Source organism: Ensifer sp. ENS06 (assembly GCF_014852205.1).
GTDB lineage: Bacteria > Pseudomonadota > Alphaproteobacteria > Rhizobiales > Rhizobiaceae > Ensifer > Ensifer adhaerens.
In genome coordinates, this window is sequence record NZ_JACVBC010000010.1 from 115,343 (window position 1) to 173,013 (window position 57,671).

General features: G+C 62.1%; 49 protein-coding genes (2 of these 49 running past the window's edge). 38 read left to right on the forward strand and 11 right to left on the reverse strand.

Annotation, left to right across the window (positions count from 1 at the left end; translation table 11 throughout):
* The 9 genes from ehuA to doeB all read left to right on the forward strand — a co-directional run.
* A protein-coding gene (gene ehuA / locus IB279_RS27290) for an ectoine/hydroxyectoine ABC transporter ATP-binding protein EhuA (protein WP_034794806.1) crosses the window boundary here: on the forward strand, positions 1 to 538 show its 3' portion. 248 nt of this gene lie to the left of the window's left edge; the window shows 538 of its 786 coding nt (coding positions 249–786); its start codon lies beyond the left edge, outside the window; its stop codon occupies positions 536 to 538.
* A gap of 72 nt (positions 539 to 610) precedes the next feature.
* The gene (gene ehuB / locus IB279_RS27295; RefSeq protein ID WP_375154755.1) at positions 611 to 1,453 is read left to right on the forward strand and encodes an ectoine/hydroxyectoine ABC transporter substrate-binding protein EhuB; all 843 of its coding nucleotides are present in this window, start codon (positions 611 to 613) and stop codon (positions 1,451 to 1,453) included.
* A gap of 68 nt (positions 1,454 to 1,521) precedes the next feature.
* Complete coding sequence (ehuC, locus tag IB279_RS27300; RefSeq protein ID WP_192340040.1) at positions 1,522 to 2,181, forward strand: ectoine/hydroxyectoine ABC transporter permease subunit EhuC; 660 nt, start codon at positions 1,522 to 1,524, stop codon at positions 2,179 to 2,181.
* A 2-nt stretch (positions 2,182 to 2,183) separates the two neighbouring features.
* A complete protein-coding gene (gene ehuD, locus IB279_RS27305; RefSeq protein ID WP_034794801.1) occupies positions 2,184 to 2,846 on the forward strand; it encodes an ectoine/hydroxyectoine ABC transporter permease subunit EhuD in 663 nt (220 codons plus the stop codon).
* A complete protein-coding gene (gene eutA, locus IB279_RS27310) occupies positions 2,846 to 3,622 on the forward strand; it encodes an ectoine utilization protein EutA (protein WP_375292962.1) in 777 nt (258 codons plus the stop codon). Before ehuD ends, eutA begins: the two co-directional genes overlap by 1 nt.
* Positions 3,623 to 3,624: 2 nt before the next feature.
* Positions 3,625 to 4,626, forward strand: coding sequence for a hydroxyectoine utilization dehydratase EutB (gene eutB / locus IB279_RS27315; protein WP_090299810.1), 1,002 nt, complete (start codon positions 3,625 to 3,627; stop codon positions 4,624 to 4,626).
* The gene (eutC, locus tag IB279_RS27320; RefSeq protein ID WP_113186967.1) at positions 4,623 to 5,615 is read left to right on the forward strand and encodes an ectoine utilization protein EutC; all 993 of its coding nucleotides are present in this window, start codon (positions 4,623 to 4,625) and stop codon (positions 5,613 to 5,615) included. Before eutB ends, eutC begins: the two co-directional genes overlap by 4 nt.
* 34 nt (positions 5,616 to 5,649) lie before the next feature.
* A complete protein-coding gene (gene doeA / locus IB279_RS27325) occupies positions 5,650 to 6,831 on the forward strand; it encodes an ectoine hydrolase DoeA (RefSeq protein WP_113186966.1) in 1,182 nt (393 codons plus the stop codon).
* A gap of 3 nt (positions 6,832 to 6,834) precedes the next feature.
* On the forward strand, positions 6,835 to 7,845 hold the full coding sequence (doeB, locus tag IB279_RS27330) for a N(2)-acetyl-L-2,4-diaminobutanoate deacetylase DoeB (protein WP_192340042.1): 1,011 nt from the start codon (positions 6,835 to 6,837) through the stop codon (positions 7,843 to 7,845).
* Positions 7,846 to 7,937: 92 nt separating this feature from the next.
* Here the strand turns inward: doeB and IB279_RS38215 are convergent, their stop codons facing one another.
* The 3 genes from IB279_RS38215 to IB279_RS27340 form a co-directional block, all read right to left on the reverse strand.
* Positions 7,938 to 8,237, reverse strand: a complete 300-nt coding sequence (locus IB279_RS38215; protein WP_113186965.1) for a DUF6894 family protein — start codon at positions 8,235 to 8,237, stop codon at positions 7,938 to 7,940.
* Between the two features lie 251 nt (positions 8,238 to 8,488).
* On the reverse strand, positions 8,489 to 9,553 hold the full coding sequence (locus tag IB279_RS27335) for a LacI family DNA-binding transcriptional regulator (RefSeq protein ID WP_192340044.1): 1,065 nt from the start codon (positions 9,551 to 9,553) through the stop codon (positions 8,489 to 8,491).
* A 68-nt stretch (positions 9,554 to 9,621) separates the two neighbouring features.
* Positions 9,622 to 10,812, reverse strand: a complete 1,191-nt coding sequence (locus IB279_RS27340) for a glycoside hydrolase family 88 protein (RefSeq protein WP_060643679.1) — start codon at positions 10,810 to 10,812, stop codon at positions 9,622 to 9,624.
* Between the two features lie 143 nt (positions 10,813 to 10,955).
* Between IB279_RS27340 and IB279_RS27345 the strand changes: the two genes are divergently transcribed.
* The 7 genes from IB279_RS27345 to kduD all read left to right on the forward strand — a co-directional run bounded on the left by IB279_RS27345 (position 10,956) and on the right by kduD (position 18,789).
* Positions 10,956 to 11,882 carry a carbohydrate ABC transporter permease gene (locus tag IB279_RS27345; protein WP_034794779.1) on the forward strand — a complete coding sequence of 309 codons (927 nt, stop codon included), beginning with the start codon at positions 10,956 to 10,958 and terminating at the stop codon, positions 11,880 to 11,882.
* A complete protein-coding gene (locus IB279_RS27350) occupies positions 11,875 to 12,768 on the forward strand; it encodes a carbohydrate ABC transporter permease (RefSeq protein WP_034794776.1) in 894 nt (297 codons plus the stop codon). The genes IB279_RS27345 and IB279_RS27350 overlap by 8 nt, the downstream gene beginning before the upstream one ends.
* A 34-nt stretch (positions 12,769 to 12,802) precedes the next feature.
* Positions 12,803 to 13,885: an ABC transporter ATP-binding protein gene (locus IB279_RS27355; RefSeq protein WP_034794772.1), complete on the forward strand. Its 1,083-nt coding sequence runs from the start codon at positions 12,803 to 12,805 to the stop codon at positions 13,883 to 13,885.
* Between the two features lie 44 nt (positions 13,886 to 13,929).
* The gene (locus tag IB279_RS27360; protein WP_162765853.1) at positions 13,930 to 15,213 is read left to right on the forward strand and encodes an ABC transporter substrate-binding protein; all 1,284 of its coding nucleotides are present in this window, start codon (positions 13,930 to 13,932) and stop codon (positions 15,211 to 15,213) included.
* 84 nt (positions 15,214 to 15,297) lie between these two features.
* Positions 15,298 to 17,154: a DUF2264 domain-containing protein gene (locus tag IB279_RS27365; RefSeq protein ID WP_375292963.1), complete on the forward strand. Its 1,857-nt coding sequence runs from the start codon at positions 15,298 to 15,300 to the stop codon at positions 17,152 to 17,154.
* A 37-nt stretch (positions 17,155 to 17,191) separates the two neighbouring features.
* On the forward strand, positions 17,192 to 18,028 hold the full coding sequence (gene kduI, locus IB279_RS27370; RefSeq protein WP_192340048.1) for a 5-dehydro-4-deoxy-D-glucuronate isomerase: 837 nt from the start codon (positions 17,192 to 17,194) through the stop codon (positions 18,026 to 18,028).
* The gene (gene kduD, locus IB279_RS27375; protein ID WP_034794766.1) at positions 18,025 to 18,789 is read left to right on the forward strand and encodes a 2-dehydro-3-deoxy-D-gluconate 5-dehydrogenase KduD; all 765 of its coding nucleotides are present in this window, start codon (positions 18,025 to 18,027) and stop codon (positions 18,787 to 18,789) included. Before kduI ends, kduD begins: the two co-directional genes overlap by 4 nt.
* A gap of 27 nt (positions 18,790 to 18,816) precedes the next feature.
* Here the strand turns inward: kduD and IB279_RS27380 are convergent, their stop codons facing one another.
* Complete coding sequence (locus IB279_RS27380) at positions 18,817 to 19,692, reverse strand: LysR substrate-binding domain-containing protein (protein WP_034794762.1); 876 nt, start codon at positions 19,690 to 19,692, stop codon at positions 18,817 to 18,819.
* A 117-nt stretch (positions 19,693 to 19,809) separates the two neighbouring features.
* On the opposite strand from IB279_RS27380, the gene IB279_RS27385 reads away from it, so the two are divergent.
* From IB279_RS27385 to IB279_RS27415, 7 genes are all read left to right on the forward strand, one after another.
* Positions 19,810 to 21,462, forward strand: a complete 1,653-nt coding sequence (locus tag IB279_RS27385) for a Na/Pi cotransporter family protein (RefSeq protein WP_192340050.1) — start codon at positions 19,810 to 19,812, stop codon at positions 21,460 to 21,462.
* Between the two features lie 102 nt (positions 21,463 to 21,564).
* Positions 21,565 to 22,767, forward strand: a complete 1,203-nt coding sequence (locus tag IB279_RS27390; RefSeq protein ID WP_060516642.1) for a 2-aminoethylphosphonate--pyruvate transaminase — start codon at positions 21,565 to 21,567, stop codon at positions 22,765 to 22,767.
* A 15-nt stretch (positions 22,768 to 22,782) separates the two neighbouring features.
* Entirely contained in the window at positions 22,783 to 24,045 is a 1,263-nt protein-coding gene (phnA, locus tag IB279_RS27395; protein WP_034794753.1) for a phosphonoacetate hydrolase, read from the forward strand.
* 10 nt (positions 24,046 to 24,055) lie between these two features.
* Complete coding sequence (gene phnY, locus IB279_RS27400) at positions 24,056 to 25,510, forward strand: phosphonoacetaldehyde dehydrogenase (RefSeq protein WP_034794751.1); 1,455 nt, start codon at positions 24,056 to 24,058, stop codon at positions 25,508 to 25,510.
* Between the two features lie 362 nt (positions 25,511 to 25,872).
* A complete protein-coding gene (locus tag IB279_RS27405) occupies positions 25,873 to 26,895 on the forward strand; it encodes a putative 2-aminoethylphosphonate ABC transporter substrate-binding protein (RefSeq protein ID WP_034794747.1) in 1,023 nt (340 codons plus the stop codon).
* A gap of 86 nt (positions 26,896 to 26,981) precedes the next feature.
* A complete protein-coding gene (locus tag IB279_RS27410) occupies positions 26,982 to 28,163 on the forward strand; it encodes a putative 2-aminoethylphosphonate ABC transporter ATP-binding protein (RefSeq protein WP_113504540.1) in 1,182 nt (393 codons plus the stop codon).
* Between the two features lie 2 nt (positions 28,164 to 28,165).
* A complete protein-coding gene (locus tag IB279_RS27415; RefSeq protein WP_090299827.1) occupies positions 28,166 to 30,175 on the forward strand; it encodes a putative 2-aminoethylphosphonate ABC transporter permease subunit in 2,010 nt (669 codons plus the stop codon).
* 73 nt (positions 30,176 to 30,248) lie between these two features.
* Here IB279_RS27415 and IB279_RS27420 read toward each other — a convergent pair whose 3' ends face one another.
* A complete protein-coding gene (locus IB279_RS27420; RefSeq protein WP_034794738.1) occupies positions 30,249 to 31,286 on the reverse strand; it encodes a GlxA family transcriptional regulator in 1,038 nt (345 codons plus the stop codon).
* Positions 31,287 to 31,490: 204 nt separating this feature from the next.
* Here IB279_RS27420 and IB279_RS27425 point away from each other — a divergent pair, with 204 nt between their 5' ends.
* Entirely contained in the window at positions 31,491 to 32,282 is a 792-nt protein-coding gene (locus tag IB279_RS27425; RefSeq protein ID WP_090299829.1) for a DeoR/GlpR family DNA-binding transcription regulator, read from the forward strand.
* Between the two features lie 78 nt (positions 32,283 to 32,360).
* Positions 32,361 to 34,811, forward strand: a complete 2,451-nt coding sequence (locus IB279_RS27430; protein ID WP_034794731.1) for an FAD-dependent oxidoreductase — start codon at positions 32,361 to 32,363, stop codon at positions 34,809 to 34,811.
* 54 nt (positions 34,812 to 34,865) lie between these two features.
* Here the strand turns inward: IB279_RS27430 and IB279_RS27435 are convergent, their stop codons facing one another.
* Entirely contained in the window at positions 34,866 to 35,807 is a 942-nt protein-coding gene (locus IB279_RS27435; protein ID WP_034794728.1) for a LysR family transcriptional regulator, read from the reverse strand.
* A gap of 201 nt (positions 35,808 to 36,008) precedes the next feature.
* Between IB279_RS27435 and IB279_RS27440 the strand changes: the two genes are divergently transcribed.
* From IB279_RS27440 to IB279_RS27475, 8 genes are all read left to right on the forward strand, one after another.
* The gene (locus tag IB279_RS27440) at positions 36,009 to 37,634 is read left to right on the forward strand and encodes an amidohydrolase (protein WP_060530535.1); all 1,626 of its coding nucleotides are present in this window, start codon (positions 36,009 to 36,011) and stop codon (positions 37,632 to 37,634) included.
* Between the two features lie 55 nt (positions 37,635 to 37,689).
* Positions 37,690 to 39,282: an ABC transporter substrate-binding protein gene (locus IB279_RS27445; RefSeq protein ID WP_034794723.1), complete on the forward strand. Its 1,593-nt coding sequence runs from the start codon at positions 37,690 to 37,692 to the stop codon at positions 39,280 to 39,282.
* An 81-nt stretch (positions 39,283 to 39,363) separates the two neighbouring features.
* Positions 39,364 to 40,299 carry an ABC transporter permease gene (locus IB279_RS27450; protein ID WP_060517351.1) on the forward strand — a complete coding sequence of 312 codons (936 nt, stop codon included), beginning with the start codon at positions 39,364 to 39,366 and terminating at the stop codon, positions 40,297 to 40,299.
* A 5-nt stretch (positions 40,300 to 40,304) separates the two neighbouring features.
* Entirely contained in the window at positions 40,305 to 41,126 is an 822-nt protein-coding gene (locus tag IB279_RS27455; RefSeq protein WP_034794912.1) for an ABC transporter permease, read from the forward strand.
* On the forward strand, positions 41,123 to 42,034 hold the full coding sequence (locus IB279_RS27460; protein WP_060530533.1) for an ABC transporter ATP-binding protein: 912 nt from the start codon (positions 41,123 to 41,125) through the stop codon (positions 42,032 to 42,034). Before IB279_RS27455 ends, IB279_RS27460 begins: the two co-directional genes overlap by 4 nt.
* Positions 42,031 to 42,993 (forward strand): ABC transporter ATP-binding protein, encoded by a 963-nt coding sequence (locus IB279_RS27465; RefSeq protein WP_113189781.1) that lies wholly within the window; start codon positions 42,031 to 42,033, stop codon positions 42,991 to 42,993. Before IB279_RS27460 ends, IB279_RS27465 begins: the two co-directional genes overlap by 4 nt.
* A 103-nt stretch (positions 42,994 to 43,096) precedes the next feature.
* Complete coding sequence (locus tag IB279_RS27470; RefSeq protein WP_082566434.1) at positions 43,097 to 43,801, forward strand: gamma-glutamyl-gamma-aminobutyrate hydrolase family protein; 705 nt, start codon at positions 43,097 to 43,099, stop codon at positions 43,799 to 43,801.
* A gap of 130 nt (positions 43,802 to 43,931) precedes the next feature.
* The gene (locus tag IB279_RS27475; RefSeq protein ID WP_034794697.1) at positions 43,932 to 44,165 is read left to right on the forward strand and encodes a hypothetical protein; all 234 of its coding nucleotides are present in this window, start codon (positions 43,932 to 43,934) and stop codon (positions 44,163 to 44,165) included.
* A 227-nt stretch (positions 44,166 to 44,392) separates the two neighbouring features.
* Here the strand turns inward: IB279_RS27475 and IB279_RS27480 are convergent, their stop codons facing one another.
* From IB279_RS27480 to IB279_RS27500, 5 genes are all read right to left on the reverse strand, one after another.
* Complete coding sequence (locus tag IB279_RS27480; RefSeq protein WP_034794695.1) at positions 44,393 to 45,001, reverse strand: DsbA family protein; 609 nt, start codon at positions 44,999 to 45,001, stop codon at positions 44,393 to 44,395.
* A gap of 109 nt (positions 45,002 to 45,110) precedes the next feature.
* Positions 45,111 to 45,935, reverse strand: coding sequence for a TlpA disulfide reductase family protein (locus tag IB279_RS27485; protein WP_034794693.1), 825 nt, complete (start codon positions 45,933 to 45,935; stop codon positions 45,111 to 45,113).
* Entirely contained in the window at positions 45,932 to 47,740 is a 1,809-nt protein-coding gene (gene dsbD, locus IB279_RS27490) for a protein-disulfide reductase DsbD (RefSeq protein WP_090299842.1), read from the reverse strand. The genes IB279_RS27485 and dsbD overlap by 4 nt, the downstream gene beginning before the upstream one ends.
* Before the next feature lie 252 nt (positions 47,741 to 47,992).
* Entirely contained in the window at positions 47,993 to 49,225 is a 1,233-nt protein-coding gene (locus IB279_RS27495; RefSeq protein WP_034794689.1) for a metallochaperone AztD, read from the reverse strand.
* Between the two features lie 378 nt (positions 49,226 to 49,603).
* On the reverse strand, positions 49,604 to 50,836 hold the full coding sequence (locus IB279_RS27500) for a benzoate/H(+) symporter BenE family transporter (protein ID WP_090299844.1): 1,233 nt from the start codon (positions 50,834 to 50,836) through the stop codon (positions 49,604 to 49,606).
* 109 nt (positions 50,837 to 50,945) lie between these two features.
* On the opposite strand from IB279_RS27500, the gene IB279_RS27505 reads away from it, so the two are divergent.
* The 5 genes from IB279_RS27505 to IB279_RS27525 form a co-directional block, all read left to right on the forward strand.
* Positions 50,946 to 52,436 (forward strand): PLP-dependent aminotransferase family protein, encoded by a 1,491-nt coding sequence (locus tag IB279_RS27505; protein ID WP_034794685.1) that lies wholly within the window; start codon positions 50,946 to 50,948, stop codon positions 52,434 to 52,436.
* 281 nt (positions 52,437 to 52,717) lie between these two features.
* Positions 52,718 to 53,479: a GGDEF domain-containing protein gene (locus IB279_RS27510; protein WP_034794682.1), complete on the forward strand. Its 762-nt coding sequence runs from the start codon at positions 52,718 to 52,720 to the stop codon at positions 53,477 to 53,479.
* A gap of 448 nt (positions 53,480 to 53,927) precedes the next feature.
* The gene (locus tag IB279_RS27515; RefSeq protein WP_082566420.1) at positions 53,928 to 55,289 is read left to right on the forward strand and encodes a TolC family outer membrane protein; all 1,362 of its coding nucleotides are present in this window, start codon (positions 53,928 to 53,930) and stop codon (positions 55,287 to 55,289) included.
* A gap of 34 nt (positions 55,290 to 55,323) precedes the next feature.
* The gene (locus IB279_RS27520; RefSeq protein WP_051659312.1) at positions 55,324 to 57,501 is read left to right on the forward strand and encodes a type I secretion system permease/ATPase; all 2,178 of its coding nucleotides are present in this window, start codon (positions 55,324 to 55,326) and stop codon (positions 57,499 to 57,501) included.
* A gap of 61 nt (positions 57,502 to 57,562) precedes the next feature.
* Positions 57,563 to 57,671, forward strand: partial view of an HlyD family type I secretion periplasmic adaptor subunit gene (locus tag IB279_RS27525; protein ID WP_090299846.1) — the 5' portion only. It continues 1,172 nt past the right edge of the window; 109 of the gene's 1,281 nt are visible here — the first part of the coding sequence; the start codon lies at positions 57,563 to 57,565; its stop codon lies beyond the right edge, outside the window.

Here is a 57,671-nt window from a genome sequence, read left to right on the forward strand (position 1 = left end):
CCGCCATCTGCACAAGATGCGCGAGAAGATCGGCATGGTCTTCCAGCACTTCAATCTCTTCCCGCACAAATGCGTGCTCGACAATGTCACGCTCGCGCCGATGCTGACGAAAGGCATGGCGAAGGCCGCGGCGGAGAAGCGGGCGATGGAGCTTCTCGACATGGTGGGCATGGCCGACAAGGCAAAGAGCATGCCCGCGCAATTGTCCGGCGGACAGAAGCAGCGCGTTGCGATCGCCCGGGCGCTGGCTCTTTCGCCAAAGATCATGCTGTTTGACGAGGTGACCTCGGCACTCGACCCGGAACTGGTCGAAGAAGTGCTGAATGTCATGCGCAAGCTTGCGGTCGAAACAGACATGACCATGCTGCTCGTCACGCATGAGATGGGTTTCGCCCATGATTTTGCCGATCGCATTCTCTTTTTCGACCGCGGCAAGATCGTCGAGGAGGGCAAGCCGGACGAGATTTTCCGCACGCCCAAGCAGGAACGCACGCAGACCTTCCTGCGCAAGATCATCGCGGCAGGGCACCGCGTCTGAGCGGCTTTGCCGCCCGGAAACAAGGCTCCAAACAAAAACCCGGGACAGCCAGAGGAGTTCGCAACTATGAGCATGAGAACCTTTTTGACCATAACCGCCAGCGCGGGCGCCCTCACGGCAATGGTTGCCGCAGCGCCAGCCTGGGCCGACGGCAAGCTTGAGGAACTGAAGGAACAGGGTTTCGCCCGTGTCGCCATCGCCAACGAACCGCCCTTCACGGCAGTTGCCGCCGACGGCAAAGTTTCTGGTGCAGCTCCGGACGTCGCGCGTGAGGTCTTCAAGCGCCTCGGTGTCGAAGACATCGTCGCCTCGATCTCGGAATATGGCGCGATGATCCCGGGTCTTCAGGCCGGCCGTCATGATGTCATCACTGCCGGCCTCTTCATGAAGCCGGAACGTTGCAACGCGGTTGCCTATTCAGAACCGATCCTTTGTGACGCCGAAGCCTTCGCGCTGAAAAAGGGCAACCCGCTGAAGCTCAAGAGCTACAAGGATATCGCCGACAACCCGGACGCCAAGATCGGCGCGCCAGGTGGCGGTACGGAAGAAAAGCTCGCGCTCGAAGCCGGCGTCCCGCGCGATCGTGTCATTGTCGTTCCGGATGGCCAGAGCGGCCTGAAGATGCTGCAGGACGGCCGTATCGACGTCTATTCGCTGCCGGTGCTTTCCATCAACGCTCTTGTCGCCAAGGCGAACGACCCCAGTGTCGAAGTCGTGGCGCCGGTTGAAGGCGCGCCGGTCTATTGCGACGGCGCGGCCTTCAAGAAGGGCGAGGAAGCCTTGCGCGATGCCTTCGACGTGGAACTCGCAAAGCTCAAGCAGTCGGGCGAGTTTGCCAAGATCATCGAACCCTATGGCTTCTCTGCCGCGGCCGCGATGTCGACGACCCGCGAAAAGCTCTGCGCCGCAAAGTAAGGCCGCAGCAATCGGGCCTCTTCCCAAACCGGGGAGAGGCAGTCCGCTCCCTCGTATATGGAAGAACGATGACCGACTGGTCCGGCTACATAGGGCTGATCCTTGAAGGCGCGCTCGTGACGCTTGAGCTTACCGTGCTCGGCGCATTGCTCGCGCTCGTCATGGCATTCGTCGCGGGTCTTGGGCGCGTCAGCCGCATTTTCGTGGTTCGCGCGCTTGCCACCACCTATATCGAGTTTTTCCGCGGCACGTCGATCTTCGTCCAGCTGTTCTGGGTCTACTTCGTGCTGCCATTCGCCGGCGTCACCTTGTCGCCGCTTCAGGCCGGCGTACTGGCGCTGGGACTGAACGTGGGAGCTTATGGGGCGGAGGTCGTGCGCGGCGCGGTCAAAGCGATCGGCCGCGAGCAACGCGAGGCCTGCATAGCGCTCAATCTCTCGCGCTATCAGTCGATGCGTTACGTTGTCTTTCCGCAGGCCCTGCCGCTGATGCTTCCGACCTTCTGCAACAACGCGATCGAGCTCTTGAAGGGTACGGCCGTCGTGTCGCTGATCTCGCTCACCGACATGACCTTTCAGGCCCAGGTGGTCCGCGCCCAGACCGGCAGCACGCTCGTTCCTTTCGCAACGATTCTCGTGCTCTACTTCCTGATGGCACTCGCCATCTCCAACGGCATGCGCTGGCTGGAACGCCGGGTAACACGCGGCCTTGATGGCGTGAGGACCTGACGATGGAATGGGACTGGAATTTCGTTTGGGAAATCATGCCGACCCTGCTTGAGGGTCTGAAGATCACCATATTGGCAACCGTTTTCGGCGCGGCACTCGCTGCCATCATCGGCCTCGTCTTTGCCATCCTGCGCATGACCGCGCCTAAGCCGATTGCGAAGGTCACGGGCTTCATCGTGGAGTTCATTCGCGGCACGCCGCTCCTGGTCCAGCTCTACTTCATCTTCTTCGTGTTGCCGGATATTGGCGTTCGCCTGCCGGCAATGCTCGCCGGCATCATCGGCCTTGGGCTCCACTATGGCACCTATGCGGCGGAGGTCTACCGCGCCGGTATCGAGAACGTGCCGCGCGGCCAATGGGAGGCGGCCAAGGCGACGAACCTCACCGGCCGCCAGACCTGGGTCCACGTCATCCTGCCACAGGCGATCCCGCCGATGATCCCGGCGCTCGCCAACTATCTGATCGCCATGTTCAAGGAGACACCGCTCCTTTCCGCCATCACAGTGCTCGAACTGATGAACCAGGCGAAAAGCGTGGCCAACAGCAGCTATCGCTACATCGAGCCGATGACGCTGGTCGGGGTCTTCTTCCTGATCATGAGTCTGATCTCCGTCGTCTTCCTGCGCTGGCTGGAAGAACGATACGCCCAAGTGGAGGAGCGCTGATGCGAGCGGTCGATCTTACACTTTCCTCGCGCATGCCGAAGCTGGATGAGCGTCCGCTCGACAAGCGCATCGGCCTGATCATCCTTGCGACCGACCACACCACGGAAGTGGACTTCCATCGCATGGTGGCAAGCGAGCGGATTGGCGTCTACGCGACGCGCATTCCCTACGCGAACCCGGTGACGCCGGAGAACTTGCGCGCCATGCAGCCCTCGCTGACATCAGCGGCCGCACTGATCCTGCCGGACGAACCTCTAGACATCGTCATGTATTCCTGCACCTCCGCGTCCGTCGTCATCGGCGACGCGCAAGTCAAGGCGGCGGTCCATGCGGCCAAGCCAAGTGCTTCCGTCGTCACGCCGACTGCGGCGGCGGCCTCTGGCCTCAAGGCGTTCGGTGCCAAGCGGATTTCCGTACTGACGCCCTACACGATCGAGACCAGCGAGCCGATGGCTAACTATTTCGTGTCGCTCGGCTTCGACATCGCCCGTTTCACTTGCCTCGGTCTTGATGACGACCGGGAGATGGCGCGCATTTCTCCGGACGAAATCGTCGCCTTTGCGAAGCAAGCGACGGCGCCAGACAGCGACGCGCTTTTCGTATCGTGCACGGCGGTGCGGGCGGCAGGCGTCGCGGCCGAGATCGAGGCCGTCATCGGCAAGCCGGTCGTTACCAGCAATCTCGCCACCGCCTGGGCCTGCCTGCGCCTCTGCGGCAATGAGACGGCACGGCCGGATCTCGGGCAACTCATGACACTTGCCTATTTGGACCGGTAGCGATGTCGAACCTTCCCGTAACAGTGGCGGATATCGAACAGGCGGCGCGGCGCATAAAGGGCCGGGTCTTGAATACGCCATTCGTGCTTTCCGCTTCGCTTTGCGAACGCTTCGGTGTGCCCGTCGGCCTGAAGCTTGAGCACCACCAGGCGACAGGCAGCTTCAAGCTCCGCGGCGCCACGAATGCCGTGCTCTCGCTGACGTCGGAAGAGCGGGCGAGGGGTGTCGTCGCCGCCTCGACCGGCAATCACGGCCGGGCGCTCGCCCATGCCGCCAAGGCCGCAGGATCAGTCGCGACAATCTGCGTGTCCAAACTCGTGCCCAACAACAAGGTGTCGGACATCCGAAGGCTTGGGGCCAATGTCCTGATCGTCGGCAAATCGCAGGACGAAGCCCAGCTTGAGGTGGATCGGCTGGTGGCTGAAGAGGGTCTCGTCATGGTGCCACCCTTCGATAATCGAACGGTCGTTGCCGGGCAGGGCACGCTCGGTCTGGAGATCGTCGAGGCAATGCCGGATGTGGCGACGGTTTTTGTGCCGCTTTCCGGCGGTGGGCTTGCGGCCGGTGTCGCCGCGGCCGTGAAAGGGCGGTCACCGAAGACCCGCGTCATCGGCCTTACGATGGAACGTGGCGCGGCAATGAAGGCGAGCCTTAACGCAGGGCGGCCGGTGCAAGTCGAGGAGGTGGCAAGCCTTGCCGATTCCCTCGGTGGCGGCATCGGCCTTGATAACGCCGTGACCTTCGAAATGTGCCGCGCGCTGCTCGACGACGTGATCTTGCTGTCTGAAGCCGAGATCGCGGCCGGTATGCGGCATGCGTATTCCCAGGAGCGCGAGGTGATCGAGGGGGCAGGGGCCGTCGGCATCGCGGCCTTGCTTTCCCGCCGGTTTGGCCGGCTGGAGGGGCCGGTGGCGGTCATCCTCTCCGGCCGCAATGTCGACATGGACCTGCATCGACGGGTCATCAATGGCGGGGTCGATCCGCTAGCGGAGACCGCGGCATGACGGCGATGAGAATTCTTACCGAGGCGGAACTCAGGCGTATCGTTCCGCTCGATCTCGATGCCATTGCCTGCGTCGAAGGAGCGTTTCACGCGCTTGCCACCAAAGCGGTGGCGATGCCGCCGATCCTGAGGCTCGACATCCCTGAAGAGCGCGGTGAGGTCGATGTTAAGACGGCTTACGTGCCCGGTCTCGACGGTTTCGCCATCAAGATCAGCCCCGGCTTCTTCAATAATCCGAAGATCGGCCTGCAGAGCACCAACGGCCTGATGGTGCTGCTTTCGGCGAAGACCGGCCTGGTAGAGGCCGTCCTCCTCGACAACGGTTACCTGACGGATGTGCGCACAGCGGCGGCCGGCGCGGTCGCGGCTCGACAACTTTCGCGCCCGGATGCCGCGGTTGCCGCCATCTTCGGCGCCGGCATGCAGGCAAGGTTGCAGCTTGAGGCCTTAAGTCTGGTGCGGCCGATCCGCGAAGCGCGCATCTGGGCGAGAGATGCTGCTAAAGCCGAGGCCGTCGCTGCGGACTTGACGGTGAAGCTCGGCTTTCCGGTTCGGGCGGAGGCCGACGGCCGGGCGGCTGTCGATGGTGCGGAGATCATCGTCACCACCACGCCTTCCGAAACACCGGTGCTTCGGGCCGAATGGCTCCAGCCTGGCCAGCATGTCACGGCCATGGGGTCGGACGCCGAGCACAAAAACGAGATCGAACCCGCCATTGTCGCCACCGCCGGCCTCTATGTCGCCGATAGCCTGAAGCAGACGCGCAGGCTCGGCGAATTGCATCATGCCATCGAAGCGGGCCTCGTGACGGAGGATACGATCTTCCCCGAACTCGGCGAGATCGTCGCCGGGCGCAAACCGGGCCGCAGCGGCCCCGAGCAGATCACCGTGGCGGACCTTACCGGCACGGGCATTCAGGACACGGCCATAGCTACGCTTGCTGGCGCCCGCGCGGCAAAGGCGGGCGCCGGCACGATCTTCGAGAGTTGAGACCGGCTTTTCGCCGGGTATAGAGGAAAAACCGATGAAACAAGCGAACCTGAAGTTCTCACTTCCGGAGTATGAAACGCGTCTTCAAAAAACGCGAAAAGCGATGGAAGCCAAGGGCATCGACGTGCTGATCGTCAGCGATCCGTCGAACATGAACTGGCTGACCGGCTATGACGGCTGGTCTTTCTACGTGCACCAATGCGTCGTCGTGCCGCCGACGGGCGAGCCCATCTGGTACGGACGCGGCCAGGATGCCAACGGCGCCAAATTCACCGCCTACCTCAAACACGAGAACATTGTCGGCTATCCGGACCACTATGTGCAGTCCACCGAACGCCACCCGATGGATTACCTCTCGGCCAAGCTCGCCGAACGGGGCCTCGACAAGCTGACGATCGGCGTGGAGATGGACAATTACTGGTTCTCCGCCGCCGCCTTCGCTTCACTAGTGAAGCATCTGCCGAATGCGCGTTTCATCGATGCGACCGCACTCGTCAACTGGCAGCGCGCGGTCAAGAGCGAGGCCGAAATCCGCTACATGCGCAACGCCGCAAGGATCGTCGAAAAGATGCATGAACGCATCTTCGACAAGATCGCGGTCGGCATGCGCAAATGCGATCTGGTCGCGGAGATTTACGATGCCGGTACCCGAGGGGTCGATGGCATCGGCGGCGATTATCCAGCAATCGTGCCGCTGTTGCCTTCGGGCGTGGAGGCTTCCGCGCCGCACCTGACCTGGGACGACCGGCCGATGAAGAGAGGCGAAGGTACGTTCTTCGAGATTTCCGGCTGCTACCACCGTTATCACGTGCCGCTGTCGCGCACCGTCTTTCTCGGCAAGCCGACACAGGCGTTCCTCGATGCCGAGAAGGCGACGCTGGAAGGCATGGAGGCAGGCCTCGAAAAGGCACGGCCCGGCAATACCTGCGAGGATATCGCAAACGCTTTCTTCGCCGTGCTGAAGAAGTACGGCATCGTGAAGGACAATCGCACAGGCTACGGCATCGGCGTTTCCTATCCGCCGGACTGGGGCGAGCGCACGATGAGCCTGCGTCCAGGTGACCGCAGCGAACTCAAACCCGGCATGACTTTCCACTTCATGACGGGCCTCTGGCTCGAGGACATGGGTTTTGAGACCACGGAAAGCATCCTGATCACCGAGAGCGGTGTCGAGTGCCTCGCCAACGTGCCGCGCAAACTGCTCGTGAAGGATTGAGCCATGCGGGAAATCAACCTTCGTCCTTCGCCGATCAGTTCTACGGTCGATTTTTCGGCCGAGGGCGTTCAGCATGGTTTCCTGCGTCTGCCTCACAGCCGCGACGATTCCGCCTGGGGCTCGGTGATGATCCCGGTGACAGTCGTGAAGAACGGGGAGGGCCCGACGGCCCTTCTCACCGGCGGCAACCACGGCGATGAGTATGAGGGCCCGATTGCGCTCTTCGATCTCGCCCGCACGCTGAAGGCCGATGACGTCACGGGCCGCGTCATCATCGTGCCGGCGATGAACTATCCGGCCTTTTTGGCCGGCACCCGCACCTCGCCGATCGACAAGGGCAACATGAACCGAAGCTTTCCAGGCGCGCCGGACGGCACGGTCACCCAGAAGATCGCGGACTATTTCCAGCGCACGCTGTTACCGCTTGCCGAGATCGTGCTCGACTATCATTCAGGCGGAAAGACGCTCGACTTTCTGCCTTTCTGCGCCGCCCATGTGCTGCCAGACAAGGCACAGGAGGAAAAATCCTTCGAACTCGTCAGGGCCTTCGGCGCCCCATGGTCGATGAAGATGCTGGAGATCGATGCCGTCGGCATGTACGACACGGCGGCGGAGGAGATGGGCAAGGTCTTCATCACCACCGAGCTCGGCGGTGGCGGCACGGCGACGGCCAGGAGTGCGCGTATCGCCAAGGCGGGCGTTTCCAACGTGCTGAAGGCGGCAGGTATCTTGAAAGGGGCAGTCGAAAGCGGCGAAACCACGTGGCTCGACATGCCCGACGGCAACTGCTTTTGCTTTGCCGAGGACGGCGGACTTGTCGAACCGTTCGTCGATCTCGGCGACCAGGTGAGGAGCGGGGAAATCGTCGCCCGCATCTATCCGATCGGCCGTACAGGCGACGAACCGCTGAACATACGGGCAAAGATGGACGGCATCCTCGTCGCTCGCCATTTCCCCGGCCTCGTCAAATCCGGTGATTGCGTCAGCGTGCTCGCAACTATTGTCGCGGCATAGGGCTTAAGGACCACCGGCGACCGTCGCGTGCGAGCCATCCCCTAACCGAAAGGGGACGCCTCGCTGACGTCAATAAAACAAGGCCAGGATTTCTAACGCGCCTTGCGAAATTGGCTAACGTCAAGGTCGGACAGTTCTCTCCAAGCGTGTTCGAATTTCGAACTCGCAGATTGCCATGGTGGCATTGCCCTCCTGGCAGTCACGCGGGCCAGAACAACGCCGCCGGCTCGTTCGACAGTCACGATGACGCTACGGTGCCTGTCGTCTTCAGCGATCTTGTCGGCGATCGACCTGCCATTGGTCACCGCCTGACTGTCATTGGCGTGAAACGCTCCATGGTCATCGCGACTGATCCTGCCGGACAGGTGAATATGAAAGAGGTATCGGGGCATGTTGCCACTCGAGCAATGATAACTTTTCTACTTCTTAGCAGTCTCGTTGATCTATTGCGCGTGACAGTTGCGTGACATGGCTTGTGGGGCGTGACGCAGCCATCCATCGATGGCAGGTGAGGTGCGGCCACGCGTAAGAGTGGCCGTGTGGTTGACCTCATCATTTTACGGCTCCGCGCTCCCGACACACGGGTCTCGTCCGTCGAACGTGGTGCGCGCCAGGCAGAGGCGCTTTCGTATCCTGCTACCTCTTACGCTCTTTTCGCGTGAGGGCTGCTCCTTGGTACGGCGACTGTGGAGCGTTCAACCAAGCGGACGCCGAGATTGACCCGGCGCACATTGATTTCGGGGTCGTTGATCCGTTCCAGCAGGAGTTCGATGCCGGCACGGCCAAGCTCACCCCGGTCGATCCGCATCGTCGTCAGCGGCGGGCGGCTGTGCCGGGCGATCGCGATATCGTCGACCCCGATGATCGAGAAGTCTTCCGGAACCGAGTGACTACTCGCTTCGAGAGCTTGCATGACGTTGATCGCGATTAGATCGGTGCTGCAGAAGAACGCGGTTGTGTCGGTGAAACGCCCCTGCTTTATGGCCTGCCGTATCGCCGGCGTGGTGTCGGGCTCTTGCAGGCCCATGCGACCGAGATCAAAGATGTGTCTATTTTCGTCGAAGGCAATTCCGGCCTCCTCCAGCGCGATCCGGAAGCCTTCAAGGCGCCGGCGTAGCGACAGGCGGTGGGGAATTGTCACGTGCACGATCTCGCGGTGGCCGGCCGCAAGTAATCTTTGTGCAGCGAGCCAGCCGGCAGACCAGTTGTCGGGCAGCACGCATGAGAGCCGCATCGTCCGGTCCATGCCGTTGATGATGACGGCCGGGATGCCGCTATCGACGATCCTGTCGATCATGACGGGATGGTCCATGCCGAGCACGACAAGGGCGCCCGGGCGGATGTCGCGCAGAATGTCAGAGATTTCGCTGATCGCGATCTCCGCATCCAGCGAGACAAGCCTGACGTCGATCCTGAGCGAGCTTGTGCTGGCCTCTGCAAGCACGCCCTGGATCACGTCCTCGTAGAAAGCCGAACTGGCATAAAACTGTGCCGGCATCACCAGCACAGTGCTCTCGACGCCGGCGCGGATCAGCGAGCGGGCCGCCCGGACCTGGTAGCCCAGGCGCTCCGCATGATCGAGGATCTTGCGCCGGCTTTCGTCGCCGACGCCACCGCGATTGTTGAGCACCTTCGATACGGACGCGACCGAAACGCCCGCGGCGTCGGCGATGTCCTTGAGTGTCGGGGCGTTCGATTCGTCATCCATTTCGACGAAGGTTCCTATCTGGCCGGAGTGGGCGAGATTGATCGCGGCTGCATGGTCATGATCGTCCACTACCAGAAGAAGCGCGTGTGCCCAAGCGAACGCATCAGCGCCTCCATGAAATAATAGTCGCCGTAGGGCAGCATCGCATCGGAATAGCCGGCGCTGGCATGGGCTGCGCCATGGGCGAGCAGCCCTTCGGCCTTGGGATCGCCCGTCAGATCGCAAGTGTCGAGCAGGCCACCGATCAGGCGATCGCCGAATGCGTACCAGCGTTGTGCCTCCTCCGGTTCACAAAGCCCGGCGAGGATGAAGATGCCGGCCGCCATGATCGCGCCGGCGGAACTGTCGCGGGGCGCTGACTTGGCATCAGGAACCGAATAGTCCCAGACGGGGACGCCGTCGTCGCCCATCAGAGCTTCGGCCTTGGCAGCCAGACGTCTCGCGGCGTCGGCGAAGTGAGGGTTGCCGGTGGTTGCCGCGCACTGCGCATAGCCATGGATCAGCCAGGCCTGGCCGCGTGACCAGCAGGAATCATCCGCATAACCTTGATGGGTCTCCCCCCGCAAGGGCTTACCGCTTGAAGGGTCGAACAGGAACGTGTGGAAGCTTGTGTCGTCGGCGCGAACCAGGTGCTTCAGGGTTGTTTCGGCGTGGCCATCGGCGGCTTCGGCAAAATCGCCGCGGCCGGTCTCGCGGTGGGCCCAGTGTAGCAGCGCGAGGTTTTGCATCGTATCGACGATGACGCGCCCATTGACGAATTCGGAGCGAATGCCACCGTGGATCGAGCGAGCATTCCAGGCCTGGATATATCGTGCATCCGGGCGATAGCGCTCAAGCAGCCTCGCCGCAGCTTCAAGAGCGAGATCGCGAGCCTCCCGGTCGCCTGTCAGCAGCCACTCCGCAACGCAGCTCAAAGAAAACTGGAAGCCGAGATCGTGGTCTTGCGCATCGCGATGGCGCAAGATGTCGCGAAAAATGGCGCGGCGGGCCCGGGCGGCGTTCAGGAAGCTGGGATCGCCCGTGAGTTCCAGCGCAAGCCAGAGCTGGCCGGCGTGAAAGCTCACGACCCAGTCAAAGGGCCCGCAATAGCTCCACGTCTGATCCGGCAGGCCAATCTTCGGATTGCGCAGACCGATTGTCGGCATGGTCTGGCGCAATTTGGCAATGCAGCGTTCCAAAGCCTGCTGGTGACGTTCGCGATTGGGGCGATTGCCAACCATTTCGACCGCGTTGAAGTAGCTGTTTCGTTCGATGCGCATGATAAGCCTCACGTTGGTTTCGTGAAGTTTTCGCACAAATACGATAATTTCGTCAACTACGAAACTTTCTGTTGACGGGAAAATTTCAAGCCGCTAGGAGTCGAATGCTCGGGAGGAGCCGGGCATCGCTGGAGAGAGATACAATGTCCACATTAGGGACAACTGAAAGGCCGGCTGCCGGCAGCGGGTTCAGGCTCGCAGAGAGCCTGGCCGGGTACGGCTTTATCACGCCGTGGCTTATCGGCTTTTTTCTGCTGACGCTCGGGCCTGCTGTCGCCTCGTTCTATTTGTCTCTGACCGACTACAGCGGCCTTGGCGCAGCAAACTGGGTTGGCGCGGAGAACTACGTGCGCATCGCGACCGATGATCCGCGCTTCTGGACGGCGATGAACGTGACCTTCACCTTCGTGCTGCTGTCGGTTCCCTTGAAGTTGCTTTTTGCGCTTGCCGTGGCAGTGGCGCTAAACCGGGGGCTTGAAGGCCTGTCGCTCTTTCGCGCGATCTTCTATCTGCCGTCACTGGTCGGCGGCAGCGTCGCCGTGGCGGTCCTGTGGCGACAGGTGTTTGCCGGCGACGGATTGCTCAATCAGGCGCTTAACGCGTTGTTCGGTTTCGAAGGGCCAAGCTGGATCTCGAACCCTTCGACGTCGCTTTATACGCTCGTTCTCCTGGCGGTTTGGCAGTTTGGATCCTCGATGATCATCTTTCTTGCCGGTCTGCGTCAGATCCCGCAGGACATGTACGAGGCGGCAAGCATAGATGGCGCCAGCAAGGCCCGGCAGTTCTTCAAGATCACCTTGCCGCTTTTGACGCCGGTGATCTTCTTTAATGCCGTGATCCTGACGATCGATGCCTTCAAGGCCTTCACCTCGGCCTTTGTCATCAGCGACGGAACCGGCGGTCCGATCGACTCCACGCTGTTTTACACGCTCTACCTCTACCAGGAGGCCTTCACCAATTTCCGCTTCGGCTATGCCTCGGCGCTGGCCTGGGTCCTGGTGCTCATCATCGCCTTCTTCACCGCCATGTCATTCCTGACAGCCAGGTACTGGGTTCACTACGATGACTGATGCCGCTCTTTCGACGACCACCATCGCTTCGCGCGCCGACGCCGGCGTATCTGGCACATCCCCGTGGAAACGTGCTCTGCTTTATGCGCTGCTCGTCGCGGTCAGCTTTCTCATGCTCTATCCGCTGCTCTGGATGGTCGCGAGCTCGTTCAAGCCGGACAGCGAGATCTTCACCTCGACGGGGCTGATCCCGACTGACCCGACAGTCGATGCCTATCGCCGCGGCTGGACCGGCTTGAGTATCGGCTTTGGCTGGATGTTCTTCAATTCGCTGGTGATTTCGCTGCTCGTCGTCATCGGCAACCTCATTTCCTGCTCGATGGCGGCCTATGCCTTCACGCGCTTACGTTTCAAGGGGCGCGGTTTCTGGTTCACACTGATGCTCGGCACCTTGATGATGCCGCAGCATGCGGTGCTGATCCCGCAATATGTGATGTTCCTGAAGCTTGGCTGGGTGAACTCCATCCTGCCACTGGTGGTGCCGAAATTCCTGGCGATCGACGCCTTCTTCATCTTCCTGATGGTGCAGTTTTTCCGGGGCATCCCGCGCGAGCTCGACGAGGCGGCCATCATGGATGGTTGCGGCCCGCTGCGCATCTTCCTGAAGGTGATCCTGCCGCTCTCAACGCCGGTGTTGGCGACGGCAGCCGTCTTCTCGTTCATCTGGACCTGGGACGATTTCTTTGCGCCGCTCATCTACCTGAATGACATCGAAAAATACACCGCCCAGCTCGGTCTGCGCACCTTCGTCGACTCCACCGGGACGTCGGACTGGGGCTCGCTCTTTGCCATGTCGACGCTGACGGTGCTGCCAATCTTCATCCTCTTCATGCTGTTCCAGCGACTGCTGATCGAAGGCATCGCGACAACCGGCATGAAGCGCTGACACCAACTGGAATTGAGAGATAGGGACGGAAACGATGACGACGCTGGCTTTGAGCAAGATCAAGAAGAGCTTTGGCAATCTCGACATCATCCGCGGCGTCGATCTGGCGATCGGCTCCGGAGAGTTCGTGGTTTTCGTCGGCCCATCGGGGTGCGGCAAGTCGACCCTTTTGCGCATGATTGCGGGGCTCGAGCCGATCAGCGGCGGCGAACTTTCCATCGGCGGCGAGCGCATGAACGAGAAGGAGGCGAGCCAGCGCGGCATCGCCATGGTCTTCCAGTCCTATGCGCTCTACCCGCATATGAGCGTCTACAAGAACATGTCCTTCGGTCTCGAAACGGCAAAGATGCCGAAGCCGGAGATCGACAAGCGGGTCCGCAAGGCCGCCGACATCCTGCAGATTACCCATCTGCTCGACCGCAAGCCGAAGCAACTCTCTGGCGGCCAGCGGCAGCGCGTAGCGATCGGCAGGGCAATCGTGCGCGACCCGAAGATCTTCCTGTTCGACGAGCCGCTGTCCAATCTCGATGCGGAGCTTCGCGTCCAGACGCGCGTCGAGATAGCCAAGCTGCACAAGGATATCGGCGCGACGATGATCTACGTCACCCATGACCAGGTGGAGGCAATGACGCTTGCAGACCGCATCGTCGTCTTGCGCGCCGGGGTCATCGAACAGCACGGCACGCCGCTCGAGATCTATAACCGGCCCGCCAACCGCTTCGTCGCCGGCTTCATCGGCTCGCCCAAGATGAATTTCCTCGATGCCGTCGCACGCGACATCCGCGACGGCGGTATCTCGATCGATGTTGCCGGCAGAATTGCGCGGCTCCCGATCGAGGAGCGCATCGCGGTTGGCACAAAGGTCAGCCTCGGCCTGCGGCCCGAACATATCGGTATCGACGCGACCGGCGGGCTCGAACTTGGCGCGCTGACGGTCGTCCATGTCGAGCATCTCGGCGGTCAGACCATCGTTTACGGGCGGCTCACCGACGGGCAGTCGCTGACGGTTGCTCTCGATGGCCAACGCCCGATCACTGCCGGCTCAACGCTGGACGTCCGGATTGCCGCGGAAAACTGCCACCTGTTCGACGGGGCCGGCGACCGCATCGGCCATTGATCGCAAAGAGAGATCTCAAGGAACAAATCATGGAGGAGGAGAACATGATCAACAGACGCCATTTTTTGCGTAACGCCGCGCTTTTCGGGGCCGGCGCCACACTCGCGACGATGCCCGCGTTCCGCGCCTTTGCGGAGGATTCCATGCGCCTTTATTGGTGGGGTACACCCAGCCGCGCCGAGCGCACGCTTGGCGTTGCCAAGCTCTTCGAGGCGGCGCATTCCGGCGCCAAGATCGTCGGCGAAGTGGGCGGGAGCGATTACTGGCCCAAACTGACGACGATGATCGCCGGTGGGAACGCCCCGGACATTTTCCAGCTCGAGCCCAGCCGCTTTGCCGATTATAGCCGCCGGTCCACCAACCTGCCGCTCAACGACTATCTCGGCAAGGTCATCCGCACGGACAAGCTGGTGCCAGGTGTGCTCGATCTTGGAACGGTCGACGGCAAGGTGACCGGTATGCCGTTGTCGCTGAACGCCTTTGCCATGATCTACGACGCTGATGCGGTCACGAAAGCCGGGCTTATCCCGCCTTCGGCCAAAACCACCTGGGACGACTTCGCCAAGTTCTCGATCGACCTTACCAAGGCAATAGGCAAGAAGAACGTCTGGGCGGTTGGAAACGCGTCGCGCTACACATACGCCTTCGAGGCGTTTTTGCATCAGCGCGGCAAGAAGCTCTACACGGAAGCCGGAAAGCTCGGCTATGAGGCCAGCGATGCGGCCGATTGGTTCGGCTATTGGGAGAGCCTCACCAAGAACGGCGGCTGCGTCTCCGCCGAGATACAAGCGCTCGACAAGGTGCTGGTCGACAGCAACCCGCTGGCGACCGGCAACGCGGCCATCGCGATTGCCTTCTCAAACCAGCTCCCTGCCTTCCAGAAGATTTCCAAGAGCACGCTCGATATCACGTCGCTGCCGGTCAGCAGTGCGGATGGTCCCTCCGGACTTTTCTATCGCCCCGGCTTGCACTGGTCGATCGCAAGCACCGCGAAGAACCCGGAACTCGCAGCGCAATTCATCGACTTTTTCGTCAACGACCTGGAGGCCGGCAAGATCCTTCAGGTCGAGCGCGGCGTGCCTGTAAACACCGACGTGCAGACCGCCGTTCTTCCCTCGATCGACGCCACGGCGAAAAAGACGGTCGACTATGTCAACGGCATTGCGGATCGCGTCGGCACCTACCCGCCGGCCGTGCCGCTCGGTGCTGGTGAACTTGACGAGCGCGTCTTCCGGCCGCTCGCCGACAAGGTCGCCTTCGGCCAGCTGACGCCGGCGGAAGCAGGCAACGAACTCGTCTCATCGGCCGACCGCATTCTCAAGGCCTGAGCATCCGCTCCACTTTGCCGGGCCGCGCGGGAAGTCATCCCCCCGCGCGGCAATGTTCGAACGGAAACCTTTGGCATGACCGACATGATCTTCCCCGAAACCCTGTTTAAACCGTGGGCGGGCAATCCGCTCAAAAGCCGCGCCGATGTCGAGGCCGCGCTCAAGGCGCTGGTGGAGCCGGTTGAACAATATCGGTCTGCCGGCGGCGCACGCATCCGGCTGGATGCGCATGCGGCACATTTCGACCAGGCGTCCGCCGACCTGGAGGGTTATTCCCGTCTGCTCTGGGGCCTGGCACCGGCCGAGGTCGGCGGCGCAACGTGGATCGATTGGACGCCGATCGCGCGCGGTCTTGCCAGTGGCTGTGATCCGGCCCATCCGGAATACTGGGGCGACCCGTTCGACCGCAGCCAGCGCCTCGTGGAACTCGCAGCGATCGGATTTGCACTGAGGCTCGTTCCAGACAAGCTCTGGGCGCCCCTGTCTACGGCCGAACGGCGAAACGTTGCTGCCTATCTGCTCAAAGGCCATGCCTGCGAATATAGCGACAACAATTGGAAGTTCTTCCGGTTGCTCGTCAGCATGGGGTTGAGACACGTCGGGGTCGATTGTGATCGAGAACTCGACGACCAGTACCGGCAGGAACTCGACGCGTTCTACCTCGGCGATGGCTGGTATCACGATGGGGATACGCGCCGCGCCGACCACTACATTCCCTTCGCCTTTCACTTCTATGGCCTGATCCTGGCGGCCCTCGATGGCGGCGACTGGACGAAAAGGTATCGGGAGCGGGCCCGACTGATCGCCGGAGACATGGCGAGATGGTTTGCCGATGACGGACCGGCGCTCTGCTTCGGTCGCTCGATGACCTATCGTTTTGCCATTGCCGGCCTCTTCGGCGCCATGGCGCTCGCAGGCGACGAGGAGATCCCCTTCGGACAACAGAAGGGTTACTTCCTGCGTCATCTGCGCTGGTGGGCGAAGCACCCCTTCGCCGCGCGCGATGGCGTGATGCCCGTCGGCTACGCCTATCCCAACCTCATCATGTCGGAACCGTACAATTCCGCGCAATCGCCCTATTGGGCGCTGAAGGCCTTCCTTCCGCTGATGCTGCCGGCGGACCATCCGTTCTGGGCGAGCGATGAGGACGCCTGCCCACAGCGATCCGCCGTCTCCACGCAGCGCCATATCGGATTCCTGATCGCCAATCCGGCAGGGGATGCCATTGCGCTCTCCTGTGGCCAGCACACGAGCGCCGAGAACACCTTCATCCGCTTCGCGCCTGAGAAATACGCGAAGTTCGCCTATTCGGGGCGATACGGCTTCAGCATCGAGAACGATCTCTGGCGGTTCGACAATTCCGTGCTCGAATCCATGATCGGCTTCAGCGATGACGGCGTGCATTTCCGCGTGCGCGAAACCAACGAAGAGGCGCTCGTCGCCGACAACCTTCTCTATGCGCGTTGGCGACCCTTCGCCGATGTCTTGGTCGAGACCTGGCTTTACTGGGACGGCGATTTCCAGGTTCGGCTTCACCGCATCGACACGCCGCGGACGCTCGCCACGATCGAAGGCGGCTTTGCAGTCGGGCGAGACGCCGGCGAAGTTTGCAAACAGGGTGCCGGCCGCGCTGTCGTTGCCACGGCGACGGACCTGTCAGCCATCCTCGACATCGGTTCGACGAACCCTCGTGAGGGCCGCTGCCATATCGCTGCCCCAAACACCAACCTGGTTTCCGCAAAAACCTTGGTTCCGCAATTGCGCGGTACTGTTCCAGTCGGCGTCAGCACGCTCGCCGTCGCCGTGCTTGCGCAGGCCGATGCGACAGAGGGGACAAGGAAACTATCCCGCTTGCCTGCAGCACCCGACGTCGGAGCGCTGCGACGGCGCGTGTCCGAGACGGGGACAACCGTAACGCTGATGCGCGGCGTACCGCTCTGACATCCTCGATCCTGCCACAACGACCGAAAGACTTGATATGACGATCCCCGATTTTACATCCCGCCACGCCATCGATCCGCTTGCTGCCGCAGCGATGGGAACCGACGAGCTGCGTCACAATTTCCACATTGGCGGTTTGTTTGCGAGCGATCGCGTCAACCTCACCTATACCCATTACGACCGCATGGTGATCGGTGGGGCGATGCCGGTCGAGGCGGAGCTGACGCTCGAAGCCATCAAGCCGATGGGAACGAAGACGTTTCTCGAGCGCCGCGAGCTGATTGCCGTCAACATCGGCGGGCCGGGGCGGGCCGTCGTTTCCGGAAAGAGCCATGTGCTCGGTCCCCGTGACATGATCTATGTCGGCATGGGGTCGGACGTGGTGTTCTCGTCGGACGACCGGTCGAAGCCGGCAAAGTTCTATCTGTTGTCAGCCCCCGCGCACCGTACTTACCCGACAGCGCTTTTGACGATCGCGGGCGGGAAACGTCTCGATCTCGGCAGCCTGGAAACATCGAACGAACGATCGATCTTTCAGTTCACCAATGGGATCGAGACCTGCCAGCTGGTCGTCGGAATGACGGAACTGAAAGAAGGGTCGGTGTGGAACACGATGCCGGCGCACATCCATGATCGACGCATGGAGGTCTATCTTTATTTCGACCTTCCCGAGCCGGCGCGGGTTTTCCATTTTCTCGGAGAGCCTTCCGAAACCCGCCATATCGTGATGGCGAGCGAAGAGGCGGTGCTGTCGCCGGTGTGGTCTATACATTCCGGTTGCGGCACCTCCAGCTATGCCTTCATCTGGGCGATGGCGGGGGACAATGTCGACTACACCGACGCCGACCCGGTCCCGATGGAGACGTTGCGATGAGCGATCTCTCGGCCTTCAGCCTCGACGGCAAGCGCGTGCTGGTTACGGGTGCCAACACCGGGATCGGCCAGGGCATCGCGGTATCGGTCGCCCGGGCTGGCGGCGAAGTGGTCGCGGTCGGACGCTCGTCCATGGCCGAAACAGTCGAAAAGGTCGAAGCGGCGGGCGGCCGGATCCAGCCGTTTGCCTGCGATCTTAGCGATGGAGAGGCGGTCAAAACGTTGCTTGACCGCGTCTGGGGACAGTGCGGCCCATTGGATGGACTGGTCAACAATGCCGGCATCATTCGTCGGTCGGCCTCCACCGAGCTCTCGGAGGCCGACTGGGATGACGTGATCGACCTCAATCTCAAGGCGGCCTTTCTTCTTTGCCAGGCCTATGGCCGAAAACTCCTGGACGAAAAGCGAGCCGGGCGGATCGTCAATATTGCCTCGTTGTTGTCCTTCCAGGGCGGCATTCGTGTCGCATCCTATACCGCCTCAAAACATGGAGTGCTGGGCATTACCCGCATCCTTGCCAACGAATGGGCAAGCAAGGGCATCAACGTCAATGCGATCGCGCCTGGCTACATCGTCTCCAACAACACCGAGGCGCTGCGCGCGGATGCGAACCGCTCAGCGGCAATCCTTGACCGCATCCCGGCCGGTCGCTGGGGCACGCCCGATGATATCGGCGAGGCTGCCGTTTTTCTCTTGGCGCCGGCATCCCGCTACATGCATGGCGCGGTCGTCCCGGTTGATGGCGGCTGGTTGGCGCGATGAATTGCGTTGCTGCCGTCCGGGTAGCGATCAGGCCGGCGCAGAGGTTAGCCTGCGGGCAATGTCGAAAAAGGCGCTGACCAGTTTCCCGTTGCTGCGCTCGCGCAAACAGATGAGTGCTTCGTCCATCAGCATCTCGGGCGCTTCGATCTCGATGGGAATGAGGCGGCTGTCCTGCCCGAACTCCGCCGACGAAACGAAGCCGACCCCGCCGCCGGCGGCGACGATCTCGCGCACCGCCTCACGACCTTCGGCTTCGATGAGCGGCGTCAGTTGCACGCCACATTGCTGCGACATCGTTTCGAGCTTTTGGCGGGTCTTGGAGCCTTGCTCGCGCATGACCAAGGGGTGCTTCACGAGTTCAGCGAAAGTCACCTTTTTCTTGCCTTGCAGCGGATAGTCACGGCTCGCAAAGGCTATGATCGGCGTGGAGTTGAGTTTCAGGATGTCGAAGTCGCTCGATTGCGGGATCTCGCCGAGAACGCCGATGTCTGCCTCATAGGCGTGCAGGCTGGTGATGACGGTTTCGGTGTTGCCGGAATCGATCGACACCTGGACGGTCGGATAGGTGCGCCGGAAAGCGGCAAGGATATGCAGCAGGTGATGGGCGGCATCGGCAACGATCCGTAGTTTTCCCGCTCTCAGCGCCCGTGATTCCGACAAAAGATCCAGGGCCTGCTGCTCGACGTCGAACATGCGGCGGGTGACTTCCAGGAGCTGTTGGCCCGCCTGGGTCAGCGTCACCTGCTTCTTGTTCCGGTTGAAGAGGAGGACATCATATTCCTCCTCGAGCTTGCGCACCTGATCCGAGACTGCCGGCTGAGTAAGGAAGAGCGCTTCGGCGGCACGCGAGAAACCGCCGTGGATGGCCACGTTATGAAAGGCGCGGAGCTGGACATAGCGCATGCGTACGACGCCTCCTTGAATAGATTTGAACGATAGTTTGATTAAAACGAACGATTTGATTTATGTAAAGCGGGCGCGGATAGTTTTCGGATTCCACCTCTATCCGGAGCGCGCCTCATGAACCTCCCGGCCGTCGTCCTCGAGCTTGCCGCCGCCACCGTCCTCTTGCTCTACGCCGTCAGCCTCGTGAAGAAAGGTGTTGAGGCGGCGGCAGGCGACATCGTCGCGCGTACCGTCGGTGGCGCCGGTGGACGACCGCGTGCGGCCATCTGCGGCTGCGCGGTTGCCATTGCGCTGCAAAGCTCGACGGCGGTCGCCATGCTTGCCGCCGGTTTTGCCGTCAGCGGCGCGCTGGCGCTTGATACCGGCCTGGCGGTGCTGCTTGGCGCCGATCTCGGCTCGGCGCTTGTCGTCAAGATCCTGTCCTTCGACTTGCATTGGCTGGCGCCGCTTCTGATCGCCGTTGGCGGTCTCGCGCATCTGAAGGCATCGACCCGCAAGTCCGTCGAGACCGGGCGTGCAGTGCTCGGCATCGGTCTGCTGCTCCTCTCGCTGCAGATGATCGGCCATGCGACGCAGCCGCTCTCTCAGAGCCCGATGCTGCCTTCCGTCGTCGCTTTCGTCGGCAAGGATGCCTTGAGCGTGATGATCCTTGCCGCCTTCTTCACTTGGGCGCTGCACTCCAGCGTGGCAGCGATCCTGCTGATCCTGACCTTTGCCGTGAAGGGCATCGTGCCCCTGGACGTCGGCATTCCCCTGGTGCTCGGCGTCAACATCGGCGGCGGGCTCATCGCGCTGTGGCTGACCCGCGGTCTGCCGGTCGAAGGCCGACGCCTGCCGCTTGGTAATCTCCTCTTCCGCGCCCTGTTCGGCGCAGCGATCTTCGGACTCTTTTCGCTGCATTCCCCGTTCGACTGGCTTCCTGGGCAGACTGTGGCCGGCAAGCTGGTCAATCTGCATGTGCTCTTCAACGCTGCCCTGGTTCTCGTCGGGGTGATTTTCTGCGGCCCGATGGCGCGCCTCGTTCGGTTGCTCATGCCGGAGGCCGCCGGTGCCAATGATCGTGCGGCTCATGTCAGCGCGCTTGACCCGGCGCTGATCGACAAACCGGCGCAGGCGCTGGCGGCCGCGGCACGCGAGGTGTTGCACATGGGCAATCTTATCGCCCGGATGCTGGAGCCCGTCATGACCGTCATTCACGCGCCGACACCGCAGGCGGTCAAGGCGCTCAGAAGCATCGATGGCGACATCCACGTGGCCCATAGCGCAATCAAGCTCTACATCGCCGCCGTCAACCGCGGCATCCTGACCGAAGAGCAATCGCGGCGCGGCATCGAACTCACCGAGGCAGCGATCCATCTCGAATATGCCGGAGACGTCGTCGCAAAGAGCCTCCTGCAAATGGCCGAGGAGCGGCTTGCGGGCGCAGGGACCTTCTCGCAGGAGGGATGGCGTGAACTCACCTTGCTGCATGCGGCCGTGTCTTCCAACGTCAGGCTGGCGGCCAATCTTCTCGTCTCCCCGGACCCGGTGATCGCGCGCGAAATGGTTCGGCAGAAGGAACATGTGCGTCGCCTGGTCGAAGAAAGCAGCAAGTGCCATCTGGAGCGGCTTCGGCAGGGCATCGCGACCAGCATCCTGTCGAGCGACATGCATCTCGAGATCGTTCGGGCGCTGAAGGAGGTCAATTCGCTGGTGACGACGATGGCCTATCCGCGCCTGCGCGAGAGCGGGGACCTCCTGGAAAGCCGGCTCGTGCCTGCTGCTTAGATATATAAATTGAAACGATAGATTGATACAAAAGAACGATTTTACAGATAGATGTTTCCGCCCCATTGTCGTTCTCGAACACGCCAACCGCGAGGACGGACAATGCCAAACACCGCTTCTGAAAGAACCATCGCGCCCCTGGAAACACCGAGGCTGGGCGAGCCCTATCTCTTGACGCCCGGCCCGCTAACCACGGCCTATCGGGTTAAGGAAGCCATGCTGCGGGACTGGGGTTCCTGGGATGGCGATTTCCGGGCAATGACCGCCAAGCTTCGCCAGGAACTGCTCGAGATTGCCGGCGATGCCAAGGGCGAGTTCGATTGCGTGCCGATGCAGGGCAGCGGTTCGTTTTCGGTCGAGGCGATGCTCGGCAGCTTCGTCCCGAAGGACGGCCGTGTGCTGGTGCTGATGAACGGCGCCTATGGCAAGCGCATCGCCCAGACGCTTTCCTATCTCGGTCGTGACCATGTGACGATCGACAAGGGCGACTACATGCCGCCACGCGGTCCGGAGGTTGCAGCAGCGCTCGATGCCGACCCTGGAATCACCCATGTCGTGATCGTCCATTGCGAAACGAGCTCCGGCATCCTCAACCCGTTGAAGGAGATTTCCGACACAGTCTATTCCCGCGGTCGCAAGTTGCTCGTCGACTCCATGAGCGCCTTCGGCGCAGTGCCGGCCGGTATCGGCGATTTCCGCTACGAGGCGATCGTTTCTTCCGCCAACAAGTGCATCGAGGGTGTGCCGGGCTTCGGCTTCGTTATCGCCCGCAAGAGCGAACTGGAGGCAGCCAAGGGGCGCAGCCATTCACTCAGCCTCGATGTGCATGCCCAGTGGGACTACATGAACAAGACCGGCCAGTGGCGCTTCACGCCGCCGACCCACGTTGTCGCGGCGTTCCTGGAGGCCTTGCGTCTGCATCGGGAAGAGGGCGGTGTCGCCGGTCGCGGAGCCCGTTATGCCCGCAACCGCGACGTCATGGTCGCGGGCATGCGCGAGGCCGGTTTCGAGACGTTGCTTGCCGACCAGTGGCTGTCGCCGATCATCGTCACCTTCTTCAGCCCGGCCCACCCGGCCTTCGCCTTCGACCGCTTCTACGACCTGATGAAGGACAAAGGCTTCATCATCTACCCGGGTAAGCTGACGGTGGTCGACAGTTTCCGCGTCGGCTGCATCGGTCGCATGGACGAGCATGTCATGCGCCGCGTGGTCGAGGCCGCCCGCAACTCACTCTCCGAAATGGGCGTCGACAGCGCCGCTCCCCCGGCCGTCGCCCTTGAAGAACGTCGCCGTCTCGCTGCCTGAACTGAGGAAATTACGATGAACAAGATGTCCAAGATCACCGTTACCGCCAACCGTCGCACCTATCCCTGGCCGAATGTCCCGGCCATCGCCATCTGCCTCGACGGCTGCGAGCCGGCCTATCTCGACGAAGCCATCAAGGCCGGGCTGATGCCGACGCTCGAGCGCATCCGCAAGACCGGGACGGAGCGCACCGCGCTCAGCGTTATCCCGAGCTTCACCAATCCGAACAACCTTTCCATCGCTACCGGCCGGCCGCCGGCGATCCACGGCATCTGCGGCAACTATCTCTACGAACCGCAGACGGGTAACGAAGTGATGATGAACGATCCACGCTTCCTGCGCGCCCCGACCATCTTCAAGGCATTCTACGATGCGGGTGCGAAGGTCGCCGTGGTGACGGCGAAGGACAAGCTCAGGGCGCTGCTCGGCCACGGGCTGAAGTATGACGAGGGCAGGGCCATCTGCTTCTCGTCTGAAAAGGCGGACAAGACGACCGAGGCGGAAAACGGCCTCGACAATGCCTCGGCCTGGCTCGGTCGCGCTGTACCGGAAGTCTATTCGGCCGATCTCTCCGAATTCGTCTTTGCCGCCGGCGTCAAGCTGCTCAAGGAATTTCGGCCGGATGTCATGTACCTGACGACCACCGACTATGTGCAGCACAAATATGCGCCGGGCGTACCCCAGGCGAACGCCTTCTATGAGATGTTCGACAAGTATCTGACCGAACTCGACGCGCTCGGCGCGGCCATCATCGTCACGGCCGACCACGGCATGAAGCCGAAGCACAAGGCGGACGGTTCGCCGGATGTCATCTACGTGCAGGACCTGCTCGACCAATGGCTCGGCAAGGACGCCGCGCGCGTCATCCTGCCGATCACCGACCCCTATGTCGTGCATCACGGCGCGCTCGGCTCGTTTGCCACGGCCTATCTGCCCGAAAGCGCGGACAAGGAGGAGATCATCGAGCGGCTGCAGGCGATCGAAGGCATCGACGTCGTGCTCTCCCGCCCGGAAGCCTGCGTACGCTTCGAGCTGCCCGACGATCGGATCGGCGATCTCGTGCTGATCTCCTCGGAAAACAAGACGCTCGGCACCAGCGAACATCGCCATGATCTGGCGGCGCTGAACGAACCGCTGCGCTCGCATGGCGGCCTGACCGAACAGGCGGTGCCTTTCATCGCCAACCGCAAACTGCCCGAATTGCTGACATCCGCGTCGTTGCGCAATTTCGATGCGTTCTACTACGCGCTCGTCGCAGCCGCCCAGACAACGCACTAGGGAGGGAGCGATGACCAAGGTGGAAACAGCATTTGCAATTCGCCACGAGCCCATGCGGATCGCCGGCAAGACAGTCGATACCGAAGGGCGCATCGAGGTGCGCTACCCTTTCAACGATGCGGTGATCGGCACGGTGCCTGCGGGCAGCGCCGAGCATGCGCGCAAGGCCTTCGAGATCGCGGCCGCCTACCAGCCGAAGCTGACGCGTTACGAGCGTCAGCGCATCCTGCTCAAGGCTGCGGACCTGCTCGTTGCCCGCAAGGAGGAGATCTCTGATCTGATCACGCTGGAGCTCGGGATCTCCAAGCAGGACTCGCTCTACGAGGTCGGCCGCGCCTTCGACGTGCTGACGCTCTCGGGCCAGATGTGCATTCATGACGACGGCGAGATCTTCTCCTGCGACCTCACACCACACGGCAAGGCGCGCAAGATCTTCACCACGCGCGAACCGCTCAACGCCATTTCGGCGATCACGCCGTTCAACCATCCGCTCAACATGGTGGCACACAAGGTCGCGCCGGCGGTTGCGACGAACAATTGCGTTGTGCTCAAGCCGACAGAACTGACGCCGATGACGGCGCTTATCTTCGCCGACATTCTCTATGAGGCCGGCCTGCCGCCGGAAATGCTCTCGGTCGTGACCGGCTGGCCCGCCGATATTGGCATGGAGATGATCACCAATCCGAACTTCGACCTCATCACCTTTACCGGCAGCGTTCCAGTCGGCAAGCTGATCGCGGCCCACGCCCACTACAAGCGGCAGATCCTGGAGCTCGGCGGCAACGACCCGCTGATCATCCTCAACGATCTGTCGGACGACGATCTCGCAAGAGCCGCGGATCTGGCCGTTGCCGGCGCGACGAAGAACTCCGGCCAGCGTTGCACCGCTGTGAAACGCATCCTCTGCCAGGAGAGCGTTGCCGACCGCTTCGTGCCGCTGGTGCTCGAGCGAGCGAAAAAGCTGAGGTTCGGCGATCCGATGGACCGGGCGACGGACCTTGGCACGGTCGTCCATGCCAAGGCGGCGGAAGTCTTCGAGCGGCGGGTGCACCGGGCAGCGGAAGAAGGGGCGGAGATCCTCTACGATCCCGGCCGTAAAGGCGCCCTCTTGCCGCCAATCGTTGTCGACCGCGTTAAGCATTCGAGCGAACTGGTGATGGAAGAAACCTTCGCGCCGATCATACCGATCGTGCGCGCGCCCGATGATGACGACGCGCTGATCGCGCTCTCGAACTCAACCGCCTTCGGCCTTTCTTCCGGCGTCTGCACCAATGACTTCCGGCGAATGCAGAAATACATCGCCGGGCTGAAGGTCGGCACGGTCAACATCTGGGAAGTGCCGGGTTACCGGATCGAGATGAGCCCCTTCGGCGGCATCAAGGATTCCGGCAACGGCTACAAGGAAGGCGTCATCGAGGCGATGAAGAGCTTTACCAACGTCAAGACATTCTCCTTGCCATGGTGATTTCAAGCGTTTCCCCCGCTGATTCACCCCTCTGGGAGCCGCCATGGCGGCTCCCTTTTTATTTGCTCCCGCAGCGTCGCGGGGCTCTGCGCGACGCGCAATCGTAGATCTGCTCCTTCATCCGGCAGATTGTGCGAAATCGTATCGAAACCTGCCGCCGCCTTGGTCAAGCGCGGTTTCCATGCCCAGTTCTGCGGCAGAACATCCATAGTTTTTTTCTTCTAATCGATAAGAATAATAAATTTTACTTACAGGAAACCGCTGCGCAGAATGTTTCCCGAAGCCGATCACAACAGGGCAACGACAAGATTGTCCGCCGCGCTTCCCCGGTTTTACCAGGACCTCAGAGGAGAACTTCAATCATGAACAGACGCATGCTCTTTGTGCTTGCCGGCGCCGTTTCCGCTGTGCTTCCTGCCATCGCTGCCGCTGAAACGCAGCTCACCGTCTACACCGCCGTCGAAGCCGTCGACCTCGACCGCTACAAGGCGACCTTCGAAAAGGCCCACCCGGACATCAAGATCAACTGGGTGCGCGATTCCACAGGCGTCATGACCGCCAAGCTGCTTGCAGAAAAGGACAATCCGCAGGCCGATGTCGTCTGGGGGCTCGCTGCAACCTCGCTGCTTCTCTTGAAGACCGAAGGCATGCTGGAACCTTACCAGCCCAAGGGCGTCGAGACGCTCGACCCGAAATTCGTCGACAAGGACACGCCGCCGAGCTGGGTCGGCATGGACGCCTATGTCGCGGCTCTTTGCTACAACACGGTCGAGGGCGAAAAGCTCGGCCTCAAGCCGCCGACGAGTTGGAAAGACCTGACGAACCCCGAATACAAGGGCCACGTGGTGATGCCGAACCCGGCATCCTCGGGCACCGGTTTCCTCGACGTCTCCGGCTGGATGCAGATGTGGGGCGAGGAGAAGGCCTGGGACTACATGGACAAGCTCCACGAGAACATCTCCGCCTACACCCATTCCGGCTCCAAGCCGTGCAAGATGGCAGGCGCCGGTGAAGCCGTCATCGGCGTGTCCTTCGAGTTTCCGGGCGCCAAGGCCAAGAGTGCCGGTGCACCGATCGACATCATCTTCCCCGCCGAGGGTTCGGGCTGGGAGGCCGAGGCAACCGCAATCATCGCTGGCACGGCAAACCTCGAAGCCGCAAAGACGCTCGTCGACTGGTCGGTCACCAAGGAAGCGAACGAAATGTACAATGCCGGCTATGCCGTCGTTGCCTATCCGGGCGTCGCCAAGCAGGTCGAGCACCTGCCCGACGACATCGCTTCCCGGATGATCGTCAACGACTTCGAGTGGGCCGCAAACAACCGCTCTGACATCCTCAAGGAATGGCAGAAGCGTTACGACGCCAAGTCTGAACCGAAGAGCTGAGCCTGATCGGCCGGGCGCAGCGCCTTTGCGCTGCGCCCGATCGCATTTCTCGGAAAGAAAATCCCTCAAGCCAGCGGAGCTTGCAGATGAGGCATGCCCTGTCGATCGAACCGACGCCCACCAGCCGTCAGCACTTCGCCGATGACGCGGCCGCGGAGCCGGCCCCCTACTTGCAGATCTCGGATCTCTGGAAGACCTATGGCGATTTCGTCGCGCTTCGCGACATTTCGCTGTCGATTGCCAGGGGCGAGTTCGTCTGTTTTCTCGGCCCGTCCGGCTGCGGCAAGACGACGTTGCTGCGAGCCATCGCCGGTCTCGACCTGCAGACGCAAGGCACCATCCTGCAAGACGGCCGCAATATCTCGACGCTGCCGGCTTCCCGCCGCGACTATGGCATCGTCTTCCAGTCTTATGCGCTCTTTCCCAATCTGACGATCGAGCAGAACATCGCCTTTGGCCTGGAAAACACCGGCCGATCGAAGGCGGGGGTCGCATCCCGGGTCGCCGAACTCTTGGAAACGGTCGGCCTTTCGGCGCACGGCAAGAAGTATCCGGCCCAGCTTTCCGGTGGCCAGCAACAGCGCATCGCGCTTGCCCGCGCCATCGCCATCTCGCCGGGGCTATTGTTGCTCGACGAGCCGCTGTCGGCACTCGACGCCAAGGTTCGCGTGCACCTTCGCCATGAGATCAAGGCGCTGCAGAGAAAGCTCGGTGTGACGACCATCATGGTGACGCACGACCAGGAGGAGGCCCTCGCCATGGCCGACCGGATCGTCGTCATGAACCACGGCGTCATCGAGCAGGTCGGCTCGCCGACCGAAATCTACCGTCATCCCGAAACGCTGTTCGTCGCCGACTTCATCGGCGAGACCAATCAGTTCGAAGCCCGGGTTCTTGGAGATGGCGAAGTCGAGATCGGCCACTCCGCCTTTTGCTGTTCGACGGAGGATTTTTCCGCCGGCCATGCGGCAACGGCGGTCGTCCGCCCGGTTGACATCATTCCCCACGGAGCCGATGCCCATGCCGTCAACGCCAGCGACCGGCCGGCCACACCGCAGAACCTGATCGATGCCGAGGTGCGCGAGATGGAGTTCCTCGGCATGTTCTGGCGCACGCGCCTGACGGCCCCGCGTCTCGGCGAGCGCACGCTGGTTGCCGACTTCTCCGTCAACGCGGTGAGACGCCTCCGGATCGAAACCGGCGGCGCCATCCAGGTGGAGATCCCGCGCGAACGCCTGCTGCTCTATCCGAGGGGGGCTGGACGATGAACATGGTTCTGGAAGCACCCCACCTTCCCCTGATCGGCAAGCGGCTGCGCCAGGAATCCTCCAAAGACGACCGCATCAAGCTCGGCTTCATGGCGGTCATCGGGCTATATCTGGTCGTCGCGCTTGGCGCGCCGCTCTTCGTCATGCTGTCGAAGTCGCTGTCGACCTACCGGTTCGAGCTTTCGGCTTTCGAGTTCCAGGTGAGCGACGAGACGGGGGCGAACTGGGGGCCGGTCGTCACCGCCGAAGACCTGAACCGGGAACTCGGGGCGGTGACGGAAGCCGAGCTTTCCAGCAGTTCCGACGGACGGCTCACGGCCACAAAATTCTTCCCGGATTTCAAGTTCCGCAGCCCCGTTCACTACCGTATTCGCGGCACGAACGACGATGCCGCCTTCCTGGTCGGCTCCACCCTCGAAAAGGGGACTGAGTGGCGGGACTATGATTCCGGTACCTTCCGGCGCGTCGTGCTGCGACCCGCGCGCGCTCTGGGTTTTACGAACTTCACGACCTATTTCTCGACGCCGGCGCTTGCGCAGTCGATCTACAATTCCGTGCTGATGGCGGTGATCAGCACGGTGTTCACGATCTCGGTCGCCTTTGCGCTTGCCTACGGCCTGACGCGCAGCTGCATGCCGCTCAAAGGGCTTTTCCGCGGCATCCTGACGATCCCGATCCTGGTGCCGTCACTCTTGCCGGGCATTGCACTCGTCTATCTCTTCGGCAATCAGGGCATCTTCAGGGATTGGCTTTTTGGCTATTCGATCTACGGGCCGATCGGCATCGTCATAGGCTCTGTTTTCTTCACCCTGCCGCATGCCTTCCTGATCATCCTGACGGCGCTCTCGATTGCCGATGCTCGCCACTATGAGGCGGCCGCATCGCTCAAAGCCAGCAAATGGCGGACCTTCACGACCGTCACGGTGCCCGGCGCGCGCTTCGGCATCGTCTCTGCGGCCTTCGTCGTCTTCACGCTTGTCATCACCGATTTTGGCCTGCCCAAGGTGATCGGCGGACAATACGGCATGCTCGCCGTCGACATTTACAAGCAGGTGATCGGCCAGCAGAACTTCGAGATGGGCGCGGTCGTTTCCGTCATCCTGCTGGTGCCGGCGGTGCTTGCCTTTTACGTCGACCGGCACATGCAGAAGCGGCAGGTAGCGCTTCTGTCGGCGCGCGCCGTGCCCTATCAGCCGAAGCCCAATGCCCGCATGGACGGTCTGTGCTTCACCTTTGCCTGCTTCGTCAGCCTCTTCATCCTCGGCATGATCGCCATGTGCCAGATCGCAGCGGTGGTGAAGTTCTGGCCCTATGACCTGACGCTGACAGCCAAGAATTTTGCCTTCGACCTGATGGACGGTGGCGGCTGGGCCGCCTATGGCAACTCGATCCGGCTCGCGCTTTTGACGGCACTCTTCGGTTCGATCGTCGTCTTTGCCGGCGCCTACATGGTGGAGAAGGCCGATGGCTTCCGCTTCGGCCGTGGCCTCTTTCACTTCCTGGCGATGATGCCGATGGCGGTGCCCGGCATGGTGCTCGGCCTTGCCTATATCTTCTTCTTCAACAACCCGGCCAATCCGCTGCACCCGATCTACGGCACGATGACGATCCTCGTCGTCTCGACCGTGACGCACTTTTATACCGTCGCGCACCTGACCGCGCTGACGGCGCTGAAGCAGATGGACCCGGAGTTCGAATCCGTCGCCGCGTCGCTGAAACAGCCCTTCCACCGGCTGTTCTTTCGGGTCACGGTGCCGGTCTGCCTGCCGGCGATCCTCAACATCGCTATCTATCTCTTCGTCAATGCGATGACGACCGTCTCGGCGGTGGTGTTTCTCTACTCGACCGACACCAAGCTCGCGTCAGTCGCCGTGCTAAACATGGACGACGCCGGCGATATAGCGCCGGCCGCGGCCATGGGCATGATGATCTTTTACACTAATGTTGCGGCCAAACTTGTCCACGCGCTGATCGCGCGCGGTCTGCTCGCGCGCACCCAGGCTTGGCGCTAACCCGCAACCAGCCCTTCGCAAAGCGCCGCCGTCCTTCGTTCTGAAGGACGGCGGCGCTTTTGTCCGCGTCACTCTACGCCACCCGGAGCTCCGCCATCACCACTTTGCGGTCGTTTCCTGCGCGCAGGCGCTCCATCTCGTTGAGACGCGAACGCTGCGGCGTAAGGCCGTAGCGTTCGCGGTAGGTGCGGGAAAAGTGCGAGGCAGTGGAAAAGCCGCAGGCGACCGCGATTTCGATGACCTGAAGCGACGAGGTTATGAGCAGCAGGTGAGCGCGCTCGAGCCTGAGGTCGAGATAGTAGCGCGCCGGCGTGCGCCCCATTTCTCTTCGAAACAGGCGCTCGATCTGGCGCCGGGAAAGTCCGGTCGAGGGCCACATGTCGGCGAGCTTCAATGGCTCGGCAAGATTTGCCTCCATCTTTTCGATGACACGAATCAATAGAGGGTTGTCGATGCCGAGACGTGCCTGCAACGGTAATCGCTGGCGCTCGCCGGTCTCACGCAGCCGCTCGCAGAGTGCCGCCTCGCAGATACGGGTGGCCACGTCCCGACCAAGGTCCTCTTCGATGATGTGCAGGAACATGTCGAAGGGCGCGTTGCCGCCGGCGCAGGTATAGATCCCGCCGTCGATCTCAAAGGCGGTCTGGCGCGGGTCCGCGATGAAGAACCGCTCGGAGAAGTCTGGAAAGTGTTCCCAGTGAACGGCGCAGCGACGCTCATCGAGCAGCCCCGCGCGCGCTAGGCAGTAGACGCCGCCGCCAAGCCCGGCGAGGCGCGCGTTGCTGCGAGCGCCTGATCGCAGCCAGGCCTCCAGGGCCCTGTCGGCCGATGGCTTCTTGCGGCCGCCACAGATGACGATGAAGCCCGGATCTGCATCGCGGCCAAACCGGTTGCGTTCGGCCGAGAGCGGCGCCGCTACCGGAATGCCCGTGCCGCAGGATGAAACGGCGGGTGCTCCATCCGCCGCTACAAGGTGCCACCCGTATACCGGGCGGCCGGCCACGTCATTGGCGAGGCGTAGCGCTTCGATCGCCGCGGAGAAGCCATGGAGGGTAAATCCATCGAGCAGGTAGAAGGTGAAGTGGCGAGCCTGCGTACATGGCTGTTGCATTGTCTCTTCCTGAGGGCGTCGAAGTGGTGCGCGGAAAGAATAGTTACATTATGCAACATATTGGACCGTTGCCAATCCCGTTAAAACGAGGATCCGAAGAAATCCGCTCGAAATCCGTGCGGATGAGGGGCCACTACGCGTGCGCTGCGGCGTGGACAGCCGTTGCAGCTTGTCAAATGGACAAAAATGGACACAGATAGTCACATGTCAGAACAACAAAACGCCCGCGCTCTTGCTCCACGCCGTCACGGCGAGATCCTCAGGCGGCTTGCAGCCGACGGTACCGTTGGTATCACCGAGCTTGCGGATTTCTTCGATGTTTCGCGTCAGACCATCAGGCGCGATCTGAAGCTTCTTGCCGATCGCGGCCAGCTCGATCTTGTCCATGGCGGCGCCACCCTGTTCGAGCCGACGGAAGCGGCCTTCGTCGAGCGGCGGGAGGAGAATGCCGGGCCAAAAGCGCTGATCGGTCGTGCAGCAGCAGGTCTCGTGCGCGACGGCATGGTGCTCTTCCTTGATTCCGGCACGACGACGCTTGCTGTGGCCCATGCCCTGACTGGGCGAAAAAACTTAACGATTTGCACGACTTCGCTATCGATCGCCTTGCTGATGTGCCGACAGCCCCAGGTGCGCGTTCATATGCTCGGCGGCGAAATCGATCCGGATGAAGAAGCGGCCATCGGTATCGATGCGCTCGAGGCGATCAGCCATTTCCGCGTCGACGTCGCGTTCTTAGGCGGCGGGGGCCTGTCGCCCGATGGAGAGGTGACCGACTTTACCCGCAGCGGCGCCGAGCAGCGCTCGCGCATGGTGGCAACGGCGGCCAAAGCCTATTTCGTACTCGACAGTTCCAAGTTCGGACGGCTGACGCCGCTTCGCATTCCCCGCTTCGAAGCCGCCGCCGGAGTGATTGTTGACCGACATCCGCCGGAGGCGATCCGCGAGGCGCTCGAGCGCAAAGGTCCAGCCCTGGTCGTTGCAGAACAACAAATGTAATCTTTTGTAACTTTTTGTCTTGTCCTTTGTCCGCGTTTTGTTACCGTGCGGCCTTCCATGGGTTCGGGAGGTCGTTTCATGGCGCAGGAATTTCCAACACAGGCACAGGTCGTCATCGTCGGCGGCGGTATTATAGGCTGCTCGGTCGCCTATCACTTAACCAAGCTCGGCTGGAACGACGTCGTTTTGCTGGAGCAGGGGCAGTTAAGCGGCGGCACCACCTGGCATGCGGCTGGTCTCGTCGGTCAGTTGCGCAGCCACGCCAACATGACGGGCCTCATCAAATATTCGACCAAGCTCTATAGCGAGCTTGAGTCCGAGACCGGCCTTGCCACGGGCTGGAAGAATTGCGGTTCGCTCTCGGTTGCCCGCACGCAAGACCGCATGACCGTGTTGAAGCGCACGGCGGCCTCTGCTCGCGCCCAAGGCGTCGCGATCGAGGTGATCTCGCCGAAGCAAGCGCAGGAGCTCTGGCCGGTCATGGCGATCGACGATCTCGTCGGCGCCGTCTGGCTGCCGGGCGACGGCAAGGCCAATCCAACAGACCTCACGCAGTCGCTCGCCAAAGGCGCCCGCAATCGCGGCGCCCGCGTGATCGAGCGCGTCCGGGTCACAGGCATTTCGACCAAAAACGGCGTCGTCACCGGCGTCGAAACCGATCGGGGGGCCATTGCCGCGGAGATCGTCGTCAACTGTGCCGGTCAATGGGCACGCAAGGTCGGCCAGATGTGCGGCGTCACCGTGCCGCTGCACTCGGCCGAGCACATGTATATCGTCACCGGCCGCATCGAGGGCGTACATCCTGACCTGCCGGTCATGCGCGATCCGGACGGCTACATCTATTTCAAGGAGGAAGTCGGCGGGCTCGTCATGGGTGGCTTCGAGCCGGAAGCCAAGCCCTGGGGCATGGCAGGCATTCCCGACGATTTCGAGTTCGCCCTCTTACCTGACGATTGGGATCAGTTCGAAATCCTGATGCACAATGCGCTGCAGCGCGTGCCGCAGCTTGAAACATCCGAGGTGAAGAAGTTTTACAACGGCCCGGAGAGTTTTACCCCGGACAACAATTTCATTCTCGGCGAGGCGCCCGAACTGAAGAACTTCTTTGTCGGCGCAGGCTTCAACTCCATGGGGATTGCCAGCGCCGGCGGGGCAGGTCGAGCCCTTGCCGAGTGGATCGTAAACCGCGCGCCGACCATGGATCTTTGGCCGGTCGATATCCGTCGCTTCGCGGGCTTCAACAACAATCCGCGCTGGCTTCACGATCGCGTCAAGGAAACGCTCGGTCTGCACTATGCGATGCCTTGGCCGAACCGGGAGCTGGATACGGCACGCCCCTTCCGCCGTTCGCCTCTCTACGATCGGCTTGCCGCCAAGGGCGCGTGCTTCGGTTCGAAAATGGGATGGGAACGGGCCAATTGGTTTGCTGCGGAAGGCGAGCGCCCCGTCACCGAGTATTCCTTCGGTCGGCAGAACTGGCATGAAGCGGTCAAGCGCGAGATGAAGGCAACGCGCGAGGCCGCCGGCATTTTCGACCAGACCTCCTTCGCCAAGCTGCTTGTGCAGGGGCGGGATGCGGCAGCAGCGCTTAACCGCATCTGCGCTGCCGACATCGACGGCGAGATCGGCCGTTCTGTATATACCGGACTCTTGAACGCGCGGGGCGGCTACGAGAGCGACCTGACCGTCATGCGACTTGCGGCCGATCGCTTCATGCTGATCACAGGTTCGGCCCAAGCGGTGCATGATGCGGACTGGATCCGCAAGAACCTTGCCGCGGACGCCCACGTGACTTTGACCGACGTGACGTCGTCCTATGCAGTCCTGGCGCTGATGGGACCGAAATCGCGCGACATCCTCTCGAAGCTTACCTCGGCGGATATCTCGAACGAGGGCTTTCCCTTCGCGACTATCCGCGAGATCGATATCGGTTACGCCACGGCCTTTGCCAACCGCATGACCTATGTCGGCGAACTCGGCTGGGAACTGATCGTGCCGACAGAATTCGCTGTCGGTGTTTACGAGGCGCTGCACGAGGTCGGTCGCGCCTTCGGCCTGACGGATTGCGGCTACTATGCGCTTGAGGCTTTGCGGCTGGAGAAGGGCTACCGCGCCTGGAGCCGGGAACTGACGCCCGACATCAACCCCTACGAGGCTGGTCTTGGCTTTGCGGTTGCTCTGGGAAAACCCGGCGGCTTTGTCGGCCACGATGCGCTCGTGGCCGCAAAGACCAAGGGCCTGCCCTCGCGCCGCATCGTTCAGTTTACCCTGGACGATCCCTTGCCCATGCTTTGGGGCGGCGAACTGATCCTGCGTGCGGGAAAACCGGTCGGCGAGGTCCGCTCCGCCGCCTACGGTCACACGCTTGGGCGTTCGGTCGCACTCGGCCTGCTTGAAAACCCTGAAGGCGTGGACAAAACGTTCCTCGAGGGGGAGCGCTTCGAGATCGATCTTGCAGGCATTCGCTATGCCGCGACGGTGCATCTGGCACCGGCATATGATCCGCGTGCGCTGAGGGTCAAGATTTAGACCATCTTTTCGCGATGCGACGAATTGCGCGTGTTGATCTTCCCGCGAGCCCGTCTAGGCGGGCTCGCGTTCCAGCAAGAGCTTTGCCGTTTGCCAGAGGTCCTCGACCCTGCGGCTGCGCGTCGCGGCGTGACGGTAAAGCCGAATTTCGAGGTCGAGATTCCAGCCCTTATCCGTAGAGGCGGGTACGAGGCCACCGGCATCGATCGCGTCACGGGCAAGGCTTTCGGGCAACCAGCAGACGCCGGCACCCGACATCGCCATGTTCATCAGCCCGGCACTGATCGTGTTTTCATGCGTCGTGCGGCGCCGGAAGGGCGGGCGCCGCAGCATGAGACGCGAAAGGGCGACCCCGAAGAACGAATTGAACCCGTAGCTCAGATAGGGAATAGCGAGCCGCGGCTGCGCCACAGCCCGGTCGAGAATATTCAGCCCCGGTAGCGTACCATCGGGGATAGAGACGTTTGCGGCGGCGAGCGGGATCAGCCGATCATGGGCGATCGTCAGCGATGAGAATTGTGCGCGGTCGAGATGGAATGGCACCTCCGAATGCGCATAAGTCAGGAAGAAATCCGCCTCGTCACCGATGAGGGCGTCAAGATTGGCCTCGATGCCGCCGCGGTCGGGCATCAGCGAGGTGCTGAAAGCGCCACCTGCGTTTTCGAGCAGTTTGAGCCAGCCAGGGAAGATCGTTACCGTCAGCGTATGGAGCGCGGCAAAGCGGATGAGGCCTTCTTCGTGAGACGGGCGTAGCGATTCGCGCGCTGCATAGAAGGTTCGGATTGCCTCCTGCGCTATGGGCAGGAAATTGCGACCTGCCGGCGTCAGTTCCGCCGGCATGGTGGCGCGGTTGATCAGCGTTGCCCCGAGCCAACGCTCCAACTGTTTGATGCGGCGGCTGAACGCCGGCTGAGTCACGTTGCGCAACTCGGCAGCGCGCGAAAAACTCCACGTGTCGGCGAGGGTCACGAAGTCCTCCAGCCACTTGATCTCCATGCCCAGATCTCCCCTGCGTTGCAGCTGAGGGGATCATAAGTCGTTGGAAAGAAATCGCTATGCCGATATTGCATCAGCCTTTGCTAAAAGCGAATTAGCCAAACCCCGACAAACCTTCCACGTTGCGCCCAAGGCAAACAGTTCTGATTTCGAGGCAGCGAGGAGCACGAAATCAGGCTGATAACAAAAGGGGGATTGTTAATGGCCTTCCAGCTTCACGCTGATCTTATTCTGCACAACGGCCGAATCTGGCGAGGCAGGGAGGAGGGGATCAGCGAGGCCGTTGCCATTTGGCAGGGCAAGGTTCTGGCCACCGGCAGCGATGCCGAGATGGCGAGCCTCAAGGGGCCCCATACCGAGGTGATCGATCTCGAAGGCCGTTTTGCCAGCCCCGGTCTTATCGACAATCACCTTCACCTGATCTCCACCGGCATCACCATGGGCTGGGTCGACGCGACCCCTGCCGCTGCGCCGACGCTTGCCGCCCTTATGGAGAAACTTGCCGAACGCGCGGCCGTCACGCCGAAGGGCGCATGGGTGCGGGCACGGGGCTATGACCAGGTCAAGCTCGATGTCGGCCGGCATCCGACCCGCGAGGAACTCGACCGCGCCGTACCGGATCATCCCGTGCTGCTGACGCGCGCCTGCGGCCATGTGGCCATCGCGAATTCGCTGGCGCTGAGCCTGGCGGATGTCACCGAGGCGACGCCGGTGCCGGACGGCGGCGTAATCGGCACCACGGACGGGCGCCTCAACGGGTTCCTGGCGGAAAACGCGCAGAACCTCATCAAGACGGCTATTCCCGAGGTGACGACGGAGGAGTTGATCGACGGCATCGAGCGGGCAGGGCGCTATCTTCTGTCGCTCGGCATTACGAGCTGCATGGATGCGGCGGTCGGCCAACTTGCCGGCTTTGCGGAAATCCAGGCTTATGAGATGGCCAAGCTTTCCGGCCGCCTGCCGGTGCGCGTCTGGCTGACACTGCTCGGCGATCCCGGCGTCTCGATCGTAGAGGATTCCTGGCGTGCCGGGCTCATTTCCGGTGCGGGCGACGACATGTTGCGCGTCGGGGCCGTGAAGATCTTCCTCGACGGCTCGGCCGGCGGGCGCACCGCATGGATGTCGAAGCCCTATCTTGGTGAGCCCGACAATATCGGCGTACAGATGCTGCCGGATGCCGACGTCGAGGCGATCGTCAAATCCTGCCACGACCGGGGCTATCAGATGGCTTGCCACGCCATCGGCGACGGTGCGATCGAGCAGCTGATCACGGCCTACGAAAAGGCGCTGGCCGGTAATCCCGATCCGGATCGGCGCCATCGCATCGAGCATTGCGGCTTCTCGAGCCCGGAGCAAGATCGGCGCATGAAGGCGGCAGGCATCCTGCCGGCGCCGCAGATGGCCTTCATCCACGATTTCGGCGACAGCTACGTTTCCGTGCTTGGTGAGGAACGGGGCAAGGCCTCCTACCAGATCGGCACCTGGATGCGCATGGGTCTCAAGCCCTCGACCGGCTCGGATTCGCCCGTCTGCTCGCCCGATCCCTTCCCGAACCTTCACGCCATGATCACGCGCAAGACCGGCAAGGGTACCGTGATGGTGGAGGCGGAAAAGCTGAGCCGCGAGGAAGCGTTGCAGGCCTACACGGAATACGGCGCCTATTCTCAGAAGGCCGAAGACGTGAAGGGCAGGCTTGTGCCGGGACAATGGGCCGACATCGCCGTCTTCGACAACGACCTCTTGGAGGCACCGGCCGATACCATTCTCTCAGGCACACGCTGCCTGATGACCCTGCTTGCAGGCCGCGTCGTGCACGACGCACGCTGACGACCTGAAAGACCAATCAACACAAAGCCGAAAACGGCACGAGAGGGAAAACAGCATGCTGAAAAGATTGACATTGGCCGCAATGCTCGGCCTCGGGGTGGCAACCGGAGCGCTGGCTGCCGGCGAACGCCACGGCGGAACGCTCGTCTTTACCGCACCCTATGGCTCGAGCTTCGCCACGCTCGACGTTCAGGCAAGCCCGAACACCCAGGAGGAATTCATCACCCAGGCGATCCACCGCGCGCTCTACAGCTGGGATTCGACCCAGAACAAGCCGGTCCTGGAACTCGCTAGCTCGGAAGAGGTGTCCGAGGATGGTACGGTGCACACCTATCGCCTGCGCGAAAATGCCGTCTTCCACAACGGCAAGCCACTGACGGCCGACGACATCATCTACAGCTACAAGCGCATCGCCAACCCGAAGAACGCCTTCCCGGGCGCAAGCTACATTGCCGTCATCAAGGGTGCGGATGCGTTCATCGCCGGCAAGGCTGAGGAGATTTCCGGTCTCAAGAAAATCGACGACCACACGCTGGAGATCACCTATACCGGACCGATCAACCCCGGCTTCCCGCTGATGCAGAACACGACGGTGATTTATCCGTCTGATGTCAAGGATGAATCGAGCTTCGCCAAGACCCCCGTTGGCCTCGGCGCCTTCGTCTTCAAGGAGCACGTGCCGGGATCGCAGGTCGTTGTCGAAAAGTTCGACAAGTACTACGAAGAGGGCAAGCCCTATCTCGACCGCATCAACATCGTGCTGATGGCCGAGGACGCCGCGCGCGACGTCGCGTTCCGAAACAAGGAAATCGATGTCTCGATCCTTGGCCCGACCCAATACCAGGCCTATCAGGGTGAAGACGCCTTGAAGGATCACCTGCTCGAAGTTGCCGAGGTCTATACGCGCAACATCGGCTTCAACCCGGCCTTCGAACCCTTCAAGGACAAGCGGGTCCGCCAGGCGATCAACCATGCGATCAATGCGCCGCTGATCATTGAACGGCTCGTCAAGAACAAGGCCTACCCCGCCTCCGGCTGGCTGCCGCTGTCTTCGCCGGCCTTCGACAAGGACAAGGTGCCCTACGCCTTCGATCCAGAGAAAGCGAAAGCACTCCTGGCGGAAGCAGGCTATGCCGATGGCTTCGAGTTCGAAGTCACGGCGAGCCCGAACGAAAGCTGGGGCGTCCCGATCGTTGAAGCCATCCTGCCGATGCTGAAGAAGGTCGGCGTCACCGTGAAGCCGAAGCCGGTCGAAAGCTCGGCGCTTGGCGATGCCGTGACGTCGAACAACTTCCAGGCCTTCATCTGGTCGAACCTGTCCGGTCCCGACCCGCTCAATGCACTGCGTTGCTTCTATTCCAAGACGGCGCAGTCCGCCTGCAACTACGCGAGCTATGCGAGCCCGGATTTCGACAAACTCTATGAGGCGGCCCAGCAGGAACGCGACCCTGCCAAGCAGAGCGATCTGCTGCGCCAGGCCAACAACATCGTGCAGGACGATGCGCCGGTCTGGTTCTTCAACTACAACAAGGCGGTCATGGCCTACCAGCCCTGGATCCACGGCCTTGTCCCGAACGCCACGGAACTGGCGGTCCAGCCCTATGACGAGATCTGGATCGACGACACGGCGCCGGACGCACGCAAGTAAGCCCTGAGAGGTTCGGGGCGGTTTCGGCCGCCCCACACATCAGTTGTCCCACCCATCCGGGTGGCCAAAATGGAACCGCTCATGCTTCGTTTTACCCTGCGCCGCATTCTGCAGGTCGTCCCGACGATCGTCGTGGTGGCGCTGCTGATCTTCGTTATCTTCTCCGTCGTCCCCGGTACCTTCGCGGCCAGCCTCTTTGCCGACGGAAAGCGTGCCGCCGATCCGCAAATGATCGCTCGCCTCAATGAGGAGTTCGGTCTGAACAAGCCGCTGATGGAGCGCTTCGTGACCTATGTTACGGATCTCGCCCAGTTCGATCTCGGCACCAGTTTCCGCACCCGCCAGCCGGTCATTGACCTCATCAACGACCGCATGGGCGCCTCGCTTCAGCTGGCCGTCGCCGCCATGGTCTTCGCCATCGTTGTCGGCGTGCCGCTCGGCTTTCTTGCAGCACTCAGGCCCGGTTCGATCCTCGATACGGTGACGATGATCGGGGCGGTTTCGGGCCTCTCCATGCCGCAATTCTGGCTCGGCCTTCTGATGATGTATCTCTTCGCCCTGCAACTGAACTGGCTGCCCAGTTTCGGTTACGGCGACGGCTCGTTTCGAAACCTCATCCTGCCGGCCGTGACCCTCGGCGTCACGCCGCTCGCGCTGCTGGCGCGCACCACCCGGGCCGGCGTGCTCGACGTTTTGAACGCCGACTTCATTCGCACCGCCCATTCCAAAGGCATGAGCGAGGCGAAGGTGGTGCGCTGGCACGTGGCGCGCAATGCGCTGGTGCTGATCGTCACCACGGTCGGCCTGCAGTTCGGCTCGCTGATCGGCCAGGCCGTCGTCATCGAAAAGCTGTTCGCCTGGCCGGGCATCGGCTCGCTGCTGGTCGATAGTGTGGCGATCCGCGACATTCCCGTGGTGCAGGGCACGATCCTCGTCATCGTGCTGTGGTTCCTGATCATCAACACCGCCGTCGATCTGGTCTATGCCGCGATCGACCCGCGCATCAAGCAGGAGTGACGACCGTGCGCCTCGGCTTCAACTTCTGGCTCGGTGCGACGCTGACTGCGCTCGTCATCTTCGCCGGTGTCCTTGCCCATTGGATCGCGCCCTTTGACCCCGTGCTCGATGCCGACTTGATGAACTCCGAACTGCCGCCGGACGCCACCTTCTGGTTCGGCACGGACGGGCAGGGACGGGACGTCTATACCCGCATTCTTTACGGCGCGCAGATCTCGCTGACTGTTGGCATCGTGTCGCAGGTGATCAACTCGATCATCGGCGTCACGCTCGGCATGACGGCCGGCTATTGGGGCGGCTGGTGGGACGATCTGGTCAACGGCCTGACCAACGTCATGCTCGCCATCCCCTCGTTGATCTTCGCGCTTGCCGTCATGGCGGTGCTTGGCCCCGGCCTGCCGTCGCTCTTGATCGCGCTTGGCCTCACCAACTGGAGCTGGACCTGCCGCATCGCTCGCTCCTCGACTCTCTCCTTGAAATCGCAAGGCTACGTGCAGGCGGCCCAGACGCTGGGCTATGGCGACCTGCGCATCATGTTCACGCAGATTCTGCCGAACATGATGGGGCCGATCCTCGTCATGGCAACGCTCGGCATGGGGTCGGCGGTGCTGTCTGAAGCGGCGCTCTCCTTCCTCGGCCTCGGCATCCAGCCGCCATTCCCGAGCTGGGGTTCGATGTTGACCGATGCACGCCAGCTGATCCAGCTCGCCCCCTGGGCGGCGCTCTTCCCTGGCCTTGCCATCTTCCTTTCGGTGCTTGGCTTCAACCTTCTCGGCGATGGTCTGCGTGACAGCCTCGATCCGCATATGAGGACGCGAAAGCCATGACCGCGCCGCTTCTCGACATCAAGAACCTGCAGCTTGGCGTTTCGCTCGGCCGTTCCAGCTACCATCCACTGCTCAAGGGCGTCTCGTTCCAGATCATGCCCGGCGAGGCCTATGGCCTCGTGGGCGAATCCGGCTCCGGAAAATCGGTCACATCGCTTGCCGTCATGGGCCTTTTGAAACGGCCGCTTGCCGTTACCAGTGGCGAGATATTGTTCAAGGGGCAGAACCTGCTGGCGTTGCCGAAACGCGAGATGCGGCGCCTGCGCGGCAATCGCATCGCCATGATATTCCAGGAGCCGATGACGGCGCTGAACCCGCTTTCAACGGTCGGGCGACAGATCGCCGAGATGTTCGTGCTACATCAGGGAAAAAGCTGGGCGGAAGCCGAAAAGCTCGCCGTCGAAGCGCTCGGGAATGTCCGCGTTCCCAACCCCGATCGGCGCGCCAGGAACTACCCGCACCAGATGTCCGGCGGACTGCGCCAGCGCGTGATGATCGCGATGGCGCTTGCTTGCAGCCCTGATCTACTGATCGCCGACGAACCGACCACCGCGCTCGACGTCACGGTTCAGGCCGAGGTGCTGCGCCTTATCAAGGAGCTGTGTGCAGCGCAGGGCACGGCAGTTCTCTTCATCAGCCATGACCTCGGCGTCATCGCCAGCATCTGCCAGCGCGTCGGCGTGATGTATTCGGGCTGCCTCGTCGAGGAGAACGAGACGCGGGCGCTCTTTGAAAGCCCGCGGCACGAATACACCCGCGGCCTGCTCGGCGCCCTGCCGCGCCTTGGCAGCCGCAGCGAACATGGGCGGCAGCGGCTCGTCGACATCGACAGCATCATCGCCGACCGCTCGAAGCTGACGGAAAGCCGCTTCATCGCGCCACGCGAACGGGAAGGGAGCCAGCCATGACCGCGCCGCTGCTTCAGGTGGACGATCTCCATGTCCGTTTCCCCATTTCCGGCGGCGGCCTGCTCGCCAAAGGACGGCGTACGCTTCACGCCGTCAACGGCATCAGCTTCGAGCTTGCCAAGGGCGAGTGCCTGTCGATCGTCGGCGAGTCGGGCTGCGGCAAGTCGACGACGGCGCTTTCCATCCTCGGCCTGCAGGAACCGACCGAGGGCATGATCCGCTATCGCGGTCAGCCGCTCGCGGGGCCCGGCGCGCCGCAACGGATGGACCGGGCGAAAGCGGTGCAGATGGTGTTCCAGGATCCTTATGCCTCGCTCAACCCCCGCCAGTCCGTGCGCACCTCGCTCGCAGCACCGCTGCGGCTGCACGGCATTACCGCCGCCTCGGAAATCGAAGGCCGCATCGAGGCGATGCTCAAGAATGTCGGCCTGACGCCCGAACAGGCCAAACGCTATCCGCATGAGTTCTCCGGCGGCCAGCGCCAGCGCATCGGCATCGCCCGCGCGCTGATCCTCGAGCCTGAGATCGTCGTGCTCGACGAGCCGGTCTCGGCCCTCGACGTGTCGATCCGCGCGCAGATCATCAATCTGCTGCTCGACCTTCAGGAAAAACTCGGCCTCTCCTATCTGATGATCAGCCACGATCTGAGCGTGGTGGAACACATGAGCGACCGGGTGCTGGTGATGTATTTCGGCGAAGTCGTGGAAGAGGGCGGCTGGCGCGAGATTTTCGAAGTCCCCACCCATCCCTACACGCGCCGCCTGATCGCCGCCATTCCCGATCCGGATGCTGCGCTGAACCCGGCGGAAAGGCAGGCGAGCGACGCCACCGTGCCGCAACTTGCCGGCCGCAGCTTCGTTTCCGATGGCAGCACCGCGCCGGATGTTTTTACCGCGCCTGTTCGATCCGAACTGATCGAGATCGGCGGGAACCATAGGGTTCGGATGGCTTTGGCCTAACCGATGGAATGCGCTGAGCGAAGCCCCGTTCCGCCCCGCGGCAAAGATAGGCTAGGTTGCTCAACGTCCGAACTTGGAATCATTGAAATCTAGGATGAACCCGATGAAACGCATGCCGAAGATCGCCGTGATCATGGATGAAAACACCAGTGCGGGCGGTGGACGCTATGACGTCTCGAGAAATTACTTTTCCGCCCTGCGCCGCGCCGGCGCCTTTGCCTTCGGCATCCCCTATGTTCCCGATCTCGTCGACCAGGTCGTCGAAGATTTTGATGGGTTCTTAAGCGTCGGCGGCCGCATCAACTTCCCGAAAAGCTGGTATGTCGAAGGAGACCAATCCCAGTATCCGCCCTCGGATCGGCTAGCCGTCGACATGGCATTGATGGAAAGTTTCCTTGCGCGCGACAAGCCTGTGCTCGGCATCTGCAACGGCATGCAGATGCTCGGCTGCCTCAACGGTTGCCGGATGGTTTCCGATGTCCATTCGTCGTGGCCCGACGCGCTCAATCACGACCAGGCCAATTTCTCGCATGACGTCAGCGTTGTCCCCGGCACCAGAATGGCCGACATCCTCGGCATCGAAACATTCACCGTGAACACGTTTCACCGCGAGGCGATCGTGGAGGTATCGGGCGCGGTGACCGTTACGGCCCGAGCCCCGGATGGTGTCGTTGAAGCGATCGAGATCGGCTCGCAGACCTTTGCCATGGGCCTTCAATGGCACCCCGAAATGCTGGATGCCGACAGCCATCCGGGCGCTCGCGTCTTCGACGCCTTCGTCGAGGCGTCAAGCCGACACCTTCGATAACCTGTTCCAAGGCCCTGCTGCGTTCTGTCGGAAGCACATTCTGCCCTCTCCCGATTGACGTTGGCGGCTCCAGCAAATAGGGCCAAGCCGACAAGCGTGCCAAACGCCAGCAAGACAGCAACAGGAGTGTATAGTGAGCGAACCGACCGTAGCAGAGGCAACAGATCGCATTTACGCATCGCTGCAGGCAGACAATGCCGACATCGATCTTCATATCGCGACCCTCAAGGCAGCATTGATGCGGGCAGGTTTGAAAGAGGCCGTATTCGACCCGACCAGGCTCGTGCAAAACAACCGTTCCGGACGGAAGCTGATGCAGGCGTACTTTCGGCAGCGCGGCGTAACGGTGAAATTCTCGGCCTAGCAAGGTCGTTCAATGATGCCAGAAAGGCCGCAGTCGGGTGGCCGAATGGGTGCCTGCCTGGTCGGACTGCGGTGGCTCACCAGGCTGAGCGATCCCGGTTTCCGCTCGTCGGCTGGCTGCCAAGGTGAACCTCTCGGCGCGCGACCCTTTCAACCGGTCAGGTCGCGCGCAAATGGGCTCTGGCCGCCTTTCGAAGCGGCAGTCCGTAAGCTCACCAAGTTCGTGCTTCAACTCCGCGCTTTGGCGATGGCGTCCTTCAGTCCTTTTTCATCCAGAACGCCGGGAATGATCGCCGAACCGATGACGAAGGATGGCGTGCCGGCGAAATTGAAGGCGAGTGCCTGACTGTAGTTGCGGTCGAGCAGCCCGGAAATCTTGGCATTGTGCGTGTTCACGGCTGCGGTCAGCTCCTTCATCGAAAGACCCGCCCCGGTCAGCGCCTTCTCGATGTCGTCCTGCGACAGCCTCGCCTTGGTTTTCATCAGCGCCTCCATCGCCGGCTGGTATTTGCCGATCTGGGCGGCTCCAAGCACTGCCTGTGCGGCGAAGACGGAGGCTTCGCCCAAGATCGGCCAGTCCTTCAGCACGAGCCGCACGTTGCCGTCGGCCTTGACCACCTTCTCGACCGTCGGATGCACTTTCTTGCAGTAAGGGCACTGATAGTCGAAGAACTCGACGATGGTGACATCGCCCTTCGGATTGCCAAGGACGGGCGCGTCCTTGTCGAAAAACACCTCCTCCTTGGTCAATTGCTGGGCGAAGGATGATCGGCCTCCGACAAGCACGGCGGCGGCGGTCGCGACCGTGGCCGTCAGAACGGTTCTGCGGGTGAACATCAGATTTCTCCTTGTGCGAATGGATTGGGGCCGAGAGCGACGGCGCGTGCGGCGATTTCGAGGATCATGCCGCGCAGGCAAACGACGAAAGTCGGAAAGGCCGGGGCTGTCATTCTGCCTGCTTCCTGTCCTCAGATGCAAAGGCGGCGAGCCGTTCGGCGATTGCCTCGCGGGAGATTTCGCCGAGATGGGTGGCGGCGAGCGTACCGTCCGGGTTGATGAAAAGTGTGGCAGGAAGGCCGATCGCGCCGTAGTGCCGGGATAGGCCCGAGAAAGGGTCGAGAAGGATGGTTTCCAGGTCGACGCCTGTTTGGCGCAGATAGGATTCTATCGCCGCGCGGCTTTCGCCCTGGTTGGCGAAGAAAAAGTCGACCTCAGGATTCCTTTCGGTCATCTCCGCCATCATCGGCATTTCCCGCCGGCAGGGCGGACACCAGCTTGCCCAGAGATTGAGAACCGCCGGGCGGCCCTTGCGCTCGGCGATGGCGAGGCTCTCGTTACGTGCGAGAACGGCATAGGACGTTTCCGGGGCACGGGGTGCAGCGCCGCTATCGGTGAGGGTTGTGGCGACGACCCAGACGAAGAGGCCGGCCGCAAGCGGCAGGATCGCCCAAGGAGCGGCTTTCGGTGCGTTTCGCCAGAGCATCACTGCGGCGAGGAAAACACCGAGGAATCCGCCCGTCGGGGAAAAGCCGCCCTGCCAGATGGCGAGAACTCGCAACGGCTCCTGCAGGAAGCTCTCGGCATGGATGAGTACATGCCCGGCGCGCGCGCCGACAACGCCGAAAAGTGTGGCAGCCGTCGTAAAGGTGCCAAGCCGGTTGTGGATGCGGGCGGCAAGGAGCGAGCCGACAAGCATGAAGACGATCAACCCGGCGATGACCGAAAAGCGATCGGCGGAAAAAGCGAAGGGACCTATTGCGACGGCGTTCATTGCGCGCTGCCCTTGGCCATCCGTGCCGCCTCCGCAAGCGAGCCGGCCGTGATTTCTCCGACGAGGCGCGTACCGGGGGCCTCCTCTTTGCTGCGGTTGAAGAAGATCATAGTCGGCGGGCCAACGACGGCAAGTGATCGCATCAGTGCGCCATTCTCCGCATCGAGGGTGCTGACGTCGAGGCTGACCAATCGGATCCCGTCAAGGCTCGCCGCGACATCAGGCTTTGTCAGAACGGACCGCTCGATCGTGCGGCAGGTGACGCACCAGCCAGCGGTGACATAGACGAGGGTGGGTTGCCTCCCGGAGGCTGCGGTGTCGAGAAGGCGGGAGAGTGCGCCGGCCGAGCCGACCTTGGTAAAATCCGACTTCTGGATGGCGGCTGTTTGGTCAACACTCGCCGCCCTCTTGAGCGGGCCGAGCGGAGTGAGCGGATCGCTGGCTCCAAGGCCGAAGCCCACCAGCAGCAGACTACCCCAAATGAGCGAGACGACGGCGGTCAAGCGCGTCAGTACGCCGTAGCCGCCTGTGGACCGCAGCCCGTCGGGAGCGACCGCGTAGATGCCGAAGGCAAGGGAAAACACGGCCCAGGGCAGGAGGACGAAGCGCTCCGGCACAAGCGGCGTCGCAAGCCAAATCGCCGTTCCCAGGAATGCGAAGCCGAAGACGTGCCGGACACGTTCCATCCACGCGCCGGCGCGTGGAAGCGCCTTGCCGCCGATTGTCGCCATGATGATGAGCGGGATGCCCTTGCCAAGGCCAAGGGCGAAAAGGGCGAGTGCGCCGACCGCAATGTCACCGGTCCGGGCGATGTAGAGGAGGGCGCCGGCAAGCGGCGCGGTTACGCAGGGGCCGATGAGGAAGGCGGAGGAAAGACCGAGCAGGGCGGCGGCGGCGACCGAGCCGCCCTTCTGCCGGCCGCCGCTCAGGCGGTTGCCGATCACTGCCGGCAGCTTGATGTGGAAGAGCCCGAAGCTGGAGAGCGCCAGCAGGACGAACAGTGCCGCGACCACGCCGACAGCGACGGGCGATTGCATCACGATCTGCAGGTTTTGCCCCGACCAAGCGGCCACGATGCCAAGGAGACCGAAGGCGGACGCAAGGGCCAGCACATAAGCGGAGGCGAGCATGAAACCGCGTCGTGCCGTCAGCCCCTCTCCCTCGCGCGTGAGCATGGCCGCGACGATCGGATACATCGGGAAAACGCAGGGCGTGAAGGCGAGCAGCAGTCCGAAGCCGAGGAAGCCTGCAAGAAGCAGCGCAAACCCGCCACCGGTCATGAGCCGGTCGACCGCCGTTTCTCCGCCGTCAGCTGCGATGGAAAAACCTGTGTCCGGCGCTTCCACGGGCCGTGCGTCCTTGGCAGGCGCAAAGGCAAAACCACCGACCGGTTTGCTGATGGTCATCGCGGCGGTATCGATCGTCCGCGTTGTCGGCGGATAACAAAGCCCGCCATCCTGGCAGCCCTGATAGGTGAGGCGAATGAGCGGAGGCGCATTCGCGATCCGGGCCGAAGCCTTTTGGTAATAGACCTCGGTTGTGCCGAAGCCCGGATCGTCCTTGACTGTCCCCGGTTCGGTTTGCAGGGTGATCGGCCGGTTACCCTCATCTTCTGCTGCCAGGAAGTCCCTGTAGAGATAGTAGCCGTCAGCAATCGTCCATGTGATCGCCAGCCGGCCGTCGTCTTGCCTGGCGATCCCAGGTACGAAGGCCTCGTCCATCGGCAGGGGCGCCTCGAGCGCCCGGGCTGGCAGGATGGCCGCAATCAAAACCCAAACCAGCGCCAGCAGACTTGCTTTCCGCATCGTTCTTGCGTCCTCGTCTTCAATCGAGGGCGGAGCGATCAGGCCGCTACCTTAAGGCAGCCTTAAAATGATTGTCCAAGGCGAAGGATAGAAACGGGCCGCGCAAGTTAATCCGCTAGGACCTTGGCGCTGGCTCTCGGTGTAATTCCGGAAGTAAAGGCCGAACGATGGTGGGGCAACCGGCGCTGCCGGTTCACCTGCTTATGGACACCGGCCCTTTGGCCGGCGTCCAGACTTCATTGCCTGTGTTCCCTAGTGGGTTGCGCCCGACCCACCGGCTGCGACGATTGCGAAGGGTTGTCCCTCGACCGCGATCGTGCGGGTCTCCTTCAGTGTTTCGGTGTCGATCACGCGTACCAGGCTTTGGCGCGGATCAGTGATGGCGAGGTGATTGCCGGCGACGGCGAGGCGGGGCCTTGCGTCGCGCCAGTGGCCATCTTTGCTGTAGGGCTCCGTGACGATTTCCGATTTGGTGATCACGCCATCCACGACGTCAAGGAGGTGAAGCTTGCCGTCCTCCGTCAGGATATAGGCGTTGCGTGACTTTGCTGGATCGAGGATGAAGTCCACCCGCCGCAGCGGCAGTTCGACGAGGCGGTAGGGTTCCTTCGCGTCGGCGTCGATCAGTACGACCTTGTCTTCTCCGTAGTTCCCAAGGAAGAACTGCATAGAAGTGCCGCCGAGCAGTGTGGATACCTTGCCTTCCGGCAGCTTGTCGCCATAGGCGAGCATCTCGAGCTTGGGGCCATCGAGCCCACCTGGGCGTGCGACCAGGACGCCCTCGGCGCAACCGAAGGCGGCCAGGCGGGCGGACGTCGCTTCACCGTGGAGCCCCGTGCAGGTTGCGACATCGCCGACCTGCTTGCCCTCCTTGTCGAGAACACGCAGGCCCAGGCGGGGAGGAAGCTCACCTTCCTTTACCGTCGCTTCGAGGTTCGGGACCGAAACGAGAAGATGGTTGCCGGTCGAAACCGCGACGCCATGGTGTGCGGCGGTAGTATCGTAAGCCTTGAGCTCCGCCTTGCCGTCCAGAAGCGCGCTTTCGCCAAGCAGATCGAACTTGCCACCGCGATCGTAGAAGATGGCGAGATCGTCACCATGGGCAACCACGTGGCCGGGCTTTTGTCCGCGAATGGTTTTCTCAAGCAGCCTCGGCTCCTTGACCTCGATGTCCCGGTGCTCGCCGTGATCGGAAAGCGCTATGCCGGTGTCGATGGCATGGATCAGGTTCTGTTCGCCCTGGACGGCAAAGACGGTTCGTCCGGTGTCGCTCAGGGAAAGGGCGGCGTAGCCTTCAAGGTCAAAACGGCCGATTTCCTTGTCCGTTTCCAAATCGATGGCGCGGACCACGGGCTGGGTGTGGTCGGCAATGAACAAACGCCAGGTCTCGCGCTGCTGTTCTTCCTCGGCATGAGAGGTCAACGGAAAGGCGAGGGTCGCGAGAATGGTGGTGGCGAAAAGCGCGGGCAAACCGGAGCGGGACATGAAATCTCCTATAATGTAATAACGTAACATGTGTTGTGTTATAGCGTTACATTCGCCTTGTCCAGCGGCAACAAGCTGACGTTTGCACATGCGTCAACGAAGCCGTCACAGGCGGCCCGCGACGGCGGCCTACGTGGCTCGCTGGCGTTAAGGAGTGTGAAGCTCGGTCCTGACGGACCGATTGGCATTCCGCGACTTCGCCTGGAGCGGCGGATGGCGGCATGTGTTGCCGCCACCCTTTGAAATGCTCGGTTTCTCCGTTGGTGGGCTTCGCCGATTTTCAGGGCTGGGGGGCTTTGGGCGAGATGGACCAAAACCCGCCATAGGGCCTTCATCAGCGACGAAGGCCGCCAAACGCGGCGGGACCCGGTCATCCTGCTACTTCGCTGTGCCTTCGTTCAGGGGCAGCTTGCTCCCGCGACGCTGCGGTAGGCGGCCGTTCAGAACGATGTAGGCGAGAAGGCCGATCACCAGGCCCCAGAAGGCCCCGCCGATCCCGAGCAGCTTGATGTTGGCGGCGGAGGCCAGGAACGTGATGAGCGCCGCTTCGCGGCAGGCCGGGTCGGCTGTTGCTGCAGCAAGGCTGCCACCAATGGTACCGAGAAGGGCGAGGCCCGCTAGCGTGGCGATGAAGGTCGCAGGAAACGCCATGAACACGGCCGCAAGCGTAACGCCGAACACGCCGACGAGCACGTAGAAAAAGCCCGCGGCGATACCCGCGATCCAGCGCCTGGAGGGGTCTTCGTGGGCCTCCTTGCCGGTTGCGATCGCCGCCGTGATTGCCGCGATATTGAAGGCGTGCGAGCCGAAAGGCGCCATGATCAGCGAACCGAAGCCAGTCGTCGTCACGATCGGGTTGGCGCTGGTGTTGAAGCCGTCATTCCGCAGCACCAGCATTCCCGGCATGTATTGGCCGGTCAGCGTGATGAGAAACAGCGGCAGTGCGACCGAAAGCAGCGCGTTCAGCGAGAACAACGGCATGGTGAAAATGGGCGCCGCGAACTCCAACTTCAGACCCGACAGGTCGACCCGGCCCTCCGCGAGCAGGAACAGGAGCCCGAGAACGAGGATGCCGACCACGGCATAGCGGGCGGAGAAGCGCTTCAGGACGACGTAGGCGACAATCAGCAGGCCGACGAGCAACGGATCGACGCTTGCGCCGCCGAACGCGCCGATGCCGAACTGCAGCAGGATACCGGCGAGCAGGCCCGCGGCGATGCCTGGCGGGATCAGCCGGATGACCTTCTCGAAATAGCCCGAAAGCCCGAGTGCGACGAAGGCTAGAGCCGAGATCATGTAGGCGCCGATGGCCTCGGCATAGGGCGTGGTCGCAAGCGCAGTGACGAGAAAGGCTGCGGCCGGCGTCGACCAGGCGGTGATGATAGGCTCGCGATAGCGCCAGCTCAGCCAAAGCCCCGTCATTCCCACGCCGATCGAGACCGACCAGACCCAGGAAGCCGTCAACTCGGGGCTGAGCCCAGCCACTTTCGCGGCTTGAAAGACCAGGATGAAGGTGCCGCCATAGTTGACGATGACGGAGATCAGACCCGCGACAATGGGATGGGCAAGGTCGTTGAAGCGAAGGGATGACGGGAAAACATGTGATGACATGATCTATCGGGGCTCCTGAAATTTCGGGGAGGACTGGCAAGCCGCGTTGACAAATAGCCAGTCATTGGCCCGATATGCCCATCCATTTCGCTGAAGAGGATCAGACCATTTGTTCAAGCATTCCCAACTCGAGTCCGTGAAGGCATGGATTGCCCAGCCCGCCCAGGCTGGGATGCCGCTTCATGCGCGCATCCAGCGGGCGATCCGGCAGTTGATCCTCGACGGTGCGCTTGGGCCGGGAAAGCCGCTTCCAGCTTCGCGCGTGCTCGCCAAATCCCTCGGCGTATCGCGCGATACGATCGAAGCGGCCTATGGCCAGCTTCATGCCGAAGGCTTCATCGACCGTCGCGTCGGGAGCGGCAGTTTCGTGGCCGAGGTGAAGGAGTTTGCACCCGGCAGGCGCCTGTCTCCAAGGCGCGCGCAGTCGCCCAACCAGGCAGCGGCTTTGAGCAGGCGGGGCAATGCCATGTTCGGCAGCGGCGGCGTCAGTGAACAGCTGTTGCCCCGCCCCTTCGCCCATGGCGTGCCGGAGACGCGCACTTTTCCGCTCGCGCTGTGGGAGCGCCTTGGACGGCAGGTCTTGCGCGAAACCGGCAGAAGGGCGCTGCTTCACGGCGACCCGCAAGGGATCGAGGAGCTGCGCCGTGCCATTGCCGACTATGTGAACCTAGAACGCGGCGCCCGTACCACGGCCGAACGGGTGCTGATCCTCACCAGCTCGCAGCAGGCGCTGACATTGTGCGCAAACATGCTGCTCGATCCCGGTGACCGCATCTTCATCGAGGATCCGGCCTATTACGGCGCGCGCAAGGCGTTCGATGCGGCGGGGCTCGAATGCGTCCCCATCCGCGTCGACCGCCATGGCATCGCCGTCAACCAGATCAAGGCGGAGACGCGCAAGGTCAAGGCCGTATTCCTGACGCCCTCGCATCAGTTCCCGGCCGGCGCCACGCTGACGCTCGATCGCCGCCTTGCGCTGATCGAATGGGCGAGCCGCCATCAGTCCTGGATCCTCGAGGACGACTACGACAGCGAATTCCACTATGCCGGCAAACCAACGGCCTGCCTTCAGGGCCTCGATCCGCACGACCGGACGATCTACATCGGCACCTTCACCAAATCGCTCTTTCCAGGGCTTCGGATCGGCTATGCAGTTCTGCCGCCTGAGCTGGTCAAGCCGATGACCGTCGCGCGTACTCTGCTTGACGGGCACTCCGCTCCGATGGCGCAAATGACACTCGCGCGCTTCATGGAAGGCGGGCATTTCGGCGCCCATGTGCGCACAATGCGCAGCATCTACGCCGACCGGCTCGACCTTTTGGCGATGCTTGTCATAAAACATCTGCCGCATTTCCTTGAAGCGCGGGTGCCCGATGGCGGCCTGCAGATGCCGTGCGCGCTGACAGGTGCGATCTCGGAGGCCGCGGCCGTCGATGCGGCACGACGTGTCGGGATCGAGATCATGGGATTGTCCGCGCTTCACGCCGGCGGCAAGCCCGAGCCCGGGTTCCTCATGGGGTTTGCCGCTTATACGCCAAGCGAGATCGAGGGGGCGGTGCGGAAGCTGGCTGGTGCCTTCCGGGCCGCGGCGACGTCATAGGTCGTCCAAGCGTCGCCCGCAACGGCTCGCCATTCAGTCCTGGATGACGAGCTGGAACCAGGTGTCGAGAGATCTGCTGCGCTTGACGGCGTCGAGATAGGCGAGCAGCGATAAGCAACCGAACGTCGCACCTCGCCGGGCAGACGCCGGAAAAACGATTCCCGTTTTGGTGCATTTTTTGCGGAGAACCGGCGCACTGCATAAAGTTGTAGGTACCATCGAAATGGAAAATCCATAAACTCGCGCTAGACCGATCGTCATTCGTGAATCGGGAGCGAGGCATGCAAAGAGACGTGCAGTTCAACGGGCAGAAAGATTGGCGGATCGCGCGATATGCCATCGGCGGCATTGTTGGATTCGCCGTGCTCGCCCAGCTCCTGGTCTATCTCAGCCTGGTCGCCCTGGTCGACCAGCCTTATGCGGCTGCCATGGTCGGTGCCGCGCTAATCTCCCTGCTGATGGGCGTGCCACTGATCGTCGTGGCAGCGACGCAGTTTCGCCGGGCGCAGCGCCTGCGCAACCAGATCAATCATGTTGTCGCCCATGATGCCACGACGGGCTGCGTGACCGGTCGCGGGCTCGTACAGCAGGTCAATGGCCTCGAACGCCGCCGCCAAAGCGCCGGCGAGGAGCTGCATGGCGCGCTCATTCATCTGCGTATCAACAATCTCGATGACGTCGGCGCTGCTTTCGGCCCGGCCTGGAGCGAGGAGCTGCTGCAATTCGTCGCTTCGACGATCAGCACGTCCGTGCGTCGCGACGATATCGTCGCCCGGACGGGCCCAGCCAGTTTCGACGTCCTGCTCGTCGGCGCAACGGAGACGGATGCGGAACATGTCTCAAACCGCCTGACGACGGCGCTGTCGTCCGCCCATTTCTCTGCCGATGGCAGCAAGGTCGACCTCGAACTCAGCGTCGGCGGAGCTTTGTTCGATGGCAGTGTCGATCTGGAACGCTTGCGCCGGGCAGCTGCCTCCGAGACGGTCATAGTTGCCAGCGAGGGCACCCGGCCTGTCGATTTCGTCCGCCTGCCTTCGGCGTGAATGACTGGCGATAACGTTGCTTGTGCCGGAGTCGTATGCAACGATCGCTCGCGGCGGCTGAGGGCCAGTTCGTTTGTCGCTTTAGGGTTGTGTTGCGCTGGGCCCCACTGTTGCAAAGGGTTGCCTGTCATCTGCAGTACTGTCGTGGAGCTTATTTCAATTCAATAGGTTACTGGAATCTTTTGGCGCAACACCGTTGTTCCATTTTTGCAACATAGCCGTGCGAAAGCTTGGGCCTATCAGGGACCACCCCAAAATTGGTCCCTGCTTTATATTACCTCTGTATTATCTGTCGATAAATAAGGCAGTTGCGACGTACGTTTGGATTAACCAGCATGTCGTACTGATTGCGAGGGGGATAGAGTTGAAAGTGGGGAAATTTATTGGAGGCGGGCTGCTTTCTATTCTGCTCGCGTCGACGGTGTTTGCGGGTGGTGCTGCGGAAGCGATGACGCTGAGGGAAGCGCTTCAGATTGCGATGGAATCGAATCCGGAAATCGGTCAGTCGATCGAAAACCGTGAGGCAATCGAATTCGAACTGCGGCAGGCGCGCGGTCTCTATCTGCCGAGCGTCGACGTCGAAGCATCGACTGGTGTGCGCCACCTCGAAGACAGCAGCCGTCGCCTTGCCTCGATCGAGAACGATCCGCTCTATCCTTCCGACGTCGGGCTGACCATCACGCAGAAGCTCTTTGATGGTGGTGGCCGTCGCGCCGAACTCGAGCGTCAAGCAGCGCGCGTCGATAGCGCCTCCTTCCGGGTGCTGGAGCGTTCCGAGACGATCGGCTTGCAGATCGTTCGCGAGTATTTCGAATATATTCTCCAGCAGCAGATCGTTGCGGAAGCGCGCAAGAACGTCGGCGTGCACCAGTCGATCTTGTCGGATATCAGTTCGTTGATTTCGGGCGGCGCTCTCACCGAGGCAGACCGTCAGCAGGCAAGCGAACGGCTGCTGGCGGCCAAGGCCCGCCTGCAGGAAGCGGAAGAGGCTTTCGATACGGTCAAGATCAGCTTCAACCGCCTGGTCGGACAGCCCCTCACCAATCCATCCATGCCGAAGTCGGTCGCCGGCGCGCTGCCGAAGACACTGGAGACGGCGATCGGCATTGCGCGCACCAACAATCCGCGGATCAAGGCTGCCGACTCCGACATCAATGTCGCGGACTCGCAGGTCAAGGCGGCACGCTCGAACATGCTGCCCGAAGTCTTCGCCGAGGGCCGCGTGCGCTCAGGCAACGATATCGACGGCTCGACCGGCAACACCTGGGACGCACAGGGCCGGATCGTCGCGAAGTGGAATCTCTATCGTGGCGGCATCGATGTCGCCAACGAGCAGGAGCAGATGCGCCGCGCAAGCGAACAGCGCCTGGTCTTCCATCAGGCGCACCGCGAGGTCGAGGAAGCCGTGCGCATCTCCTGGGAGCGCCGCGGCAGCCAGTACGACATCGCCCGCACGCTGAACCAGCAGGCGCAGATGAACGTGCAACTCGTCGAATCCTATCGCGAGCAGCTCAAGGTCGGCCAGCGTTCGCTGCTCGACGTGCTCGGCGCGCAGAATTCGCGTTTCAACGTCAGCGTTCTCGCAAAGACCGCGCAGTATGCCGCGCTTTTTGCCGAGTACCGGCTGCTGGCAGCAACAGGCCAGCTGCTGCCGACCATGAAGATCAAGGCGCCGGCGCAGGCGGAAGCCTATGCGCGCAATGAGTTCAATGTCCCGGATGCGCCGGCCACGGAAACCTATCGTCGTGTGCCGTCGCGCCAGACGAACGACTTGCCGCTCGACCTGTTGGCGCCGATCCGGCAGAAATGAATAGTCCTCGTCAGGGTGGACACAACCGGTGGTAATGCAAGGCATTGACAGGCATGTGCAGATTGGCCCGTCTCTGACCGGCTTTTCCGAGGCGTTCAAGGAGATTTGCATCTTCTTGAACCGCCCCTCGTCAGATAGTGTGCTCTATTCGGACGTGCCCTTCGACCCTCGGTTGCCGAGCGCCGAGGACGTCTCCCGTATTGCCGAGCGGGTCGGCCTGGAAACGGAGCTCGTTTCCGCGCGCGCGATCGGCAATCGTGATTTCGTCTACCCTCTGCTGCTGGTCTTTCGCGATGGCAGTGCCATGGCGCTTCTGGAAGAGGCGCCCGACGGCACGCTAAGCCTCTCCAACAGACTGGCGGCGCCCCGCGAGATGCCGATCACCCTGTCCGACCTTGAGGTCGGCGGGCTCGCCTACGCCTTGTCTTTCTCGGCCACCTACCTCAACACCGCGACTGGCCGCGGCGTCGGCGAGGCGCGCAACATCGACCGCCGCCATTGGCTGACCGCCACGGTCAAGCCGTTCTGGCAGGCCTATGTGCAGGTCGCGGTCGCCGCGTTCTTCATCAACGTGCTGGCGCTTGCAGCCCCGCTCTTCACGATGAACGTTTATGATCGCATCCTGCCGAACAAGGCTATCGCGACCCTCTGGGTGCTGGCGCTCGGGATCAGCACCGCCATTCTCTTCGACTTCCTTTTGAAGACTGTGCGTGCGGCGCTGATCGACTATGCCGGCCGCAAGGCGGACCTGAAACTCTCCTACATGCTGTTCGAGAAGATCCTGCATGCGACCATGGCGTCGCGACCGCCTTCGACCGGCGAATATGCCAACCGGGCGATGCAGTACGAATTCGTTCGGGAATTCTTCACGTCGAACACGCTCAGCACGATCATCGACAGTCTTTTCGTCTTCGTCTTCATCGCAGCCGTCTATGCGGTGGCGGGCTGGATCGCCATTATCCCGGCGGTCGCCTTCATCTTCAGTCTCCTGATCGGTTATGTCGCGCAATACAAGATCGGCAACCGCGTCGCCGCCGCGTCGAATGAATCAGCCCAGCGTCAGGCGCTGCTGGTCGAAACGATCAGTGCGATCGAGACGGTGAAGACGCTGCACTCGGAAAAGCAGTTGCTTCGCCGCTGGAACGAGCTCGCCAAGCATTCCTCGAACACGTCCGAGCAGATCAAGGAGATTTCCTCCTGGGCCTCGCATGCGACGCAGTTCGTGCAGCAGCTGGTCACGGTCTGCATCGTCGTTGCCGGCGCCTATGAATTTACCGAGGGCAAGATTTCATCCGGCGCGATCATTGCTGCCAGCATGCTTTCCGGCCGCGCCGTCGCGCCGCTCGGGCAGATCGCCATGACGCTGGCGCGACTGCGCCAGGCCATTCTGTCGCTGCGGATCCTCAATGCCGTGATGGAGCAGCCGGAGGACCGACCGGACACGATCGGCTTCGTCAACCGCGAGATCCGCAACGGCAGCATCACCTTTACGAATCTCGACTTTGCTTACCCGCAAACGGACCACAAGGTGGTCAGCGGTATGAACGTCACGATCAAAGCGGGCGAGCGCGTCGGCATCATCGGCCGCATCGGTTCGGGCAAGACGACAATCGGCCGCCTTCTGGCGGGTCTCTACGCGCCGAGCGCCGGACGCATCCTGCTCGATGGTGTCGATATTCGGCAGCTACACCCCTCCGTCGTCCGTTCGGCCGTCTCGTTCGTGTCGCAGAATTCCGACCTCTTTTCCGGGACCATCAAGGAAAACCTGCTGATGGCGAACCCGACCGCCAGCGACGAAGAGGTGGTTGCGGCAGCGAGACTGGCCGGCGTCGATGAGTTCGTCTCGCATCATCCGCGTGGTTATGACATGCCGGTCGGCGAACGCGGTTCCCAGCTTTCGGGTGGACAGCGCCAGGCGGTCGCCATTGCCCGGCTGCTACTGCGCAAGCCGAAGGTGGTGTTTCTGGACGAGCCATCCGGTGCGATGGACCTCGCCAGCGAGCGCGAGTTGATCAACAAGCTTTCCAATGTCTTCAGCGGCGACGTCACGCTTTTGATCTCAACGCACCGCCATAGCATGCTGAGCCTTGTCGACCGGCTGCTGGTTCTCGACCGAGGGCGCATCGTCGCCGACGGACCGAAGGCTGCCGTTATCGAGCAGTTGCAGCGACGTTCCGGTCCCGCCGGGCCGGCAGAAGGGGCGGGGCTATGATCCACCCTTATCTAAATGACGATGAAGCAATGCCGGTCCCCGCGTTTCGGAGGGCGCCGAGATGACTGAGAAACCGCCGCTGGCCGCGCGCGCTGGACTGTTGGTGATCGGCCTTTTGATCAGTTCCTTCGTCGCCTGGGCGGCGATCGCCGAGGTCGACGAGATCGCCC

What these genes read in the sequence shown, in the direction of transcription:
- ehuB (WP_375154755.1), top strand. Translation starts at nt 611, where the DNA reads ATGAGAACCTTTTTGACCATAACCGCCAGCGCGGGCGCCCTCACGGCA.
- ehuC (WP_192340040.1), top strand. Translation starts at nt 1,522, where the DNA reads ATGACCGACTGGTCCGGCTACATAGGGCTGATCCTTGAAGGCGCGCTC.
- ehuD (WP_034794801.1), top strand. Translation starts at nt 2,184, where the DNA reads ATGGAATGGGACTGGAATTTCGTTTGGGAAATCATGCCGACCCTGCTT.
- eutA (WP_375292962.1), top strand. Translation starts at nt 2,846, where the DNA reads ATGCGAGCGGTCGATCTTACACTTTCCTCGCGCATGCCGAAGCTGGAT.
- eutB (WP_090299810.1), top strand. Translation starts at nt 3,625, where the DNA reads ATGTCGAACCTTCCCGTAACAGTGGCGGATATCGAACAGGCGGCGCGG.
- eutC (WP_113186967.1), top strand. Translation starts at nt 4,623, where the DNA reads ATGACGGCGATGAGAATTCTTACCGAGGCGGAACTCAGGCGTATCGTT.
- doeA (WP_113186966.1), top strand. Translation starts at nt 5,650, where the DNA reads ATGAAACAAGCGAACCTGAAGTTCTCACTTCCGGAGTATGAAACGCGT.
- doeB (WP_192340042.1), top strand. Translation starts at nt 6,835, where the DNA reads ATGCGGGAAATCAACCTTCGTCCTTCGCCGATCAGTTCTACGGTCGAT.
- IB279_RS38215 (WP_113186965.1), bottom strand. Translation starts at nt 8,237, where the DNA reads ATGCCCCGATACCTCTTTCATATTCACCTGTCCGGCAGGATCAGTCGC.
- IB279_RS27335 (WP_192340044.1), bottom strand. Translation starts at nt 9,553, where the DNA reads ATGGATGACGAATCGAACGCCCCGACACTCAAGGACATCGCCGACGCC.
- IB279_RS27340 (WP_060643679.1), bottom strand. Translation starts at nt 10,812, where the DNA reads ATGCGCATCGAACGAAACAGCTACTTCAACGCGGTCGAAATGGTTGGC.
- IB279_RS27345 (WP_034794779.1), top strand. Translation starts at nt 10,956, where the DNA reads ATGTCCACATTAGGGACAACTGAAAGGCCGGCTGCCGGCAGCGGGTTC.
- IB279_RS27350 (WP_034794776.1), top strand. Translation starts at nt 11,875, where the DNA reads ATGACTGATGCCGCTCTTTCGACGACCACCATCGCTTCGCGCGCCGAC.
- IB279_RS27355 (WP_034794772.1), top strand. Translation starts at nt 12,803, where the DNA reads ATGACGACGCTGGCTTTGAGCAAGATCAAGAAGAGCTTTGGCAATCTC.
- IB279_RS27360 (WP_162765853.1), top strand. Translation starts at nt 13,930, where the DNA reads ATGATCAACAGACGCCATTTTTTGCGTAACGCCGCGCTTTTCGGGGCC.
- IB279_RS27365 (WP_375292963.1), top strand. Translation starts at nt 15,298, where the DNA reads ATGATCTTCCCCGAAACCCTGTTTAAACCGTGGGCGGGCAATCCGCTC.
- kduI (WP_192340048.1), top strand. Translation starts at nt 17,192, where the DNA reads ATGACGATCCCCGATTTTACATCCCGCCACGCCATCGATCCGCTTGCT.
- kduD (WP_034794766.1), top strand. Translation starts at nt 18,025, where the DNA reads ATGAGCGATCTCTCGGCCTTCAGCCTCGACGGCAAGCGCGTGCTGGTT.
- IB279_RS27380 (WP_034794762.1), bottom strand. Translation starts at nt 19,692, where the DNA reads ATGCGCTATGTCCAGCTCCGCGCCTTTCATAACGTGGCCATCCACGGC.
- IB279_RS27385 (WP_192340050.1), top strand. Translation starts at nt 19,810, where the DNA reads ATGAACCTCCCGGCCGTCGTCCTCGAGCTTGCCGCCGCCACCGTCCTC.
- IB279_RS27390 (WP_060516642.1), top strand. Translation starts at nt 21,565, where the DNA reads ATGCCAAACACCGCTTCTGAAAGAACCATCGCGCCCCTGGAAACACCG.
- phnA (WP_034794753.1), top strand. Translation starts at nt 22,783, where the DNA reads ATGAACAAGATGTCCAAGATCACCGTTACCGCCAACCGTCGCACCTAT.
- phnY (WP_034794751.1), top strand. Translation starts at nt 24,056, where the DNA reads ATGACCAAGGTGGAAACAGCATTTGCAATTCGCCACGAGCCCATGCGG.
- IB279_RS27405 (WP_034794747.1), top strand. Translation starts at nt 25,873, where the DNA reads ATGAACAGACGCATGCTCTTTGTGCTTGCCGGCGCCGTTTCCGCTGTG.
- IB279_RS27410 (WP_113504540.1), top strand. Translation starts at nt 26,982, where the DNA reads ATGAGGCATGCCCTGTCGATCGAACCGACGCCCACCAGCCGTCAGCAC.
- IB279_RS27415 (WP_090299827.1), top strand. Translation starts at nt 28,166, where the DNA reads ATGGTTCTGGAAGCACCCCACCTTCCCCTGATCGGCAAGCGGCTGCGC.
- IB279_RS27420 (WP_034794738.1), bottom strand. Translation starts at nt 31,286, where the DNA reads ATGCAACAGCCATGTACGCAGGCTCGCCACTTCACCTTCTACCTGCTC.
- IB279_RS27425 (WP_090299829.1), top strand. Translation starts at nt 31,491, where the DNA reads ATGTCAGAACAACAAAACGCCCGCGCTCTTGCTCCACGCCGTCACGGC.
- IB279_RS27430 (WP_034794731.1), top strand. Translation starts at nt 32,361, where the DNA reads ATGGCGCAGGAATTTCCAACACAGGCACAGGTCGTCATCGTCGGCGGC.
- IB279_RS27435 (WP_034794728.1), bottom strand. Translation starts at nt 35,807, where the DNA reads ATGGAGATCAAGTGGCTGGAGGACTTCGTGACCCTCGCCGACACGTGG.
- IB279_RS27440 (WP_060530535.1), top strand. Translation starts at nt 36,009, where the DNA reads ATGGCCTTCCAGCTTCACGCTGATCTTATTCTGCACAACGGCCGAATC.
- IB279_RS27445 (WP_034794723.1), top strand. Translation starts at nt 37,690, where the DNA reads ATGCTGAAAAGATTGACATTGGCCGCAATGCTCGGCCTCGGGGTGGCA.
- IB279_RS27450 (WP_060517351.1), top strand. Translation starts at nt 39,364, where the DNA reads ATGCTTCGTTTTACCCTGCGCCGCATTCTGCAGGTCGTCCCGACGATC.
- IB279_RS27460 (WP_060530533.1), top strand. Translation starts at nt 41,123, where the DNA reads ATGACCGCGCCGCTTCTCGACATCAAGAACCTGCAGCTTGGCGTTTCG.
- IB279_RS27465 (WP_113189781.1), top strand. Translation starts at nt 42,031, where the DNA reads ATGACCGCGCCGCTGCTTCAGGTGGACGATCTCCATGTCCGTTTCCCC.
- IB279_RS27470 (WP_082566434.1), top strand. Translation starts at nt 43,097, where the DNA reads ATGAAACGCATGCCGAAGATCGCCGTGATCATGGATGAAAACACCAGT.
- IB279_RS27480 (WP_034794695.1), bottom strand. Translation starts at nt 45,001, where the DNA reads ATGTTCACCCGCAGAACCGTTCTGACGGCCACGGTCGCGACCGCCGCC.
- IB279_RS27485 (WP_034794693.1), bottom strand. Translation starts at nt 45,935, where the DNA reads ATGAACGCCGTCGCAATAGGTCCCTTCGCTTTTTCCGCCGATCGCTTT.
- dsbD (WP_090299842.1), bottom strand. Translation starts at nt 47,740, where the DNA reads ATGCGGAAAGCAAGTCTGCTGGCGCTGGTTTGGGTTTTGATTGCGGCC.
- IB279_RS27495 (WP_034794689.1), bottom strand. Translation starts at nt 49,225, where the DNA reads ATGTCCCGCTCCGGTTTGCCCGCGCTTTTCGCCACCACCATTCTCGCG.
- IB279_RS27500 (WP_090299844.1), bottom strand. Translation starts at nt 50,836, where the DNA reads ATGTCATCACATGTTTTCCCGTCATCCCTTCGCTTCAACGACCTTGCC.
- IB279_RS27510 (WP_034794682.1), top strand. Translation starts at nt 52,718, where the DNA reads ATGCAAAGAGACGTGCAGTTCAACGGGCAGAAAGATTGGCGGATCGCG.
- IB279_RS27515 (WP_082566420.1), top strand. Translation starts at nt 53,928, where the DNA reads ATGACGCTGAGGGAAGCGCTTCAGATTGCGATGGAATCGAATCCGGAA.
- IB279_RS27520 (WP_051659312.1), top strand. Translation starts at nt 55,324, where the DNA reads ATGCAAGGCATTGACAGGCATGTGCAGATTGGCCCGTCTCTGACCGGC.